The organism is Weissella minor, from assembly GCF_001437425.1.
GTDB lineage: Bacteria > Bacillota > Bacilli > Lactobacillales > Lactobacillaceae > Weissella > Weissella minor.
Genome location: NZ_JQCD01000031.1, coordinates 256,899 through 314,569, shown reverse-complemented (window position 1 = coordinate 314,569; position 57,671 = coordinate 256,899). Strand labels below are relative to the sequence as shown.

45 protein-coding genes (1 of these 45 only partly in view) are annotated in these 57,671 nt (G+C 39.5%); 7 read left to right on the top strand and 38 right to left on the bottom strand.

Going from position 1 to position 57,671, the window contains the following annotated elements:
* The 9 genes from IV67_RS09090 to IV67_RS09595 form a co-directional block, all read right to left on the bottom strand.
* Positions 1-6,774, bottom strand: part of the annotated coding region (locus IV67_RS09090) for a KxYKxGKxW signal peptide domain-containing protein (RefSeq protein ID WP_057789113.1) (this coding region is incomplete at its 3' end). Its footprint begins 137 nt before the window's first position; 6,774 of its 6,911 annotated nt are in view.
* Between the two features lie 127 nt (positions 6,775-6,901).
* The gene (locus tag IV67_RS09085; RefSeq protein ID WP_057789112.1) at positions 6,902-7,753 is read right to left on the bottom strand and encodes a hypothetical protein; all 852 of its coding nucleotides are present in this window, start codon (positions 7,751-7,753) and stop codon (positions 6,902-6,904) included.
* Positions 7,743-9,197 carry a glycosyltransferase gene (locus IV67_RS09080; RefSeq protein WP_057789111.1) on the bottom strand — a complete coding sequence of 485 codons (1,455 nt, stop codon included), beginning with the start codon at positions 9,195-9,197 and terminating at the stop codon, positions 7,743-7,745. Before IV67_RS09080 ends, IV67_RS09085 begins: the two co-directional genes overlap by 11 nt.
* Before the next feature lie 15 nt (positions 9,198-9,212).
* Positions 9,213-9,992, bottom strand: a complete 780-nt coding sequence (gene asp3, locus IV67_RS09075; RefSeq protein ID WP_057789110.1) for an accessory Sec system protein Asp3 — start codon at positions 9,990-9,992, stop codon at positions 9,213-9,215.
* Positions 9,993-9,994: 2 nt separating this feature from the next.
* Entirely contained in the window at positions 9,995-11,578 is a 1,584-nt protein-coding gene (asp2, locus tag IV67_RS09070; RefSeq protein WP_057789109.1) for an accessory Sec system protein Asp2, read from the bottom strand.
* A complete protein-coding gene (asp1, locus tag IV67_RS09065) occupies positions 11,568-13,169 on the bottom strand; it encodes an accessory Sec system protein Asp1 (protein WP_057789108.1) in 1,602 nt (533 codons plus the stop codon). The genes asp2 and asp1 overlap by 11 nt, the downstream gene beginning before the upstream one ends.
* A gap of 19 nt (positions 13,170-13,188) precedes the next feature.
* Positions 13,189-14,418 (bottom strand): preprotein translocase subunit SecY, encoded by a 1,230-nt coding sequence (locus IV67_RS09060; RefSeq protein ID WP_057789107.1) that lies wholly within the window; start codon positions 14,416-14,418, stop codon positions 13,189-13,191.
* A gap of 23 nt (positions 14,419-14,441) precedes the next feature.
* A complete protein-coding gene (locus IV67_RS09055) occupies positions 14,442-16,016 on the bottom strand; it encodes a preprotein translocase subunit SecA (RefSeq protein ID WP_337250202.1) in 1,575 nt (524 codons plus the stop codon).
* Between the two features lie 6 nt (positions 16,017-16,022).
* On the bottom strand, positions 16,023-16,799 hold the full coding sequence (locus IV67_RS09595; RefSeq protein WP_337250201.1) for a DEAD/DEAH box helicase: 777 nt from the start codon (positions 16,797-16,799) through the stop codon (positions 16,023-16,025).
* Positions 16,800-16,868: 69 nt separating this feature from the next.
* Here IV67_RS09595 and IV67_RS09050 point away from each other — a divergent pair, with 69 nt between their 5' ends.
* Complete coding sequence (locus tag IV67_RS09050) at positions 16,869-17,054, top strand: hypothetical protein (RefSeq protein WP_057789106.1); 186 nt, start codon at positions 16,869-16,871, stop codon at positions 17,052-17,054.
* Between the two features lie 101 nt (positions 17,055-17,155).
* On the opposite strand, the gene IV67_RS09045 is transcribed toward IV67_RS09050, so the two are convergent.
* The 6 genes from IV67_RS09045 to uvrA all read right to left on the bottom strand — a co-directional run bounded on the left by IV67_RS09045 (position 17,156) and on the right by uvrA (position 23,930).
* Positions 17,156-17,761 carry an ATP-dependent Clp protease proteolytic subunit gene (locus tag IV67_RS09045; protein ID WP_057789105.1) on the bottom strand — a complete coding sequence of 202 codons (606 nt, stop codon included), beginning with the start codon at positions 17,759-17,761 and terminating at the stop codon, positions 17,156-17,158.
* A 74-nt stretch (positions 17,762-17,835) separates the two neighbouring features.
* The gene (gene whiA / locus IV67_RS09040; RefSeq protein WP_057789104.1) at positions 17,836-18,798 is read right to left on the bottom strand and encodes a DNA-binding protein WhiA; all 963 of its coding nucleotides are present in this window, start codon (positions 18,796-18,798) and stop codon (positions 17,836-17,838) included.
* A 20-nt stretch (positions 18,799-18,818) separates the two neighbouring features.
* Entirely contained in the window at positions 18,819-19,826 is a 1,008-nt protein-coding gene (locus IV67_RS09035; protein WP_057789103.1) for a gluconeogenesis factor YvcK family protein, read from the bottom strand.
* Positions 19,823-20,713 carry an RNase adapter RapZ gene (gene rapZ, locus IV67_RS09030; protein WP_057789102.1) on the bottom strand — a complete coding sequence of 297 codons (891 nt, stop codon included), beginning with the start codon at positions 20,711-20,713 and terminating at the stop codon, positions 19,823-19,825. Before rapZ ends, IV67_RS09035 begins: the two co-directional genes overlap by 4 nt.
* 129 nt (positions 20,714-20,842) lie before the next feature.
* Positions 20,843-20,962: a putative metal homeostasis protein gene (locus IV67_RS09325; protein WP_157050322.1), complete on the bottom strand. Its 120-nt coding sequence runs from the start codon at positions 20,960-20,962 to the stop codon at positions 20,843-20,845.
* 121 nt (positions 20,963-21,083) lie between these two features.
* Positions 21,084-23,930, bottom strand: a complete 2,847-nt coding sequence (uvrA, locus tag IV67_RS09025) for an excinuclease ABC subunit UvrA (RefSeq protein WP_057789101.1) — start codon at positions 23,928-23,930, stop codon at positions 21,084-21,086.
* A gap of 200 nt (positions 23,931-24,130) precedes the next feature.
* Here uvrA and IV67_RS09020 point away from each other — a divergent pair, with 200 nt between their 5' ends.
* The 4 genes from IV67_RS09020 (at position 24,131) to IV67_RS09005 (ending at position 29,528) form a co-directional block, all read left to right on the top strand.
* On the top strand, positions 24,131-24,427 hold the full coding sequence (locus tag IV67_RS09020; protein ID WP_057789100.1) for a hypothetical protein: 297 nt from the start codon (positions 24,131-24,133) through the stop codon (positions 24,425-24,427).
* Between the two features lie 48 nt (positions 24,428-24,475).
* Positions 24,476-25,462, top strand: a complete 987-nt coding sequence (locus tag IV67_RS09015; RefSeq protein ID WP_057789099.1) for a LacI family DNA-binding transcriptional regulator — start codon at positions 24,476-24,478, stop codon at positions 25,460-25,462.
* Between the two features lie 195 nt (positions 25,463-25,657).
* Positions 25,658-27,877 carry a CHAP domain-containing protein gene (locus IV67_RS09010; protein WP_057789098.1) on the top strand — a complete coding sequence of 740 codons (2,220 nt, stop codon included), beginning with the start codon at positions 25,658-25,660 and terminating at the stop codon, positions 27,875-27,877.
* 271 nt (positions 27,878-28,148) lie between these two features.
* Entirely contained in the window at positions 28,149-29,528 is a 1,380-nt protein-coding gene (locus IV67_RS09005) for a gluconate:H+ symporter (protein WP_057789097.1), read from the top strand.
* A gap of 69 nt (positions 29,529-29,597) precedes the next feature.
* Here the strand turns inward: IV67_RS09005 and IV67_RS09000 are convergent, their stop codons facing one another.
* Positions 29,598-30,596 carry a YeiH family protein gene (locus tag IV67_RS09000; RefSeq protein ID WP_057789096.1) on the bottom strand — a complete coding sequence of 333 codons (999 nt, stop codon included), beginning with the start codon at positions 30,594-30,596 and terminating at the stop codon, positions 29,598-29,600.
* A gap of 119 nt (positions 30,597-30,715) precedes the next feature.
* Between IV67_RS09000 and IV67_RS08995 the strand changes: the two genes are divergently transcribed.
* The gene (locus IV67_RS08995; RefSeq protein WP_057789095.1) at positions 30,716-31,537 is read left to right on the top strand and encodes a LysR family transcriptional regulator; all 822 of its coding nucleotides are present in this window, start codon (positions 30,716-30,718) and stop codon (positions 31,535-31,537) included.
* Positions 31,538-31,574: 37 nt separating this feature from the next.
* Here the strand turns inward: IV67_RS08995 and IV67_RS08990 are convergent, their stop codons facing one another.
* The 13 genes from IV67_RS08990 to IV67_RS08930 form a co-directional block, all read right to left on the bottom strand.
* The gene (locus IV67_RS08990; RefSeq protein WP_057789094.1) at positions 31,575-32,009 is read right to left on the bottom strand and encodes a lysozyme; all 435 of its coding nucleotides are present in this window, start codon (positions 32,007-32,009) and stop codon (positions 31,575-31,577) included.
* Between the two features lie 321 nt (positions 32,010-32,330).
* Positions 32,331-32,855, bottom strand: coding sequence for a hypothetical protein (locus IV67_RS08985; RefSeq protein ID WP_057789093.1), 525 nt, complete (start codon positions 32,853-32,855; stop codon positions 32,331-32,333).
* Positions 32,856-33,097: 242 nt separating this feature from the next.
* On the bottom strand, positions 33,098-35,698 hold the full coding sequence (locus IV67_RS08980; RefSeq protein ID WP_057789092.1) for an ABC transporter permease: 2,601 nt from the start codon (positions 35,696-35,698) through the stop codon (positions 33,098-33,100).
* 3 nt (positions 35,699-35,701) lie between these two features.
* The gene (locus IV67_RS08975; protein ID WP_057789091.1) at positions 35,702-36,415 is read right to left on the bottom strand and encodes an ABC transporter ATP-binding protein; all 714 of its coding nucleotides are present in this window, start codon (positions 36,413-36,415) and stop codon (positions 35,702-35,704) included.
* 121 nt (positions 36,416-36,536) lie between these two features.
* Complete coding sequence (locus tag IV67_RS08970) at positions 36,537-37,007, bottom strand: MarR family winged helix-turn-helix transcriptional regulator (protein ID WP_057789090.1); 471 nt, start codon at positions 37,005-37,007, stop codon at positions 36,537-36,539.
* 152 nt (positions 37,008-37,159) lie between these two features.
* Complete coding sequence (locus IV67_RS08965) at positions 37,160-38,329, bottom strand: MFS transporter (protein WP_057789089.1); 1,170 nt, start codon at positions 38,327-38,329, stop codon at positions 37,160-37,162.
* Between the two features lie 168 nt (positions 38,330-38,497).
* The gene (locus tag IV67_RS08960; protein WP_057789088.1) at positions 38,498-39,490 is read right to left on the bottom strand and encodes a protein NO VEIN domain-containing protein; all 993 of its coding nucleotides are present in this window, start codon (positions 39,488-39,490) and stop codon (positions 38,498-38,500) included.
* Positions 39,491-39,608: 118 nt separating this feature from the next.
* A complete protein-coding gene (locus tag IV67_RS08955) occupies positions 39,609-40,520 on the bottom strand; it encodes an aldo/keto reductase (protein WP_057789087.1) in 912 nt (303 codons plus the stop codon).
* A 62-nt stretch (positions 40,521-40,582) separates the two neighbouring features.
* Positions 40,583-42,310 (bottom strand): DUF262 domain-containing protein, encoded by a 1,728-nt coding sequence (locus IV67_RS08950; protein ID WP_057789086.1) that lies wholly within the window; start codon positions 42,308-42,310, stop codon positions 40,583-40,585.
* A 21-nt stretch (positions 42,311-42,331) separates the two neighbouring features.
* Positions 42,332-43,489 carry a DNA/RNA helicase domain-containing protein gene (locus IV67_RS08945; protein WP_057789085.1) on the bottom strand — a complete coding sequence of 386 codons (1,158 nt, stop codon included), beginning with the start codon at positions 43,487-43,489 and terminating at the stop codon, positions 42,332-42,334.
* 20 nt (positions 43,490-43,509) lie between these two features.
* Complete coding sequence (locus IV67_RS08940; RefSeq protein WP_057789084.1) at positions 43,510-44,151, bottom strand: GIY-YIG nuclease family protein; 642 nt, start codon at positions 44,149-44,151, stop codon at positions 43,510-43,512.
* Positions 44,152-44,314: 163 nt separating this feature from the next.
* The gene (locus IV67_RS08935) at positions 44,315-45,592 is read right to left on the bottom strand and encodes a glycoside hydrolase family 32 protein (protein ID WP_057789083.1); all 1,278 of its coding nucleotides are present in this window, start codon (positions 45,590-45,592) and stop codon (positions 44,315-44,317) included.
* 18 nt (positions 45,593-45,610) lie between these two features.
* Complete coding sequence (locus IV67_RS08930; protein WP_057789082.1) at positions 45,611-47,575, bottom strand: sucrose-specific PTS transporter subunit IIBC; 1,965 nt, start codon at positions 47,573-47,575, stop codon at positions 45,611-45,613.
* A gap of 136 nt (positions 47,576-47,711) precedes the next feature.
* Here IV67_RS08930 and IV67_RS08925 point away from each other — a divergent pair, with 136 nt between their 5' ends.
* Positions 47,712-48,680 (top strand): LacI family DNA-binding transcriptional regulator, encoded by a 969-nt coding sequence (locus tag IV67_RS08925; RefSeq protein ID WP_057789130.1) that lies wholly within the window; start codon positions 47,712-47,714, stop codon positions 48,678-48,680.
* A 40-nt stretch (positions 48,681-48,720) separates the two neighbouring features.
* On the opposite strand, the gene IV67_RS08920 is transcribed toward IV67_RS08925, so the two are convergent.
* From IV67_RS08920 to IV67_RS09390, 9 genes are all read right to left on the bottom strand, one after another.
* Entirely contained in the window at positions 48,721-49,023 is a 303-nt protein-coding gene (locus IV67_RS08920) for a HigA family addiction module antitoxin (RefSeq protein ID WP_057789081.1), read from the bottom strand.
* A gap of 22 nt (positions 49,024-49,045) precedes the next feature.
* Positions 49,046-49,330, bottom strand: coding sequence for a type II toxin-antitoxin system RelE/ParE family toxin (locus IV67_RS08915; protein WP_057789080.1), 285 nt, complete (start codon positions 49,328-49,330; stop codon positions 49,046-49,048).
* Between the two features lie 135 nt (positions 49,331-49,465).
* Positions 49,466-50,689: a hypothetical protein gene (locus IV67_RS08910; RefSeq protein ID WP_057789079.1), complete on the bottom strand. Its 1,224-nt coding sequence runs from the start codon at positions 50,687-50,689 to the stop codon at positions 49,466-49,468.
* A 133-nt stretch (positions 50,690-50,822) separates the two neighbouring features.
* Positions 50,823-52,790, bottom strand: coding sequence for a PTS sucrose transporter subunit IIABC (locus IV67_RS08905; RefSeq protein WP_057789078.1), 1,968 nt, complete (start codon positions 52,788-52,790; stop codon positions 50,823-50,825).
* A 1-nt stretch (position 52,791) separates the two neighbouring features.
* A complete protein-coding gene (locus IV67_RS08900; protein ID WP_057789077.1) occupies positions 52,792-54,468 on the bottom strand; it encodes an alpha-glucosidase in 1,677 nt (558 codons plus the stop codon).
* A gap of 169 nt (positions 54,469-54,637) precedes the next feature.
* Positions 54,638-55,900, bottom strand: a complete 1,263-nt coding sequence (locus IV67_RS08895) for an SPFH domain-containing protein (protein ID WP_057789076.1) — start codon at positions 55,898-55,900, stop codon at positions 54,638-54,640.
* 60 nt (positions 55,901-55,960) lie between these two features.
* The gene (locus IV67_RS08890) at positions 55,961-56,527 is read right to left on the bottom strand and encodes a hypothetical protein (protein WP_057789075.1); all 567 of its coding nucleotides are present in this window, start codon (positions 56,525-56,527) and stop codon (positions 55,961-55,963) included.
* A 74-nt stretch (positions 56,528-56,601) separates the two neighbouring features.
* Positions 56,602-57,129, bottom strand: a complete 528-nt coding sequence (locus IV67_RS08885) for a PH domain-containing protein (RefSeq protein WP_057789074.1) — start codon at positions 57,127-57,129, stop codon at positions 56,602-56,604.
* A 187-nt stretch (positions 57,130-57,316) separates the two neighbouring features.
* On the bottom strand, positions 57,317-57,671 hold a 355-nt coding region (locus tag IV67_RS09390; protein WP_162261086.1), incomplete at its 5' end, for a sunset domain-containing protein.

Sequence of the window (57,671 nt, the reverse complement as noted above, 5' to 3'; positions counted from 1 at the left end):
GTTCTTTTCAGCATCGCTCAAGTTTGGCAACTTATCAATTGCTTCCTTTGCACGATCGCGTGCTTGACTCAATGCCTCATCATTTGATTGCTCATTTTCTTGAGAAACAGAAACACTTGTTGAAGTTGATACTGAACCACTTACAGAAGCTGATACAGATGTACTCAATGACTCCTTCAAGCTAGTTGAATCATTTAATGACGTTTCCAAACTAATTGAATCGTTCAATGAGTTCTCCAAGCTAGTTGAGTCGTTCAATGAGCTCTCCAAACTAGTTGAAGCAGACTTTGATTGTTCATTTGACGCATTAGTTGAGTCTTGTGCAATTGTCGATTCACTATTCGCTGATGCGACACGGCTCGTTGATGCTGAGTTAGATGCGGCTAATGATGCATCGATTGAATCTACCAATGATTGTGATGTTGCGTTTGATGCATCAGCCACACTCTTAGAAACAGAGGTTGAAGCATCTTGCGAGGCAATCTTTGAGTTTTGAGCTGATTCACTCGCTTCGCTTGCACTTTCTTGATCCTCAGAGGCAATGTTGGCTGATTGTGAATCACGTGTTGAAACGCTATCTGAAGCTGAAGCGCTCTCTGAACTAATTTGATTGCTTAATGAATCGGCTAAGCTCTTTGAGGTAATTGCACTTGCTTCAGCTGAGGCTGAGGCTTGATGTGAAAGTGATTCATTCTCAAGACTTGTTGCTTCAGATGTACTCTTTGAAGCTGAATCTGACAATGAACTTGATGTTGATGCTTTCGCAGAATTTGAGGCATCTGTTTGACTACGTTCAATTGAGTCAGAAAGACTCTTTGACGCATTCGTTGAATCAAGCGTTGATTGTTCTGCGCTTTCCGCCGGCGTTGTTGCTGACTTTGATCCTTGACGTGAGGCTTCAGCTGATTCTGAAGCCGCTGACTCTGATGCATTCAAACTGTTCTCAAGGGAAATTGAATCCGCCTCTGACAAAGCGACTGAATCACTGACTGAATTCTGTAGAGATTCATTAAGCACAGAATCACTCACACTGTGTGCCGTTGAATCGTCTAATGAATTCTGAATTGAGTTCAAAGTCGACGTTGATGCATCATTTGCGCTATCAACTAATGACGTTGACGTTGAAATTGAAGCCTCGATACTCAATGAATCTTCGGTACTTAATGACGCGCTCAACGAATTAGCAACACTCATTGATCGGCTGGCCGCTTCAGAATCCTTGACGGCCTCTGACTTTGAGCTACTTTGTGAATCTGCTGTTGATTGCGCAGCTGACTCTGATGCATCTGACAATGAGTTTGCCAAAGTAGTTGAAGCAGACTTCGATTGTGCATTTGATTCATCGGTTGAATCTTGTGCCATTGTTGATTCGCTATTCGCTGATGCAACACGGCTCGTTGAAGCAGACTTTGATGCAGCTAATGATGCATCGATTGAATCGACCATCGATTGTGACGTTACGTTTGATGCATCGGCCACACTCTTAGAAACAGAGGTTGAAGCATCTTGCGATGCGCTCTTTGAGTTTTGAGCTGACTCACTCGCTTCATTAGCACTTGCTTGGTCTTCAGGCGCAACGGTTGTTGATTGTGAATCACGCGTTGAAACGCTATCTGAAGCTGAGGCACTCTCTGAACTAATTTGATTGCTTAATGAATCAGCTAAACTCTTTGAGGTAATTGCACTTGCTTCAGCTGAGGCTGAGGCTTGATGTGAAAGTGACTCATTCTCAAGACTTGTTGCTTCAGATGTACTCTTTGAAGCTGAATCTGACAATGAGCTTGATGTTGATGCTTTCGCAGAATTTGAGGCATCTGTTTGACTACGTTCAATTGAGTCAGAAAGACTCTTTGACGCATTCGTTGAATCAAGCGTTGATTGTTCTGCGCTTTCCGCCGGCGTTGTTGCTGACTTTGATCCTTGACGTGAGGCTTCAGCTGATTCTGAAGCCGCTGACTCTGATGCATTCAAACTGTTCTCAAGGGAAATTGAATCCGCCTCTGACAAAGCGACTGAATCACTGACTGAATTCTGTAGAGATTCATTAAGCACAGAATCACTCACACTGTGTGCCGTTGAGTCATCTAATGAATCCTGGATTGAGTTCAATGCCGACGTTGACGCATCATCTGCACTGTCTACAAGTGATGCTGATTTCGATGCTGAATCTACCATTGAGTCAGACTCTGAATCAATCAATGATTGTGAGGTAGACATACTTTCAACAATCTCATTTGAACGTTCATTCAATGAATCCAAAATTGATTGCTCTGTTGACAATGATAACTCAGTTGAAAGTGACTTAGCCGCATCTTCAGAATCTAAAATACTTTGTGATGTTTCCAATGATTCAGACAAAGAATTTGATGCCGACTTAGAAACCGTTTGTGATGCTTCAATTGAGTTTTTAACTGAGTCTTGCAATGACTCTAGTTCTGCACTGTCACTAGCTTGTTTAGACAATGATGCTTCTTCAGAATTGGATACCAAAATCGATGTTGATTGTGAGCGTGAATTAATCAATGAATTATCCAACGCTTCTTGTGATTGTGATGCTTTTTCTGATAGAATCCGTGATTCTTCAGCGTCTTGTGATTTCTCACTGTCATCATCAGCTACGTCTTTTGAACGTGACGCAGATTCTGAATCTGATGTTGAAGCTGAAGCTGAGTCGGAAGCAATCGATGCAGATAGCGACATACTTGAACTCGTTGATCCAAGCATACTATTCTCCATTGAAAGCGAAGCAGACGCACTCTTTGAGGCATCAGCATCTTCTTGCAAACGAGAAATTGAATTTGACATACTTGTCAATTCTGACAAACTTGCTGATGCTTTCGCACTCAATGAGTCTTGTGAGATGCGTTCAAAGACCGATTCGGAAGCGCTCTTTGAAGCACGATCTGAAGCGATTGTTGAATTTGATGCCGATTGACTCAATGAAGCATCGTCAGGTCCAGGTGTTGCTGAACGTGAATCACGCATTGATTGGTCAATTGACTTTGAAGCACTAATTGATGCTTCTGAATTCTTAAAGTCATTCTCAGCACTCTTTGAAGCTAATGCACTTGCAGAGTCTGAAGTTGATGCCTGAACACTCAATGAAACGTTATCCAAACTCTTTGATTCGAGATTTGATTTCGATGCGCTTGTTGAAACTGAATCAAATGTTGATGCAGCTGCACTAAGTGATTCGTTTGAAACGCTTGTATCAATTGAATGACTCTTACTTGTTGATTCAATTTGTGATACTAGCTTAGATTGGCTCGCACTCTCTGATGGATTTGTTGCTGATGGCAACGCTGATACAGAGTCTACTAATGAATCAAACACACTGTCCTCAAAATCAAAACGACTCTTTGAATCAGAAGTTGACGCCTCAACTGACATTGACTTTGAAGCAGCTGCACTCTCTGACAAAGTACTTGCGCTTTGCTCATCTTCTAACATCTTTGAACGTGAATCCGCCTCAGATTGTTCCTTAGAAGCGGATGCACTATCTGATGCCAATGACACACTATCTGTCTTTGAAAGTGCTTCATAATGTGGCAAATATTTATCGATCATCGAACCAGATGTTGAAACTGAATTTGCTTCAGAAACAAGACGCAAGCTGTTACTTGTTGCATCAATAATTGAATTTGAAACAGAACGAGCTGCTTCAACTGTTTGCTCAAATGCTTCGTAAACAGCTGATGCTGAACGTGACAAAGATTCTGTTATCGCTGGTTGTTGTGCCTCAGAAAGACTCTTTGAGTCTGCGGCTGATTGACTCAAAATAACAGAGATTGATGCTGATGCGACTTCATCAACATGATCTGGCAATGGGAAGACTCTGTTCTCAGTCACCGCTTTTGAAGCACTTGCTTTCAATGAAGCATCCGTTGTAGATAATGATTTAGATAGTGACTGTGAATTTGAAGCACTATCATACCAGACGCTGTTACTTAGACTTTCAGCAACTGAATCAAGTGTTGATTGTTTAATTGACTCTGATGTTGAAACTGAATTACCAACTGATGTTGCCAATGAACCACTCGCTGACGTACGTAACGAATTATTCATTGATACGTTGGTTGAGATACTCATTGAATTTGACGCATCAAATGTTGATTGACTATCTGCTACTGATGCATCATGCGCTGATCGACTATCTGCTACCGACGCATCATACGCTGATTGACTATTTGAAACTGACGCATCAAATGTTGATTGACTATTTGAAATTGACGCATTCAAATCAGATTGACTATCAACCTTAGATTGGTCCTCGTTTGACCGGCTATCTTCAGCTGACTTAATTGAAGTTGAACGACTATTACCAGTTGATAACATTGAATCAGATGTGCTCTTAGACAATGACGTTTGCTCACTAGCATCAGATTGTGACTGTTGCGCAGCGTACGACGCAGAAATTGAGTTTTCGTTATGCAACGAAATACTTTGAGAAGCAGCCGCAGAAATTACATCATCAATTGCTGCCTTTGAAGTAGAAACTGAGGCAGATTGTAACTTTGATAGATCCATTGATGCTGACAATGATTCTGACACAGCTGTATCAAATCTTGGGATAACACCATGTGTTGCCACCTTACTTGCACTATCAGTCGCACTTTTATCTGCAGTTGAGAGACTTCTGTTAGTTGACTTAGAGTCATCTTGACTTAATGAATTAGCCCGGCTATAGCTCGTTGAGATTGAATTGGCATTATCTTGTGATACCTTATCTTGTGAATTCTTTTGGGCATCATAGGCCGTGCTTGCACTACGTGAAGCATTACGGATTGATGTGCTTGCTGAGTTTTCCGCTGCAAGCAATGACGTACTTGCACTACGTGATGCCGTACGAGTTGACGTACTTGCACTTGCGAATGCTGCACTGTAGGACGTACTTGCTGAAGTTGAATCAGCAATTGCTTGAGACGTAGCTGATCTTGAAGCACGTGAAGCAGATGTACTTGCTGATTTTGATGCAGCTGTTTCAGAAGATTTCGCATCTTTAACCGCATGACTATCCGCTACACTATTCGATGTATTATCTTTAACGGTTTGTGAATCCAAAATTGACGCACTCTTTGATAAGCTTGGCCATAAATTATTGGCATCATTGGCCCAATTTGACACACTAATCGAATGTGATTTTGATGTTTCGGTTGATTCTACCAAACTCGTAGAAATAGATGACTTTAATGAATCTTGGGTTGCTGAAAAACTATTGAGTGAATCTTGACCATATGATTCACCGTTCTTTTCCATACTATAACTTGCTTCCATACTGTCTGAAATTGAGGCATCTTGTGAGTCCATTAAACTCATAGAAGCTGATGTAGACATTGAAGCGAAATCTTTCACCACTTGCACGCCTTGAACATCAGAATACTCATAGTTATTTCCGGTTCCAAGGGTTGCTTCATAAGCACCAACAAGTCCTTGAATTGCAGTTGTTCCAATTGCACCCATTTCAGCAGTTGCCGCATCAGCGACAGATTGGAGCAAGCCAGACGTATTGACGCCAGCTTGGAAGAATACGGTATCACCTTCGGCAAATCCAGCATCGGCTGGATTGAACGGAATACTAATCACCGCATCAGTTTGAGTTGTCTGCATGGCTTGGCGTGAACCTGGAACTTCAGTCCAAGCACCAGCGCCATTATTTGCTTTAGGATCCCAGTAGTACAAAACACCATCCATTTTTCCAAAGGCACTTAAGAAACCTTTAGAAACGGTGACATTAATTGTTCCACTCGCACTATCATAAATAACCGCATTAGAAGAAAGGATATCACTAACATCTGTTGACAATCCAAGATCAGACAAACTTCTGCCACCTAAGCCAACTAACAACTTATTCATCGCATCCAAGAACATGTTGGCTTGACCACCCTCAATTCCAGATTCACGATCTGATTGGTGCCCTGGTACTTCTGTTTTCGCAGCATTACCCGTCGCCGCCAGACGCACCTTTGGCGTAGCGGCATTTGTAACTGTCTTAGCCTTTGAAAGTGATGTTGAGACTGAAGCCGTCAAACTATCTGACGCACTCTTTGATGCTTGCATTGAACCATCTTGAACAGCCACTGAAACAGAGTCATTGACTGAATCACTGGCTGAGATTGATGATTGTGTACTTTCACTCACATTACTGCGATCACTCGTTTGAGTTGAGTCACTGGCTGATTCAGATGTAACAGCGGCATCCTTTGCTGAGCTAGTTACCTGCTTTGCATCAGAATCTTTTGCTTGTGACGCAGCATCTTTTGTTTCACTTGAATCACTTGTTTGTGATGCATCAGACTCGCTTGTTTGTGAGACTGATTCTGTTGAAGGAAGGTCATTCGACTTTGCCGATGCTGAACTGACTGCATTTGCGTCTTTATCTTCATCGTTAGCTGTCGATTGTGACGTTTCGCTAATTGAATCAGTATTTGCTTCAGCAAGGACTGACGCACTCATTGATGCTGAAACACTCACGGATTCAGAATCACTAAGTGTGGTTGTGGCATCCTGTGTTTCATCTGTTTCCAAGTCATTAACAGCCGGAATCGTTGTCGAATCCGTATTTGCTAAGACCGATTTATCATCTAACATTAATGTTTTTGAACTATTTTCATCGGCAAACACACCTGTGCCACCCATGAAAAAGCCACCTACAACACCACTAATAGTTGCTGTTCCCGACACCAACCATTGTTTTCCTGACTTAAACATCCGGTAACGAACTTTTTTATTATTATCAAAAATTTCGGACCGGCGATTTGGATTAAATCTGCTCATATTCCCAATCTCCTTTACAATCCGTTAAAAAAGCGCTTTCATTTTAACGTTTTTAAAACAACATACATAAATTTCCCATACATATACAATCACACCATACACCTATTAATCCAAAAAAGCCATATTTTTAAGCTTTCATCGATACACGATCCAATGGCATCCCTGCTAGTCTAAGGGCTTCATACTGCTCTGCATCAACCTTTACTTCAGCAACATACGGTATCTTTCCTTCCAAAATAAGCGCTAAGTTCCCACGCACAACGCCTGAATCATCAAGGACCGATTCTACAACTTCCAATACATTATGTGATTTTGTATCTTTTAAAGCAGACATTTCAATTCCCATATATTGGAAGGTGACCGTATCATCTTCCGTCAACATTTCCGCTAGTTGGTCACTAAAGTACTCATTCAAATTCGCATAATCCTTAATAACCTTATGTGTCTTCGGATCTTCAATCGTAACGAAATTAATCACGCCATCATAAAAGAAATAACGAACCACCGCTTGACCATTTGAATTGTAGAAAACAATTTCTTGCAACACATTATCAGCATAGAACAAATTACTATAAAGGGTGCCATCAAACGCATATTCCTCAATATAGTCTAAAGTCCCATCTGGGTTGTTATAACGAATATCTTGAACTGCTCGACGTGTATTTGGAAATAGATATTCACGCGCAATCACATCACCGTTATCCACAATCAAAATGCTACCATCTTGATTCATTTCAACTTTTGCCCAGGTTGGCACAGGGACATCATTGAAAAAACGGTACTGGTCTTTGACATATTCACGCTTTGTTACATAATCTAGAATATTCAGCCCTTTAATACCTTCTTCTTGAATCAAACCAAAGAAACGTGGTGCTGCGGTTAACGTTAATACCGTACGATCTTCAGCTAACACGTGTTGCTTAATGCCGTCCCAAGCTTCTGTGCCCACAATTAAGTTATTTAATAAATCATAATGCATTGAGTAATTCCTCCCACTTTGCAGCTGTGACATGATCCTGAAAGTCCTCAACTGAGGTCTGCGTATTTTGCTTCAGTTGTCCATAATCTGCATCTAACAAGCGTTCTAACCCTAGGACAATTTGCGCAATATTAAAGCTTTCGTCTTCACGCTTTAAGGGTTGTAAGAAACCGTTAAAGCCATCTTGAACTAATTCTTGAGCACCAAAACGCGCATCAAAAGTGACAACCGGTAACGCTGCATTCAGCGCTTCGATGTATGTTAAACCAAAACCTTCTGAAAATGACGTTGAGATAAAGGCATCATAGTCTGGATAAATATTATCCAAGTCATTTGAAAGTCCCTTCATCGTTATATATGATTCAGCATTGGCATCTTTAATGACTTGTTCAATCTCAGCCTTCTTTTCACCTTGACCGTAAATATCAAAAACAACATCAACACCACGTTCTTCATGTAATTTTGCCACGGCTTTAACTGCAATGTCGACATGCTTTTCAGCAGCTAATCTTGAAGCCGTAATGAATCTGATGGGCGTATGCATATCTACCGCTGCATCGACTGAAGCACTCTGATCACGCACACCTCCGACCGGGATGGCCACAACCTTGTTTCCTGCATCCGGAAAATCAACCAAAATATCTTCACGTTGACGTTTAGTTGCCGTAACCACGGCATCTACGGCGTCCATGTGTTCTAGCATGTATTCATAATGATCATTCCACAAAGGATACTTTGGATCATCTCGATTAGCGAGTTGATCCGCGTGCACAATGTATACAATTTTTGAATTAGGAATGCGATCACGCATGAGCACATCATCCGCAAATTCACCACGATCAATAATAAAGGTACTTTGATGACCGAAAGCCGCATCCAATTTTTCAAAAAAGAAGCGATGTAACCCATTCAAGCTACGGAAAAACATATGTTCACCATCTTGATTAAACAAATGAATATTGCGCACAACCGCCTTAAGATGCGGATCATCGATGACTTCATACATCACCTTCCGTTCACCAGTATCTTCATTGAATAACTCAACTCGGTAACGTGAAACTTGCAAAATTTCATTTTCTGGATCGTGTTTATCTGGACCTTTTACCATATGTTCGACGAAACGAATGCCTGCGTCCGTGACATTTTCACGCTTACGATGCGTATTTGTTCGATCGACGACAAGCTCACTTTCACCAGCTGGTCGACGATGTTTAAGACCCGTTTTTAAATAATCATCGCCTAATACTAAGTATTCCCATAAATTCAATACCTGCTCATCTTGCAAATTCCAATGCGCCATCGCTTTGTGCAATTCTGGTACAAAATTTAAAAAGATATAGCGATAGGGCAAGCCAGCTTGATCAAGCCGTTTAGCTCGATAAAATTGCGCATGCTCAACACCAGAATTTCCAATTCCCATTGCTTGATTAATAAAAAAGTTCATACTTACTCCCACTTTCTAACGTATTGTTGTGTGCCAAGCCTGTTTAAATTGCTGGACGACCTCTGCCGTTCCCAATCCAATTCCAGTGACTTCTAATTGCGTTGTGTGATTCCAATCTACTTTAAGTTCATCTAATAACATCTGTACAAATGGACCGATTTCGTCAGCATCCATTCTGTCCATTTCAATCGTATACGTTACCGGCGTGGCTGGATTCACATAGACTGTATCGATTGGCTGATACTGATGTTTAAAAACAACACTGACTTGATTATATGGTTTGTGACTCTGCTTACGATTAAAACGAATCATGCGTCCCGCATGGGTCCAATCAAATTCATATGCGGCGTACAAATCAGTTTCAAACAACATCAATGTCCTAAATTCAACCTGTTCATTGTTAAACTTCACTAGGCTAATTTTGTAGTCTGCTGCTGCCTCTGGAAAGACGAAGTCTAACACCTGCTCTGCACCGAAAGAATGATTCAAAAGTTGCCCATCATAATCGAAAAATTCAATACTAATGCCGACAGATTGTACCGGCGTCACATCCATATCTAAAATCAGATGATAACGGACACCTGGCTTTAAAATTGGCAATACACTATTTGGACGTGTTCCAGTATCAGTAGCAAGTTGAACATCAGTCGAAGCCCAGGTATACAATGGTCGTCCTGAAGGTTGCAAACTATTTTGATATTGAACAGTCATTGGTTTTGGATATGCAATCTGTGAACCAAAACTATACGCGTTCACTGAAATATTATCCCATGTAAAAACATACACTGGTTCCATGCTTAATTGCCCCATTCCCGTCCGTATTTCTCTAGTTGTTTGCGATACTGCAGTTGAAACCATGCCACAACGTCTGCGGTATTGTCATTGTGTCGTCCTTCAAAGCCTCGTGCCAAGATCTTAGCATTTGGATAATGGGCTTTCACCGATTTTTGAACATCATAGAAAGCCTGATCATCATAATCATCTTGTTCCATGTAAGCCAAAGCTAACGTTGTCTTAGAAAAGTCGCCTTGTTCAAAAACCCGCCAAAAACGTTCATTTAAACGCTTACTTGCCGCGTCCGACAAGTCACCTTCATAGTATAACTGAATATCTTCAATTGTATTAAAATCATCCGGCCGTTTTACCCGACCATTTTGAGCAATATCACCCAAATTCGTTAAGGGCTTTCCAACAATAATCGCTTGCGGTGTAAGCTGTGAACCATAGTACATCGCACCAAAAGTCCCCATCGACATGCCCGAAAGAATAACATCATGCGCGTCAAAATTAAGGTCCTGTAATTTTTCCTGAATCAAAGCGACAATTGCCTGTTCAAAGCTGGCATCCCCCATATAAAAGGCGCCACCTTTCAAACGTTGATCTGCAATTAAAATGTAAGGCGCACCCATCGATTGCATCATTCGATTACCTTCGTAACCTTCCTTCGTACGCCAACCAGAAAAGTAGACATTTAAAGGTGGTTTCAAATCACCGGCGTCAAAATAATAGATGACATCATCATGCAATTTCTGACTGATGATTCGGCCATCATTGGGCATTAAATTACCATACGGACCACGTGAACGTCGCATGTGGAAATTTCCCACGCGAACGCGACCACGACCTCGCGCATATAACATTGCCTGGACATTATAGCCATTTAATTCATCTCCAACTAAATCAATGCCCTTTACAATATCAAGCCCTGTCTTTTCGACACTCTCGATAATTTGGTGTGTCCTTAAATCAATTTTGTTCACTTTTAATTTGAGTTCAACGTCTACATCAACCAGATCATAATCGACCAAAAGCCGATCACTAATAAACGGCGGAATATAGTTTGAATTATCGGCTCCTGAATCTGGATATGCTAATAAGTTCCAATCTGGCCAATCAATCGTAAATTCTGTATAAACCTTTCCAAATTGCTTAATTGCTTGGGGTGATACATGGCCAACCTGTAGGTTCAATGCATTCGATCGGTAACCATCCGACCCGATAAAACAGTAGTACCGAATATCTCGTGCCAAAGCTGGTCCATCGGTAATATCGAAAGCAAATGCACCGCGTAAATCAAGCAATTGTTGCATCTCAACTGAAACAGCACTATTTATTTGATAAAAAATTTGATTCGCTGGCAATTTGCCAATCAACTCTAAGTCATTATGCGCAAGCAATGTGGCATCGATAATAAAAATAGCATTTTCATATTGCTTTGCTAAGACGTCTGCTTCAATCAATGCTTGGTCTGCTTCAATCAACATGGCGAGATTAGCCGTTGCTGCATCACACCAAATCGGCTCAAAGCCATCTCCTAAAACGTCTTCAGGCATTTGAATGGGTTGAGCCGTTATACTCACAATTGGAACTTTATTTGCCATAATTAAATAACGCCTCCCATGCATGGATTAAACTTGTTTCTGAATGCAATTGAATTTGCTTAACATTCTCAATCAGTGCCCTATTCCAATGCTGCAAACTATTCACAAAGTACGTAATCATCTGTGGTAATTCATCAACATCAGTTAATGTAAATCCATTAATCTCTGGTTTAATAAAATCACTTGTCCCAAATGCAATTTGCGGAATTCCTGTGCTTAAAGCAACAATTTGTAACCGCTCATCCGGTACAGGGTTTAAATCAATAAATAGTCTAGCCCCTTGAACTAATGCTTGTTGTGCATCACTTGATAGCGCCGACTCAAATTCAAAGCGCTCTCGGGCTTGATAAGCATTAATGATTTGTTGTTGTTTGGCTTCTGAAATAGGCTCTCGCTGATCACGACCATATTGTTCGTCTAAAAAGTCCATCACGTCAGCTTTACTAGCCTGAGGTGCTAAATTCCGTGTCTTTTCAAATTCTTGGAAATCAGAGTCTGTAAAATAGACCCCATATTCCTGCTGAATACGTTCATATACCCATAACTTAAATTGGACATGCGCTTTTTCAGTTGCATTAACCAACACTTGAAAATGCAAATCGTCATCATCAAACAGTTGCTCACACAATGCATTAGCTAATCTTTTCGCTACTTGCTGATCCAATGCACCATAACGAATAACCACATTACTTTGTGCTTGTTCACTACTTGTTCCAAGCATTAACTGACTAGGGTACGCCGAAATCACATGGCTATGTTCAGGTAATTGTTGAAATTGGGTCAAATATTGTTGCTTAGCCGCTTCCGTTCCAAACACAATATAACGATTCTGCAAAGATGTTGGTGCTGCGACAATTGGTTCTGAAACTTCACCTGGCATCAACACAATCATTTGTGTTACTGCTGGTGTCAATGTCTTAAATAGATTTTTAAAATGAGGTACTGCTTGTTCCATTAACAAAATCGGCATAGTCCCTGAAAAATGGGTCAACATTTTTTCTAAGACGACCGCTTGTAAATCATCATATTGGCTGTGCTTAAAATTTTGTTCAAAAGCGGACATGATTGTAATTGCACCAGATGCCAACATTGTCATCACGATTTGACCACTCGGATCAAGCCAACTTTTTTTCATTTGTTGGCCAGACGCATTTAACCACAAACGCGTGCTAACAAACCCACGATCATCATACACATCACGAATACAATTTCTTTTGGCATCAAAATAATCGATTTCACTAACAATCGTATTTTTCTCCAATTTAACATGCTTTACTAATTGACCCTGTCGATAAAAATACGCATCATTCGGATTAATAAAAGGCTCGGTTTGTTCAGGGACCACCACATTATTTAATGTTAGTGGCGTTCCTGCTTTGAAATTAACCGATTGAATCTCATCAAATACACTCCACCAACGTACAAAAGGAACCCGTCCTGCATGCAATTGGAGACGCAAATTTGGAAATTCATAGGCAAACACTAATTCTGTTTCATAGCCATTGGCTTCAAAGATTCGATTCACCGCTAGGCCTGTGCTCAAAGTAACTCGCTCAGTTTGAGCATTAAAACTTGGCATTATTGTAATCATCTTTAGTGCTCCTCCTAAACTAATACAAACGGTAGTTATTCTTTTGTGACAAGGCCCGATATTGCTTTACTAAATTGTCTGTAATCGAAACTAAAATTGCTAGACTACCAAAGTAAACCGAATAGTTAGCTAGACCCGGTTGTTTCCATATAATAGCCAAAATCAATGGGGTCACACCAATCACAATCAATAACAAATTTCCTAACATCGTAATGATGCTAAAACGTCGGAATAAAAATGAGGCAGTGGCATCCCCTGGGAAAATATTCAAAAAATATTCACCAGATTCCTTCATATTTTTCGCTAATTGTCCAGGTTGAACCGTAATAAGTCCAAATGCAAAACCTAGAAAACACAAGACCAAAGCATAAGTAATCACACCGGCCCAAGTCTGGTAATCCGTGATGTGCAACAAAAATTTTCCCCATTCAGATTGTTGCATGCTTTTTGTCGTTAAAATCATACTTGGGATGCGAAATAGACTCGATGAAAACATAAAGGGCATCGCACCAGCTGTTAATAAACGTAGCGGTACATATGAGTTTTTCAAATCCCCCTCTAACATAGGCCGCTGAACTTGAAAATGGCGTTCTGCATTCATCACCCCTTCAAGGATAAAGAGCACAACAACGGTCACAATCCCAGCAATCATTAAGTGATCCCGTGTTAGGTTGTAAGTTAACTCACCCCACCCAGCGCTGAGCATGCGTGGCAACCCCATCAAAATTCCTGGCAGAATTAGTAATGAACTACCCCCTAATCCCCTTTGCGCCAAAAAATCACCAAGAAAAATAGAAAGCATGGCTCCCGCAACTAAGAAGAGACCAACTACCACCATTGATGCCGTCTTGCCACCACCAAAATACGGAAAACTAATTAACGCATTTTGGATATAATAAATAATTTGAAGGGCTTGCAAAATGGCAATGATTAACGCAATCCATTTTTTAATATAGCTCATTTGCCTTTGCGACAAATGTTCAATACTATCCAAGCCGAGTGACGTAATTGCCTGCCAAACAATCATACCGGTCATATATGGCCCAATGCCTAACGAAAATAGCGTTGGCAGATTAAATTGTGAACCCGTCATGACCCCGAAGGTTTGCAACAAAGTTCGATTTTCTAGACTAGCCTGAGCAACACTAGGATCAATCACTGGTACGATAATTTTTTGTCCCAAGACATAAATCATCACAATCATCAACGACCAGCCCACGCGTTTCATCAGGTCTCGATTTTTAAACATATTTATCATCACTTTCTGCATCATTAAGGGAATTTCACATCAACTGTACCGTCTTTTTGATAATTAACTTCTGAGTTAATCAAATATTGAATCGCATTTAGATGCATATTTTTCGCCATTTTTTGATAAGCCTGTCTGGCCTCATCTTGATATTCAAACAGCGGATTCCATTGCGCAACACTACGCGATTTAGTTAACGTTTTTAATAGTTCTAAATTATCAACCTGTTCGACCCAAGCATCATCAACCGCCTTTAAAAGGCATAGTCGTTGATAATACACCCATTGAGCTTGATGCGGCATTAAGGCTTGTTGTTTTGCATAACTCGCATTCATCGTCTCAGACAACAATTGCGTTAGTTTACGTATACTTAACGCTGATAAATCTTCTTTAACAATATAATCAGGATCAATGTATCTATAAATAAAATCAACAATATCGTTCTTGGCTTGACCATGCTTATAGTCATCCATAAATTCATCAATCACTTGTGCCATCAGACGCTCAACTAATGTTGCCAACACTTCTGGTTGGGCTTGCATCACATTATTACGATATTCATAAATACTATCTCTTTGTAATCTAAAGACTTCACCATATTGTAAAGTCTCAAAACGTGCTGAACGGTCACGATTCGCCACCACTTTTTGTGCGGAATCAATCACATTTCTAAAGCGACTATATCGACCCAAAGTTTGCTTTGGACGACGCTCATGTTTTTCTGCATACTTCAATACACGCTTTGGGGCATTTTCAATCACAATTTTATCTTCCAATGAATTGAAAAACACACTTTCCCCTGGATTTCCTTGTCTTCCAGCACGACCACGTAATTGCGCATCCACACGCTGATTAACCATGCGTTCAGTTCCAACGACTAATAAGCCACCTAATTCACGTGCTTTGGAACTAATGTCGATATCGGTTCCACGCCCAGCCATCGATGTGGCCACCGTTACGGCCCCAACATTCCCAGCTTCATAAATAAAATCAGCTTCTTTGGCGGCACTGCGCGCATTTAAAAGACTATGCGGTATACCGGCTCTTAATAACAGACGCGAATAAAGATTTGATAATGATAGCGAGCCCGTCTCAATCAAAACAGGCCGTCCAGTTGCATAAGCGTCCTTGACGGTTTCTAGGGAAGCCATTAATTTCGCTTCATTCGTAATAAATAGTTGATCTGGTTGATCAATTCGTTGATTAGGTCGATTTGTCGGAATCTTTCGGACCGCTAAATTGTAAACCTCTAAAAATTCGGCTGAATCAGTCATCGCGGTTCCAGTCATACCCGCAAGTTGTTTGAACATTCGAAAAAGATTTTGATAAGTGATTGATGCCATAGACCTTTGTTGGTCAGTTATCGTGACATGTTCTTTCGCCTCAACCGCTTGGTGCATACCGGCCTGCATCTTCATACCTTCAAGTTCACGACCATTTTCGGCATCAATCAAAACAATTTCATCATGGTCCACGATATAATCGCGATCACGTTTATTAATATAATTCGCTTGCAAGGCTAATAAGACATGTCGATATAGCTCAGCCCATTCAGCACTAAGTAAATTATCGATATCAAAGTATTGTTCAATTTTCACAATCCCTTACGGCGTCAGCCAAATTTTCTTTAAATCATCACTACGTTCATAGTCTTCATTTTCAGCTAGTAGTTTTACGACATTGTCCGCTGACTCAAAATAATTAGATTGAACCCTGGGGACACCGGATACAATCAAAGGTGTTTGCGCTGTATCCAGCAAAACCGCATCAGCTTCGTCGATTAGGGCAAAATTAAAGCCTCGTAGGTACTGTTCACTTGGTGTTTTTGCTAAATTATCAAATAGGTAATCAAAACCAAGTCCACTATTCGTTGTATACACAATGTCTGCTGCATAAATGCGCGCTAAATCACGATTATTTGGATCTTCACCTTCTTTAGCAACACCAGATTGTACGGTCAAACCCATCCAACGATACAATTTCCCCATTTTTTCCGCATCACGATTAGCTAAGTATTCATTTGCGGTAATTAAAAAGTTTCCAGGTCCCGTCAAGCCATGCAAATACATAGGCATCACGGATGTTAAGGTTTTCCCTTCACCTGTTTTCATTTCAGCAATATTGTTATATTCAACAACCACTGCTCCCAAAATTTGGACATCAAATGGTCGCATATTCAAAACACGCTCTGCAGCTACACATATGGCTGCATAAGCGTCTGGTAATATCTGGCGTAGCGTCTTCCCTTGAGCTAAGCGTTCACGAAACAAGACCGTTTGTTCTTGTAAGGCGGCATCATCCAACTGTTCATATTTTGGTATAAGTTGTTTAATTTTTTGAACAATTCGCTCATACCGATTTTCCCGATTAAAAATTTTCATCGCATTACTCTCCCAATGTAATAGATTCCAATTGTATTTCTATGTATTCACTTTTATAATGAAACTATTATGAATAAAAATGAAGATGATTTACTTGATCAAGATATCCAGGCTCGTTTAAACCAAGAACATGCCGATAAACCTAAAGTCACAAAAACGCATAACCGTTCTCGTTATATCCAAATCACTGTGGCCGTTTTGCTAGCCGCACTTGTACTGTTTGGTATTATTTTCCCACTATTCAATATGTATTAACATACAATATTGTTAAAAAGATAACAATTTCATTTTAACACAGTTTTTAAATATGCATTAAAACGACAAAAAAAGGGATACCAGCAGGTATCCCTTTTCTTTTACTTCGTTGCTTCTTTTTGCTCATCGTTAGTTGTAATGACGCTATCAACTAATCCATAAGCCAATGACTCATCAGCATCTAGCCAATGATCACGTTCTGTATCATTTTCCACTTGTTCATAAGGTTGACCAGTGTTGTCAGCCAAAATGTGGTTCAACTTAGCACGCGTCTTCAAAATTTCCTTAGCGGCAATTTCGATTTCAGTTTGCTGTCCTTGAGCACCACCTGAAGGTTGGTGAATCATGAATTGTGAGTTTGGCAACATAAAGCGCTTGCCCTTAGCTCCAGAAGAAGCTAGAACTGACGCCATTGATGCAGCTAATCCAACCACGATTGTTTGCACTTCTGGGTGGATAAAGTTCATTGTGTCATAAATTGCCATACCGGCGTTAACTTCACCACCAGGTGAGTTAATGTACATGTAGACATCCTTATCAGGATCTTGCGCATCCAAAAATAGTAATTGCGCAATAATTGTTGTAGACATTTGTGAATTAATCTCACCCGTAACCATAATAATACGGTCCTTTAACAAACGTGAGAAAATATCATATGAACGCTCACCTTGTGATGATTGTTCAATAACGTATGGAACTGGTAACATATACATTCCTCCAATCATATACTGAAACTTATTTATCTATTCTAAACACTTGGTCAAGAAAGGTCAAATGAAATTTAATTTGGTCGAATACTCTTAGGTAATTTCCCTGTTTCGCGTAATTCATCAGCAATTTGCGTTAATTTACGCAAACGATGATTAACACCTGATTTCGAAATGGGACCTGATGGCACATAATCGCCTAATGCCGACATGGGTTCTTCACGATGCGCTAAGCGTACTTTTGCCATTTCACGCAATTTATCTGGTAATCGGTTCAAGCCCACTTCTTGGTCCAGGTATTCAATATCATCAATTTGTTTCTGACTTGCATTAACGGTCTTATCCAAATTCGCATTTTCAGCATTAACCAAACGATTAACTGAGTTACGCATGTCGCGCATAATCCGCACGTCTTCCATCTTAAGCATGGCATTGGTTGCGCCCATCACATTTAACATATCCGCTATCTTCTCGGCTTCTTTTAAATAAACAATGAAACCAGAGCGACGATCCACAACTTTGGCATTTAAATCAAATTGATTCATCAACTGACATAATTGCTGCGCTTGCTCTTCATAAAGCGAGTAGATTTCAAGGTGATAACGACTCGTTTCTGGATTATTAACTGACCCAGCAGCCAAGAATGCACCACGCAAATATGAACGCGCCATCCCCTCCGCATCAAGCCATTCATCAGGAGGCGTTGCTGTCATCTCAAAATCATGCAAGATATGCAAATCCTGAAGTAACTCATCAACGCCTTGGACAATACGGACCACATATAAATTATTCTTTTTTAGTTTCATTTGACGCCTAACTGAGATTTCAGCTGGCAACTGATAGAATTTTTGCAATAAGCTCAAAATTCTACGAGCAATCGCTGCATTCTCTGTTTGTACATTTAGCGTAAAATGCATATTACTCAAACCAAGCGATCCATTCATCCGTAGTAATGCAGCTAGTTCAGCCTTTGCATTATCAGGATTATTGACTTCGAGCATGGTGAGTTCTTTTTTAACATCACTTGCAAAGGACACACCGGTACCCTCCTAACTCTTTAATTCTTAATCTTTTTTTCATCAACGATCTTCATAATCAATTTAGCAACTGTATCGCCATCATGGAAAGCCCCATCATCACGTAGTTGTAAAAGGTCCCCAACAATTGGGACCGCACCTTCACGACGAACCTCTTCAGGATCAGAAGCAACTTGATGTGATACTTCATTCCAGCGTTGCCAATCAATGTAGTTTTCGGGAACTTCACCAGTATTCATAATGACAGAATCAATCACCCGACAGCCAACATGTTCATTAATGGCCCGAACGTGATCGGCCTCAGTATAATTATCGGTCTCACCCTTTTGCGTCATAATATTAGCAATATAGGTAATTTTAGCTGGCGTTAACTTCAACGCTTCGCGCACATTGGGAATAACCAAATTTGGCAACACACTCGTATACAAGCTACCGGGTCCCAATACAATTTCATCGGCATTTAAAATGGCATTAATCACTTCACTTGGCGCTTGTGCCTCAGCATGACCCGAATTTTCTTGTGGTGTCACCCAAATATGGTCAATCACTTTATGTGCTGCCGTAATTTCAGCTTCACCAGAAAGGACCGTCCCATCAGTAAATTCAGCATGCAACACCAATGGTTCATTCGCAACTGGATAAATTTGTCCTTCAACATTCATCAAATGCGACAAAATCTGGACACCTCTGAAAATGTCATTTTCCTTTTCCGCCATTGCAGCAATGATCAGATTTCCCAATGCATGCCCTGCCAACATTTCATCTTCTTTTTTGAAGCGATATTGAAAGACATCAATGATATCTTGCGATACATTTGACATGACTGCCATCACATTTCGCACATCTCCAGGTGGGATGATGTCAAGATAGTGCCGTAACGTCCCTGAGGATCCACCGTCATCTGCAACAGTAATCACAGCGGTTAGGTCAGCATCGTATTGCTTGAGCCCTTTAAGAATAATTGGTTGTCCGGATCCACCACCGATAACAACAATTTTAGGCTTGGTCTTCACTCTTATCTCGGTCATTGTCCGTACCCAATCTTTCTGCGCTCAATATCACGATGATTTTCGTTGACAACCCAATCTGCTTTCAAATCTTCGGCCAAACGATGTGCAAATGCGACTGAACGATGTTGTCCACCTGTACAACCAAAAGCAATCGTTAAGTTAGTCTTACCTTCAGCTTTGTATCGAGGTAAAAGCCAACGGAAACGTTCTAATTCCATTTGATAAAACTTTTCGGCATCCGGATTATCCCACACATAATCCCAAACAGGTTGATCTAAACCGGTTAGTTCTCGTAGTTCTTTTTTATAGTAAGGATTTGTTAAAAAGCGGACATCATCGGTTAAATCAGCATCAGTTGGTAAACCGTATTTAAATCCAAAACTCATCACTTGCACTGTAAATGCAGATTGACGGTCTTCGTTTGATCCAAAATTATTAATAATGTGCTGACGCAATTCTTTGGCATCAAGTGGCGTTGTATCAACGTAATCCGTTGACATATCTAATAAGTCACCCATCAATTCGCGTTCAATATGGAGACCTTCTAAAGTCCCTTTTTCACCGGCCAAAGGATGTTGACGCCGTGTTTCTTTATAACGTGCTACTAATTCTTTATCATCGGCATCTAAAAAGAGTACCCGCAACTCATAATCACCACGATTTTGTTCATCCATCAAAAATAGCTCTTCATCTAAATCAACAAAAAACTGGCGCGAACGTGTATCAATCATAATTGCTGCACGCTTAATATTGGGTTCGCTGGAAATCATTTGCCACACATTGGGCAACAAATTAGCTGGTAAATTTTGCGCTGTAAAATAGCCTAAGTCTTCAAACGCCTTCATTGCAACTGTTTTACCAGCACCACTCATTCCCGTTACAATCACTAATTCTTTCTTTTCCATATGCATACTCCTTTCGATTCTGATATTAAGTATATCATTGATAGCAATTTTAAAGCGGTTTCAAAAGGGATTTTATAAAAAAAGCAACCTCACTTAAACACTGAGATTGCTTTAACTACATATTCAACTTTACTTCTTACCGCTTTGACGTGCCGCATCATGTAACGCCTTCAATGCGCGCTTACGCGTCTTAATATTAGGACTCTTCATTTTGCGACGAGCTGAAGCAACATCTAACTTTTCTGCCATCATCTTGCCCTCCTTTTATTAACTTAAAGTAAGTATAACACGAAAGATGATAAACGCAAGAACTAGCGATTCTAAAAAAAAAACGACTATCAAAAATCGACCGCCGTTTTAATTTATTATACTATTGCGCTAAATTGGCCCGCTTGCGATCACGGTCCATAATTGGTCCTAAATACTTTCCAGTATAAGACGCTTCAGTTTTAGCGATTTTTTCTGGCGTACCTGTCGCAACAATTTGTCCACCACCGGCACCACCTTCAGGGCCTAAATCAATTACCCAATCAGCAGTCTTCACAACATCTAAATTATGTTCGATAACCAAAACGGTGTTACCACCTTCAACCAAACGTTCTAAGACTTCAAGCAAACGTGCAATATCATCCGTGTGCAAACCAGTTGTAGGTTCATCCAAAATATAGAATGTTTTCCCAGTTGAGCGACGTTGCAATTCAGAAGCTAACTTCATACGCTGCGCTTCTCCACCTGACAAAGTTGTGGCTGATTGGCCTAATTTGACATAACCCAAACCAACATCAACAATTGTTTGCAACTTTCGGCGAATCTTTGGAATTGGTGCAAAGAATTCGACAGCTTCCTCAGCAGTTAAATTCAAAACGTCTGCAATCGTCAAGTCGCGATACTTTACTTCCAAAGTTTCAGAATTATAACGTGTGCCATGACAAACCTCACAAGTGACATAAACATCAGGTAAGAAATTCATCTCAATCTTAATGACCCCGTCACCCTTACAAGCTTCACAACGACCACCCTTAGTATTGAATGAAAAACGGCCTTTGGCATAACCACGTAGTTTCGCTTCATTTGTTTGAGCAAACAAATCACGAATATCATCAAAGACACCGGTATAAGTCGCTGGGTTTGAACGTGGTGTTCGACCAATTGGACTTTGGTCAATATCCACAATCTTATCGATTTGATCAACGCCTTCAATTGATTTAAACTTACCTGGCTTTTCAGAATTATTATTCAATTCAGCCTTCAGAGCACGCTTCAAAATGGTATTCACCAGTGTTGACTTTCCAGAACCAGAAACTCCGGTAACGGCAACCATTTTTCCCAATGGGAAATCAACTTTAACATTCTTCAAATTATTCTCTTGAGCACCCTTAATCGTGATTTTACCGCCATTGCCTTTACGTCGTTTTTCAGGAACGGGAATGAATTGCTTTCCAGCTAAGTATTGACCGGTTAATGAATTGTCATTTTGCTCAATTTCTTTAGGTGTTCCAACGGCCATAATCTGACCACCGTGTGCACCTGCACCAGGGCCAACATCAACAATATAATCAGCTGCCAGCATCGTATCTTCATCGTGTTCGACAACAATCAACGTATTGCCCAAATCACGCATTGCCTTCAATGAACCAATCAAACGGTCATTATCACGTTGATGCAATCCAATTGATGGTTCGTCAAGAACGTACATCACACCTGACAAGTTTGACCCAATTTGCGTCGCTAAACGAATACGTTGCGCTTCTCCACCAGACAACGTCCGAGCTGATCGAGATAAAGTCAGATAGTCTAACCCAACATCTTTCAAGAAGTGGAGTCGATCCGTAATTTCTTTAACGATTGGGTTCGCAATTTGTTGGTCTTGTTCACTAAATGTTAACTGACTAAAGAAAGTCAATTCTTCATCAACAGGCCAATCTGAAACTTCACCAATATGGTGACCATCCAACTTTACTGATAGCGCAGCCGCGTTTAAACGATAACCATGACAGGTTGAACATGGTAGCTCATTCATATAACCGCGCATTTGTTCACGTGTAAAATCAGATGATGATTCCTTATAGCGGCGATTAATATTATTAATCACCCCTTCAAATTCTGTATCAATATCACGAATACCACCAAAATCGTTTTCATAATGGAAATGAAATTCTTCATCAGATCCATATAAGATTTTCTTTTGATCAGCATCTTTCAATTTTTCAAAAGGCACATCCATCGGAATATTATTTTGCTCTGCAAATTGACGTAATAATTCAGGATAATATTTTGAAGAAATTGGATTCCAAGCAGCAATCGCGCCATCTTCCAATGTCATACTTGGATCAGGAATAATCAAATCCATGTCGACTTCAAGGGTGATTCCTAAGCCACCACACACTTCACACGCACCATCTGGCGCATTAAATGAAAACAACTGTGGTTCTAATTTTCCAACAGCATAGCGCTTTAGGGCACCTGTATAGTGATCAGAGTATGTATATTGGTCTCCACGAACGACATCAACCGTCACTAAACCATCAGCCATCCGTAGTGCCGCTTCAAAAGCTTCATACAAACGCGCATGTGATTCGGGCTTCAGTACAATTCGATCAACCACAATGGCAACATCATGATATTTATTCTTCGCTAACTCAATGTCTTCACTAACATCATGTAATTCACCATCGATCATAACGCGAACATACCCTTCGCGCTTAATGCGATCAAGGACCGTTGCATGTGAACCACGCTTATGCTGTACAATTGGTGCCAAAATTTGAAGACGGCTTCCCACTTCTAAACGTGTGTCTAAATCATTTAGCATTTGGTCGATTGATGTTTCAACAATCACTCCGTCTTTGTCCGCATCTGGTTTTCCAACGCGTGCATACAACAAACGATAATAATCATTAATTTCTGTCACGGTTCCAACGGTTGACCGTGGATTCTTTGATGTCGTCTTTTGATCAATTGAAATAGCAGGGCTTAACCCATCAATTGAATCAACATCAGGTTTATCCATTTGCCCTAAGAACTGACGCGCATAGGCTGAAAGGCTTTCAACATAACGTCGTTGTCCTTCGGCATATAATGTATCAAACGCGAGCGAGCTCTTCCCAGACCCTGACAATCCAGTAATAACCACAAACTTATCGCGTGGTATTTGAACATCTACATTTTTTAAATTATGAGCGCGTGCTCCATGGATGGTAATCCAATCGTGTGCCATAGAGGGTCTCCTTTTTTCTTTCATTTAGTAACTAATTGCTATTATACAGCTATTTACATCAAAATGTTAGTTAAAACCTAATGTGATTCGTCAAAAATGTAAATTTAGCTTTAAGCTCTGACCATTTCCAGCATTTTACGTGCATTTCCCCTATAATTCAGCCTATAATGAACTTTAACTATATTAAAAGGAGTTTCAATATGAAAAACGTTGATTCTAAACCTTGGAGTTTTTCATGGATTTTGGAGCATATTGCTTCGGCAATCCTATTAATTGGGACCGTCCTAGCGGCGGCAACAGCGTTAACTGCGCTGATTATTGGCGTGGAACAATTAGCAGCCTATGCTGTCACGCAACACTTTATCAATACTTATACAAATGTTTATAATAATGCCTTTCAAACGATTCTCTGGCACTTTATCAGTATCTTTGTGGTGGTCGCCTTTTGGTCACTCCTAGATACTTTCACCGAAGAACCTGAAGCAATCGATGACTAATCATTTCAGTTGTGTTGTGACATGATTGAAATAGAAAAGAGTTCACTTATGACAAAAGTAACCATTACTGATGTGGCAAATGAAGTTGGCATTTCAAAGACAACCGTTTCACGTTATCTAAATGGCCAATACAACCGCATTAATATCAATACCCAACATGCCATTCAGGAAGCAATTGATGCCCTTGGCTATGTTCCTAATCAACAGGCACGTTCTCTTAAATTAAAAGAATCGCACCTGATTGGTTTGGTTATTGCAGATATGGCCAATACGTATTCATCACATTTAATTAGTGGTATTCAGAATGTCTTCCGACAACAAGGCTACAGTTTGATGATTTTTGATTCAGCCAATATTGTTGAGCAAGAAAAGCACGCCTTAAACCAACTTTTGGCGGCGAATGTTGATGGGCTAATCTTACAACCGCTTGTAAAAAACAGTGATCAGTATCAGTTTTTATCGGAAAGAAATGTGCCAGTCGTGCTAGTTGACCGTCAAACTGAGCCCCAGATTTGGCCAAGCGTGACTTCAGATAATTTTAACGCCTCAAAAAATATGGCCAAAATTTTACTCGACAAACAGTACAAACAGGTTATTTTCCTAGATTCACATGGTGAAAATCCCTGGACCAATCAACTACGATACGATGGTATTGCTAGTATTACGTCCCGTAGCGATATGGACTTAACTTATGTGCAAGTTGAAATGGCTGATTTTACACCATTAGCCGCTGTACTGGATGCGCATCATGGACCAGCCCCTGTTATTTTTGCAGCAAATGGTGAGCTACTACTAAAGTGCCTCAGTTGGCTTAAAAGTCAACAGATTGCCGTCCCTACCGATGTGGCCGTAACAGGTTATGATGACTCAACCCTTGGGGACCTTATCACCCCAGGCATTACCGGTGTCGTCCAAAATCCACAAGTGCTTGGTGAAACAACGGCAAATTCAATTTTGAATCATATTAAGCAAAAATCAAAGATTGTTGATCAGATTGAAATCCCCAGTCAAATCATTGAACGCGCTTCATGTTAAACACAAGTACAGTCGAAAATTTGACTGTACTTTTTCTTTTTTCACGGGCTATATGACAATTCCGCTTAAATTAGTTATCATTCTTTTACCTAATTGCAATGAACACTCTGTATCATTAGCTTGTTCAATGAAATATAAAAATAATACGAAAACACTAAACTAACTATTAAAATATCTAATTTATGGAGATATCTCATGAGTGAAAAGAAGCATATCAAATTATATAAATCTGGTAAGCTATGGGTCACAGCATTAGTAGGATCCGTAACTTTAGTTGGTGGTGGGCAACAAGCACACGCCGATAAAGTCGATGGCACTGCAACTGCCTCTGATACAACATCAACTGAGGTAAAGACAAATCAAAGCGTTCAGACATTACCTCAAAGTAAACCAGCGAATACACAAGTAAATACAAATAGCGCTCAAAAGGCCGTCGCAAAGCCTGCTAATCAACAAAAGCAAGCGACTCCTGCTCCTAAGCAACAAGCGCCTGCTAACCAGCAAAAGCAAGCGACTTCTGCTCCTAAGCAACAAGCGCCTGCTAACCAACAAAAACAAACGACTCCTGCTCCTAAGCAACAAGCGCCTGCTAACCAACAAAAGCAAGCGACTCCTGCTCCTAAGCAACAAGCGCCTGCTAACCAACAAAAGCAAGCGACTCCTGCTCCTAAGCAACAAGCGCCTGCTAACCAGCAAAAGAAAACAACTTCTGCTCCTAAGCAACAAGCGCCTGCTAACCAGCAAAAGAAAACAACTCCTGCTCCTAAGCAACAAGCACCTGCTAACCAACAAAAGAAAACAACTCCTGCTCCTAAGCAACAAGCACCTGCTAACCAACAAAAGAAAACAACTCCTGCTCCTAAGCAAAACGCTGCTAACCCAAAAAGCAAGGTAGCGCCAGTTAATCAAAAGGCCAAGCCAGTTGTTAAAAATGGTTGGCATGGTAATCAGTACTACCGTAATAATCAAGTCGTTAAGGGCCACGTTAAAATTAACAATAACTGGTATTACTTCGATAAAAATGGTCGCGCAATCTCTGGCCTGTTTCAGAGTGGCCAAAATCTGCAACACTATGAAAAGAACTTTGTTCAAACAGTTAATGCCTACAAAACCATTAATCACAGCACTTATTATTTTGGTGCAAATGGTAATGCAATGCGCGGAGTGCGTGCATTCAAGGATGGCCGTGGTCAAACACAAATTGAAGCTTACAACAATAATTTCAAGCAAGTTCGCAATGCCTACTACAACATTGATGGTGGTAAAAGCGCCTACTATTTGAATAACAATGGGCGCGCCATTAAAGGCGTACGTGCTTTCAAGGATGGCCGTGGTCAAACACAAATTGAAGCTTACAACAATAATTTCAAGCAAGTTCGCAATGCCTACTACAACATTGATGGTGGTAAAAGTGCCTACTATTTGAACAACAATGGTCGCGCCATTAAAGGCGTGCGTGTATTCAAGGATGGCCGCAAACCAACACAAATTGAAGTTTACAACAATAATTTCAAGCAAGTTCGCAATGCCTATTACAAAATTGATGGTGGTAAAAGCGCCTACTATTTGAACAACAATGGTCGCGCCATTAAAGGCGTGCGTGTCTTCAAAGATGGCCGCAAGCAAACACAAATTGAAGTTTACAACAATAACTTCAAGCAGCTTCGCAATGCTTACTACAAAATTGATGGTGGTAAAAGCGCTTATTATTTAGGTAACAACGGGCGTGCATTTAAAGGCGTGCGTGCCTTCAAGGATGCACGTGGTCAAAAACAAATTGAAGTTTACAACAATAATTTCAAGCAACTCCGCAATGCTTACTACAAAATTGATGGTGGTAAAAGCGCCTATTATTTAGCTAACAACGGACGCGCTGTCAAAGGTTTACGTAAAATCAATGCCCAAAAGTATGAATTCTACGATGCCAATTTTAAACAAGTTCGCAACAGAACGGTTGCAGTCAATAAAACAACAACTTATCGTTTTGAAAACAATGGTTTAGCCAAGCGTGGAAAAAACGGTAAACCAACGAATTTGCGCAATGTTGCTGATGCAGGAAAACAAGGATTTTATCGTGGTGGGCATACCTATCCAGCACGACAATGTACTAGTTTTGTTGCCAATATTCTTGCCTCACAAGGTGTCCCAAATGCTAAATTCCATCACTTAGGAAATGGTGCTCAATGGACATCAGGTGCGCGTTCACGTGGTATCCTCGTTAATCGCACGCCACAAGTTGGTGCGGTTGTTTCATTTAAGGGACATGGTTACTCGTCTGCTGGACACATTGCCTATATTACCAAGGTTAACCCAAATGGAACATTTGTTATTGCCGAAGGAAATTACAGCGGTCGTGCCTATAATCAACGTACCGTTTCAATGAATGCAGCCGTCGCTGGGATTATTCACTTCTAACAAATAAAAAACGATCAAAGGCCTTGATCGTTTTTTTATTACCCTAAATTCCTGAATATGTGATTTTATACACAATACAAATAACATGACCAGAATATTCCATATTAATTTAACATTCATTTTACAGTTAATCGTTTTCATAATCGATTGTTCAAGCTCTCTAAGAAGTTTTCTAATTATTTAAAAAGCATTTAAATGTAATCAGACTGTGATATTGCTCACGACATTACAGTGTACAATAACAAAGTTAGTTCATTTTGGAGGAAAAAACATGGAATTTCTTATGTTAGCATTAGCAATTTTGTTATTGCTGGTGTTGATTGTTAAGTTCAAACTTAATACATTCGTTGCACTTATTATTACAGCTTTCGTTTTGGCTTTACTATTGGGGATGAACCCAATGGAGATTCCAAACGCTGTGCTTGGTGATCAAGGTGTTGGTAACATCTTAGGAGCCAACTCAGTTATCTTTATTTTTGGTGGTATGATTGGTCGTTTGGTTGCCGATGCTGGTGGTTCATACCGTATCGCCCATACATTGATTGAATGGTTCGGTGTTAAGCGCCTACAATGGGCCGTTCTAATTGCCTCATTCATCATCGGAATCTCAATGATTTTCGGTGTTGGTATGATCTTGTTAATTCCAATCGTCTTCGCCGTTGCTAAAGAAGCTAAGGTGCCATTGCTATACCTTGGTATTCCAATGACGGCTGCCCTTTCTTCAGCCCAAGGCTTCTTGCCACCACAGCCAGCTCCAACCGCTGTGGCAACTGCTTTAGGTGCTAACGTTGGTATGATGTTGATTCTTGGATTGGTTGTTGCGATTATTACTGCCGTTGTTGGTGGACCTTTGTTCACTAAGTTGGCGCAAAAATACGCACCAGATGCTTTCCAAAAGAAAGACTCATTGCCAGCCGTTGGTGAAGTTAAAGAATACGACTTGAAGGATACACCTTCATTTGGTCTTTCAGTTTTGACTTCAATTTTCCCACTAATCTTTATGATTATCGCAACTGTTTATAAGATGATTTACACAGGTGGTGTGACACCTGAAAACCCATCAATGATGGATTCAATCATCGACTTCATGGCTAATCCAGCCGTTGCGATGACCATTTCATTGGTCTTTGCGATCTTCTCAATGGGAATTTGGCAAAAGCGTTCAATGAAGCAAGTTAACGCTTCAATGGCCGAAGCAACAAATGCTGTTGCCGGAATTCTTTTGATTGTTGGTGGTGGTGGTGCCCTACGTGGTGTCCTTGTTACTTCTGGTTTCTCAGACAACGTTGCTAAGTTGTTTAGTGCCAACGGTTCAATGTCACCAGTCATGATTGTCCTATTCGCCTGGGCCGTTGCCGCTGTGCTACGTGTTTCAGTTGGATCTGCAACTGTTGCTGGTATGACTGCTGCTGGTATCATGGTTTCAATCGTTGCTTCACAATCAAACCCAACTATGGCCGTTTTGGTTGCCTTGGCAATCGGTTCTGGTTCATTGATTGCTTCACACGTTAACGATGCCGGATTCTGGATTTTCCAAGAATTCTTCGATATTTCAATTAAGCAAACTTTCCAAATCTGGACTGTGCTTGAAACCGTTATTTCGATTACCGGTCTACTTGTCATCCTTGCTATGACAATGTTACTTATCTAAATTAAATAACATCAATTGTGTAACTAACAATAAAAAAAGCATCTACGTCAATGTAGATGCTTTTTTTCATTACCAAATTAAGTAAATAAGGCTAAGCGCAATGAGAATTTGGAAAATAATCGTCACGAGACCGTAGCCCATATATTGCATACCAGATTGTTTGATGGTTTGCCATTTCAAGTTCAACCCAATTCCAGCCAAGTTCACAATTCCCAAGAAACTAGAAATTTCATGGCTGGCATGATTAATCACATTTGGCAAAGGCACCAACGTATTGATCACCACGGCAATCAAAAACACTGTTACGAACCATGGCATCTTAAACTTAGGCTTGGCCGCCGTTGTCGTTGTTTCAGAGCTGCCTTTTGAAACCAGATGGGTCATATAAATCACAACCCCTGAAAGCAAAATGACACGAAGCATTTTGAATAAGGTCGCATAGGTTACCACATCTTGATTAATCAAAGACGCTGTTCCAACCACTTGTCCGACTGATTGCACGGTCCCACCAACTAATGCCCCCATTAATAAATCATTATTGTGTAAAAGGGTTGGTGCAATTAAAGGTAAAATAAGCAGCAAAGCGGTTCCAGAAAGTGAGACCGTTGCGACGGCCGTCCTTCTTTTGTTGTCATCCGCATTAATCGCTGGCGCTACTGAAGCAATCGCGCTCGAACCACAGACTGCGTTTCCGGCCGCCATTAGCATAGAAGATTTTTGGTCTACATGGAAAACTTTCTGTCCAATCCACATGACAAAAGTAATCGTTAACATCATAATCGCCAAAATGAATAGCAATCCACGCCATTGTAGTGAGGCAATCGTGCTAAGCGTTAAGGTTAACCCTAAGATTGCGATGCCGACTTCAATCGGATATTTTTCTGACCACTTAACACCACTCCCCCAACGGCTATCACTGAAAAGGGTATTCCCCAATCCAAGGCCAATAAACATCGCTAAGGTTTCGCCGCCTAAGGCAGGTAAGTACGGTGCTAATAGCTTCGCAACTACCGCCACGCCAAAGGTTAACAAAATCCCTTGCCACATTTCTTTCTTAATTTTAAACATTCCCCATAACTCCTCCTGTCTTGTTTACATCTCTTATTGTAACGAAGAAACATCAATAAGTTAAATTAATAGATATAATCAAATCGATTATGTTTTATAATAGATACAGGAGGATTCGTATGTTTAATTTATTGCAGACATTCATTGCTGTCTATGAAACCAGAAGTTTTACACAAGCAGCCAATCAACTCTTCATATCCCAGCCAACCGTCACAACCCATATTCAGAAATTAGAAAATGAATTACAGACACAATTATTTGTGCGTCAGGGCAAACAAGTCATCCCTACCGCCATGGCGCAACAGTTCTATCCACAAGCGCAAAGTATTCAAAGTGAGTGGTTAAATACAAAGCGTGCGCTCACTCAAGTTGCCAAACAAAATGTACGGGTAGTTATTGGCGTCTCACATTCATCAGCGACAACTCTCTTGCCACAAATCCTATTGAGCTTGGCAGATTTACTTAAGAATGTTGATTTAAGTGTCCGCATGCTGAATTCAGAACAAGTATTTGATGGTATTCAGAATCATCACATTCATATTGGTATTATTGAAAAGCCTTTAAGCGATCAAAATATTAGTAGCTTCCCGCTTGCCTCAGATCAATTAGTCCATGCCGGTGATTTCACGAGTTCGACTTGGCTGATTCGTGAAACGGGTTCTGGTATTTATCACTTTACGCATGAATATCTTGAATTAAATCATATCCATCCCCAACAATTAATCGAAATGGATAATAATGATATTATTGTTGCTCAATTAAAAACGGGATTAGGTCAATCAATTATTTCATCACGCTTTATTGATGAGAGCATTCCTTATGAAACCCTAGGTCCTGAATTCAATCGCGAATTTTACATGGTGAATCACGTTAATGAAACTGAACCAGTTGTCTTACAATTAATTGACTATGTCAAAAAGCATGTTGATACATTCAAATAAAAAACACCAAAGGCATTGTCCCTTGGTGTTTCTTGTTTTAAAGACGATTAAATAATTTAACTTCAGCTTTGCGTCGTCGAAGTAGTCCACGTTCAAATTTCGTCCCTGGCATGATGAAATTTAACATTGATTCCGTCATATAGTTCCAATCCTGTTGACGTAAAGCATTGGGCATTGCTGGATAATCCGTAATCCAACTTGGTCCAAGATTATAAGTAAACGAGACTAATGCATCAAATTGATTTTGTGTTAACGTTGCACCAATTCGATTAATCGCATCTTCAAATTGCTGCACATCAATAGCTAATTGCTTGAGTGCATCCGCTTTCGTCCAGACTGTCTGTTCGTCAACACCTGGAACATTGAATGATCCATAGCCAATCGTCCAACCTCCGTCGCCCAAATCATACGCGTGTGCTTCAAATCCTTCAAATTCTTTTATCAAATCGAGCCCTTTTTTACTGGTTTGCATTAAGTCCTCCTTGCCACAAATCCATATCCTACTTGCTTACATTCTAAATTTTCTCCATCAATTTCACAAGTTTTAAATGAGTTTGAAAATTCATGAAAGTGACTACAATGCCTTTTCATAACTTTTTCTGTGATTTATTTTTTATTTTAAAAAAATGACTGGTTGTTGCCTATAACTATCAGGCTTAATATAAGGATTGTAAATCTATGAACTCCCATATATAGATTCCATCTCCTAGGATCGCTTGTTTCCCGCAGGCGGTCTTTTTTTGTGTCTTCAAAATGAAAAAGAACATCTACGCTTGGCATAGATGTTCCTTTTCTATTTGCTCATCAATAATCCTAATCCGACTTGTAGAAGCATCAGCGTTAGCCCAACATAGAAGTATTTATTTTTTGAATTAAATACTTTATTCAGCCACATCAGACATGTATAAATAAAAATACTCAAAATCGAAAAACTGAATGTCACTAATTGATTCGCTTGATTACTTGTAAAAACATATACAGTTATCGCATATATCGTTTGCGGAATCATTGCAATCATTAACCACATCCAAGAAACGCCTGTTGAAAAATTTCGATCAGGTGCAAATAATCTCACTATCATTTTCATCACAACGGCTGTTATTAGCGGAATTAAGACTGCCATTAACAAAATTAATCCCTTTATTATGATGATACTGCTCTCTGCGTCTAGGTTTGCTTTTGCGAACTCCTCTTTCGCTTGCATCAATGAATCACTTTGTATGACAAATACATTCAGATTATTAAACAAAATCAAAGTACATAATAGTAGTATTGCTTCTCTGGCTAACTTAATCCGAGTTCCTTCAAATTTATACACGTTAAACCCCCCCCTATTGTTGAATAACTGTATAAATCTAAGAACCGCCCCATCTTTAAACCCCACTCATTAATTATCCCTCACTTAAACAAAATTCTTTTATTTAAAAAAATAATTATGCCCAGGCTTAATAATAACCCAACGCATCAAGAATCACAATAAAAAACGACCGAAAGGATTTTCTCCTTCCGATCGTTTGCAGGTGGTCATATCACGAGTATGACCCCTTTTATGATAATGAATTACTTCAACGCACCCAGCATATCAACGCGATTAATCTTACGCGCCATCAACCACATCACAATTAATGCGAAGAGCACAATAATCAACGTTGAGATACCCAAGTTAATCAAAGTCACCCCTGGTACGCTCATTGTGTTTTCAGGCATCACAACTGACATCAAGTAGGCATGAACCACATACCCGAAACCAAAGCCAATCAAGATTCCCAAAGCTGTTAAGCTGGCTGTTTCACGATAAATATATCCCAGAACTTCCTTTGGATAGAAACCAAGCACCTTCAATGTTGAAAGCTCCTTAATTCGTTCTGACACATTAATATTCGTTAAGGTGAATAGCACCGTAAATGCTAACAAACCAGCCGCAATGATAATAATCAGCACAACTTGATTCAAACTCGTCAAGACCGTATCAATATCATTTCGAATTGAACCAGACTGCAAAGCCGATACTGCAGCGTCTTCTTGATTTAGCTTCTCCGCCATATCACGCATCGCTGAATTTGAACGATTATCCAAACGAATCAAGCTCGCATTCGCATCAGGCTTTTCATCAAAGACCTTTTCATAGTAGGTCGCATTCATCACAACATTGTGACCCGTGTACATTTCAGCAATCGCCCCGATTTTAACTTGGTGCTCCTCGCCCTTAGCATTTGAAACCGTTAGCTTATCGCCAACTTCCAATCCCTTGAGCTTAGCTAACTTCTCAGTGACGACAGCTGAATCGTCTTGCAAATCAAGCGCTTGACCTGTCTTATAATCACGCAAAGTTAGATACTTATCAAATTGCTTATTGTCTTCAGGAACCATCAATTGAACTTGTGAGTCTGATTGCTGTCCCTTAACCGAAACATTCATGCTATCCATATGAATATCAGTTGAACGTTTAACATTCTTATCTTCATCAATGGCTTGATGATAATCATCACGCTCTGCATCACTCGCATTCGCATTATAAAGTCCGACGACATCGTAATGCACAATTTGTTCATATTGTAGTGGGACTAATTTATTCAATGAGTCACGAATTCCAAAACCAGTAATCAATAGCGCAATACTTCCCGCTACACCCAGTATGGTCATCCACATCCGGACTTTATTACGTAATATGTTTCGAAGCGTTACCTTATTGAAGAACGACAATTTTGACCATAGGCCTGTCCAACGTTCTAGTAGGATTCGGGTTCCATTTGCCGGAGGCTTAGGAAGCATTTGGGTCGCAGCTTGTTCACGCATATCCCGATAGGTCGTGTGTACGGCTGGGAAAACGGTACTTAGCAATGCCAGACCGTATGACACCAGAATTGGCCACCACATAATGCCAATTGACACACTGTTCGTATAGAAATTTGAACCAAAAGCTTCAAAAATACGTTGTGGCAAAATGAAAATTCCGATAGCTGTTCCAACAACAGTTCCCAAAGTTGCAACCAACACACTGTAGACAATGAATTCCTTCAATGACTGCGCACCACTGTAACCAAGCGCGCGTAGTGTTCCCACTTCCGTTCGCTTCACATCAGCCATACGTTGCATCGTGACAAAGCTAACCATCAACGCAACCGCGAAGAAGAAAATTGGGAATGAATTAGACAATTCGCCCACACGGTCAGAATCGCCACCGAATTCCGTGTAACCTGGACTAAAGCCGTGGCGTGTTTCAGCCGTATACTCAAGTTGATCAATTGATGCTTTACTTGCATTGGCCTCATCAATTTTTTCATTAATTTCATCTAAACCAGCTTGCGCCTGGCTGGCCATTGGTGTCCCTTGCGCTGCCTGCACAGTGGTTTCCAATTCTTGCTTCTGCGCCTGCGCATCCTTAACTTGCTTATCAATATCGTTTTTCAGATCTGTACGACGATCCTTAGCTAAGCCGTTCACGACTTTTTGCATGTTATCCGTATTTTCACGGACTTGATGCTCATATTCATTCGAATAGGCAGCCCCATGCACATTGTTATAACTTAATTGCGCAACATTTTCACTGCCAGTGAAAGCATCTGGACTCGTTACCGCAAAGCCATCTAATTGCCCCGTGGCCATCTTAGTTGATCCAAGATTGTGACGACGCATAAATTGGGCTGAACGAACAAAGCCAGTTACTTTGAATTCTTCACCCTCCAAAGTATCTAATTGCTTGTCATTGTTATCAGTCAACTTAATCGTGTCACCGATTTTATAGTTATCCGATAATTGTTCACCTAAGGCAATTTCATTCGCTTGCGTGGGCATTTTACCCGAACGAATTTCCATCGTACTCAAAGTATCAGGCGTTGAAATTAAACGTAAAGCTTGTTTATGTCCATGAATTTTTGCATCAGTCTGATAACTGTATTCAACTTTATCAACGTCTTTTTGCTGTTTAATTTTATCTTTTTCATCATTCGTAAAGCCATCATTTGTGGGCATTGATAATTTAGCATCCGCTAAATTTTGCTCCGTGTAGACTTCGCGAACGGTATTGCGCATATCTTCTGGCGTTGACTTTAAACCAACGAACACGAACACTGCTAATGCAATCAGTCCCAAGACTGAAAAGAAACGTGCTTTCGATGCTTTAATTTCACGCCAAATATTTAAATTCAGCATATTTTTCATCGTTTACCACTCCAAATCTGCAATTGGCGTTGGGTTGTCATTACGTGTATCAGACTTCACTTTACCATCAAAAATCTCAATCACGTGGTCCGCCATCGGCTTAATCATACCGTTGTGTGTCACGATAATGGCGTTCTTACCTGTTTCACGCACATAGTCTTGGAACACTTGAAGCACTTGCTTTCCAGTATGATAATCCAAAGCACCGGTTGGTTCATCCGCAAGGAGCAAACCTGGATTTTTCGCCATCGCACGTGCAATTGAGACACGTTGTTGCTCTCCACCAGACATTTGCGCTGGGAAGTTATCCTTACGCTTGTCCAAACTAACTTGCTTCAACGCTTCAACCGCATCCAAAGGATTATCACTCAATTGTGATGCAATTTCTACATTTTCCATCGCCGTCAAATTCTCGATCAAGTTGTAGAATTGGAAAACGAAACCAATTTCCTTACGACGATAACCTGTACGACCACGTTCGTCATATTCAGAGATATTATTGCCGTTCACAATCACCTTACCGTGCGTGTTAAAGTCCATCCCACCTAGAATGTTAAGCAACGTTGACTTTCCGGCTCCAGAAGCCCCAACGATGATTGTCAATTCACCTTTGTAGATGTCAAAACTAATATCGTCGTTAGCGCGAACTTCATTTTCTTGGCCCTCATTATAGATTTTTGAACTATGTTGGACTTCAATAAATTTTTCTTGTGCCATGTTCGTTTTACCTCACTCTTCGTTATTTTTGTGACGTGTTGCGACTTTTAATCTAACCATTCGCATCTCACGCTTTTTGTATGAAAAATTTCATTTTGATTATGACTTATTGCAACTGTGATTAATCACTTAGTTCTAGCAAATATTCATCGATACTAGTAGAAATTTCCTTTAATAATTCTGATGCATTATGAACGTTTTCTTCCGACAATTTACTTAGAAAACCACGGACTGAATCGTACAAGGGTTCATGCAAATTTGCATGATAACCTAGCGTTTCCAAACCTAAATCAGTGACCGTAAAGAAAACTTCTCGTTTATTGTCTTCGCGTCGCTGACGCTCAATCAATTTTTCAGCTTCTAACTTTGGAATCTGTTGCGAAACAGATCCCTTCGTTACCCCTAACAATTCTGACAATTGGGTCAAATTTGCAGCATTATTATTCGCAATCACTTCTAATAAATGAATTGAGCTAACCGTGACTCGAACCCCATTTGAGAAGGTTAGTGGCTTCTTTTGGACTTGAGTTAATTTATTATTTACGCGCAAAAACTGATGGACTAAACACATCAATGTTTCATCTTCTGTCATCGGTTTAACGTGCACCTCCTTTATTAATTCGGTTAATAGTTTAGTACTAAACTATTTGATTAGAGTATAAAATACACTGTTCATCATTTCAAGTGGTTATTTTAATTTCGTATGAAAAAAAGCATATTTCGCTGAACGAAATATGCTTTAGATTATGCTTGTTCTTCTGTATAGAAACGTGATGCAAAGATGAAAATAATACTTACCATGATAATTAACATACCGAAAAATAGTAATGGTGTTTCGGCAGTTCTTCCTAACATTGATTGCGCGAACTGGATGCCAAATGGGGCTGCGAATGAACCCACGTTGGCGCCCAACAAAATGACAGTATTCGCAAATGCTTGTTTACTTGGCGCAGTGACATTCGTCATCAAATTAAAGATTGATGTACACATCAATGATCCTGAAACTCCGGCGATGAATGTTCCAAGGACCATGATGACTAGAGAATGCGCACTGTAGAGCGTCATTAATCCGGCGAAGCTTCCAACCAAAAAGATTGAAAGGGCATAACGATGCCACATCGTATAGAGTCGACCGAACAAGAATCCACCAATCATTCCTGAGAACGTAAACAAGGCCACGACCATGCTGGCAATTGATGCATTAGAAATTTGGCGTTCCAACATGACTTGTGGAATTTGCAAGATAATTGTAATTTGCGTCATGACTAAAATCATAAAGACTAGTGATAACACCAAATTCTTCCAATCAAGTCCACCTTGTGTAGCTGTTTCGGTTGCTTCGTCATGCTCTGGAACCTCAATTTCAGGCACATAACGGTAGAAGAAGAATGCAATTGGTAATGCTGCTAAATAAATAAAGAATACGCTATGCCAACCCAAAGGCAATAGCACACCAACTAACATACTGGCGACTGAGGCCCCAATTGATTCCATCGACACACGGTAACCAAGCAAAGTTGATTGCTCTGAGCCACTAAAGCGCAAGTTGATAATCGTGACAGCCAAGGCATTGTATAGCCCGATTCCGGCTCCGAATACAAAACGTGATACAAGAATTAACCAGTAATTATTCGTAAATGCTGGGACAATTCCGGCCACTGACATAATCAGCAATCCCAATAAAATGGTCTTTTTTATCCCAATTTTCTTAACAAAGGCCCCTGATAGCACCAAGAATATAATCACAGCACCCTGTGGAATTGTGGCAATTAAGTTAATTCCGGCGGGGCTCACGCCACTCATTGTCTTGGCCATTTCAGGCAACGCTGCTGAAATTGAGCCACCAGTAACTAATACTAATGAAATACTCAACATCGCTGCTTTGTATAACCATGAACTCTGTTTTTGATCCATTATTTTTCCTAAACTCCATTCATAAAATCATTTCAATGAGTCATTATACGTGTTTTGGTATACCTTTACCATGGGATAGATAGAAAAAAGCATAACACCCATGTGTTATGCTTTCGATTACTTAAGATGGTCAACATTTTAATTCATTGTATGGTATGAATTTTTTCATTATGCATCTTCATCTTTTAGATTAATCTGATATGCAGTACTTCGGTAAGATTGGAATTTACCTTTAAGTAAATCATCAATTGAATCATATCCATCAAAACCAGAAATGATATGAATTTTTTCATTATCCTGCCCAACATTTGTAACTCGAGCAATTCTATATTGTTCCTTAAAAATCACCGCCGATTCTAACTCTTTGCTTGTCATAAACATGGTTGAACTATTTTTCGAAGTTCCTTTTACTTCAACCAGTATTGGTGATGTTATACCTTGATCATCTATTTCTACAGCTTGAATATCATATCCAACACCATGTCCAGCATTCTTACCTGATCCCTTAGAAACTTGCTTAATTTCGGTGTGATACTCTTCCGGTAATATTTCTCTAAAATAATTCATAACAGCTTTCTCTGCAGCTTCACCAACTTCTTCTTTTCGCTTGGCAATTTCTACTCTTTTTTCTTCAGAAATTCCATAGCGTTCAGTAATCGTTTCTATCGGTTCATCCGCATCAACAAGCGTTAATTGCTTCTCAATTTCATCATTTTCTTCTACCAATGACTCTTCAATGATGCGCGCCCAATCTTCCGGACAAGGGAATAAGTATCCTTGATTACCATTTCCATTATCTTTAAAAGCAGAATATTTATTAGGCCTATAAGGCTTCATACTAGACCATATTTCTTTACGTTGGATTGGGTCTGTAAATTCATGCATATCCAATCTAACTTGCCAGCCATCCTCATTCCATAAACCACGTTCACCATCTAATCCTTCTGGCTTTTTGTGACTCATAGCCGGTGCAATAACCATGCTACGTGCCACAAACTTTTGGTTTACATAATGATAAACTACATCACCTGGCATTAATATTTTCATTAACTCATACGCATGAACTTTATATCCATTCTTTGAAAACTTAGGAGACCAGAGAATCGATTCTTGTCTTTCTTGTCTGTAACTTTGATTTTGGAATACTATGTATTTTGCCATCTACTTATCTCCAACTTATTATGTATTGAATTAATAATTTCTATACTCTTACTATATCATTTTTAGCATTCAAAAAGGACACCTACAGAATTGTAGGTGTCCTTTTATAATTGATTAATTACTTATCAAAATTGACGGGTGAGTCATCCCATGTATCTACATTGTCTTTAAATCCATGACCATCTTCATTATGCCAAGCAAAATCTTCATACCACAAGCTTGGCTTTGCTTCATCCAAATTATTGATTGCTTCAACTTCTGCATCAGTCAATTCAAAATCAAAGACATCTGCGTTTTGTTCAATGCGTTCAATATGTGCTGACTTCGGAATTGTTATAATTCCGCGTTGCAAGTCCCAGCGAATAATCACTTGCGCCGTAGACTTACCATGCGCATCTGCAATTTCTTGAATCGTTGGATTATTTAATGCATCCCCACCACCAAGGGGTGACCATGCTTCAAGTTGAATCCCAGCATGCTGACAGAATGCCAAAACATCCTTTTGCTGTTGCAATGGGTTAAATTCCATTTGATTAATAACAGGTGTCACATCTGCATGATCTAACAAGTCTTGCATACGTTCCACATCAAAATTAGAAATTCCAATTGCACGTACCTTACCGGCATGATACAACTTTTCCATTGCCTTCCAAGTATCAATATACTTACCATCAACTGGCCAGTGTACCAATAGTAGATCAATATATGTTAATTGTAGACGCTCTAAAATGCCATCAATTGAATCCAAAGTACTTTGATAACCTTGGTCTCCATTAAATACCTTCGTCGTCACAAACAAATCTTTACGATTCAATCCAGTCTTTTCAAGACCTTCACGAATTCCTTCACCAACACCTGTTTCGTTTCCGTATTGCTTAGCAGTGTCAATTAAACGATACCCTTGTTGAATCGCAGCACTAACTGACTCTTTCGCATTTGCATTACTTGTCTTCCAAACACCCAATCCTAACTTTGGCATTTCAACGCCATTGTTCAAATGTTCTGTTGTTGCTAGATTTTCGTTAATCATATACTTGCCTCCATTCGGTACCATGTAACAATACACGCCCAGTATACATTTTTTTAGTCAAATCACCAAGTCTCTACTGAACGTTCTGCAATTTTTTCTGTTCGTTTTTCAATTGTTTGTGCATTCCACGTATCCTGTTCTATTAACTCATGTACTTGTCGTAATCCAGAGTTTGCATACTCTGCCTTTTTTGATTCAAAACTATGATTTTTAATTTTTGTATTTTTCTTTGAATCAAGCAATACTAAATTACCTAATGCCCACAAATGTTCTCTAAAACTGTTATCATCAATATTCTCAAATCCCCAGCTGGTAATATCCTCAGGATTCTGTGGCATAATGTGCTCAACGTGCACTTCTTGATTACCGTTTAATGTTTTAGTCGAATCATCGAGATGTTCAAATTTTCTTAAAATGAATCGCGCAATATCTAGACTACCTTCTGCATTATATTTTAACAAAGCATCTTTAAATAACTCATCTGAAATTTTTCGTGTATTTAATTCATCTATTAACATCTCGATAGATTGATCGTCATTAATTTGCACTGCTCCTTGTGCAAATAACTTCTCAAATTTATTTGCAACTTCATTTGCTATGACTACATTTCTAAACATTAACGAACAAATGCTATTCAACACATCAGCTACTTGATCATCGGTTGCATCATTTAACTCCAATGCAAATAAAATTGGCAAATAAGATTTCAATTTTAATGACCTTAAATCCTTAAGCGCTAACTGTACTTGTGTATCCCGATAATCTAATACATCACTATCTGCACCCAGCGCAGCCATATACGAAGGTACAACCTTAAGAAGATCATCCAAAAAATTGAAAATTTCCTGAGAAGTCTTTATTTCTTTACTTACACGCGGATACAATGATCGTTTAGTGGCAAACTTTGAATTCACCGCATTCCAGTAGTATCTAATTATTTCAGTACTATCATCATTACCAGTAATTGATTGAATTTCATCCCATTTATTTGCAATTTCCTTAGTTTCTTCACGTGTAACTTTTCCAAAGAAATCTGTTTTTATCAAATCCCCTGCATTTAAGTTTTTCCCTGTACCATTCAAATTTTGGAAAATTTGATATCCAGTAGTGACATCATTCGATTCGATTTCAACAATAAAAAAATTATTAAGCAACGTATCTACTAAGTGCACAATTCGTTCTGCTTTTGCACCATCATTTGGGTATACTTCAACATCATTACTTTGTTTACTAGCCAAATCATTTTCTAACCAGTTAACAATCACGTTGTAGGCTTGTGCAATTGCATTGCGTGGTGGCTTTCGTCCTTCCTTACGTGTTAACTGTAAGGTTTCAAAAACATTTTTTGGCTTTTGAATTTCTTCTCTAAAATATGTCTCAATTTCCCCACGCTGTCGTAACTTATAAGTTGAACCATTTCTCGATGTTTCTCTGCCTATATAATCATGATTAATTTCTTCACACAATTCATTAGCTGAATCTCCAGCAGTCTCTGAAATTGAATTCAAATAATTACGCATCGCTGCTAGAAAAATTGTTATTGTCGTTAGACGCTGTTGTCCATCAATAACTTGCGCCTTTGAGTTTCCCTCTTTTGCAACTACAATTGTTCCAAAAAAATAGCTTTTTTCACTTTTATCTGAGTTAGCAATATACTCTTCCACTAAGTCTTCCAAAAATTGACTAATTTGTTCATTTTCCCAAGCATAACCTCGTTGATAATCCGGAATTTCAGCTGAGAGGGCTCTTAAATACTCTTTTAAATTTAAATCTTTTGTCTGAATTGCCATAAGTTTCTTCTTTCTCTAATTTTATTTGCTATTCAACTGAATCAACTTCTCGCGCAGTTCATCATTTTCAGCATAGATATATAATCCATGCACACCACGAGTTAATAACACATTAAGTATATTTTGAAGATTCGATACCTTATATGCATGTTCTTCTTCAAAAGTTAAACCATCTACATTCTTGACTGTTTTATAAACATTAGTTGCATCACTCGCAAATGATTTTTTAGGGTCGATTTTCAAACAATTGTTCTTTTTGTCCCACTCTACAGACGGCCCTAAAATAACACCCACATAGTTTAAGTCGGATCCTTGAATTGTATAATTTGAACTAACTTCGTTAATTGATTCTGGAATAGCTTGCCAAGGAATTCTTTTCTTCTGCCCTTTTTTTACTTCTGGAAGCTGTAAGTTCCAAGGTAGCGTTAAATCACCGGCACTAACATACCAAATGCCATCTCCGTCGCCCGGCTTTTTTGACGAAGTAAAATTCCAATCAAATGTTGCTACGACACGAGATAATCCAAACTGTTGGTCTTTTTTTAGAATTTCTGAATACATTTCTGTTGCTGAATCAAAAAATTGTAATTGATAAGTCTGTTCCTCTTGAGATTTTGGAATAGAAATCAAGGAATTTTTCTTAAAATCAATGATATTTTGAATGTAATTCTTGACGTCTTCAGATGCATTAATTCTCCATTGATTTGTTAATTTAAAACATTCTGCCTCATCCAAGTCTCGCTTTAACTCAGGTGTCAAATATGACTTACCTGAAATTTCTTGCATTGGATCATAAATTAAAACGATTACTTTTGCTAAGTCCTTAAGGGCTGTTAAATCGGGCTTCCAGTTATTAGAATTCACACGTCCATAGTTCCCTGTCCATAATAGATGGGCTTCATCGACTAAAAGAATGTCTTTCTTAACTCCTTTAGCAATAAAGTTTGGTACTTCAAAAACTGTATCAATCATATTTAATTTCTTTGCTAGCTGTTCATAGACTTTTAGCTGTTGTTCATGACGAACTAATAATGCGACGGACATACTATCCTTTTTTTCATCATCAGCATCTTTAAAATCATATATGTCTTTAAATAGCGCTGACATTAATACTGTCTTACCTGTCCCGGCTAGACCTTCAATTTTTATAATTTTCGTTTCATCACTGTCAGAATTCATATATGTTTGAATGCTGTCTTCTATGTTTGAATGCTGTCTTCAATCTGATGTTTGGCATCTAATTGTTCTTTTGACAATTGTTTAAACGGTGAGTTAGCAAATAAGGCTGAATTTTCAACTACAGACATTTTCGACACAATATTCTTTTTTGCTAATTGGTCCCAAATTGCAGGAAAAATTTTATTTTCATATTCATCTCGCATATAAAAATCTGACTGTGCGTCATCTCGCTTATTTAGAATTCCAGCAGATTCAAAATCATTTTCTCGTTGGGCTTCATCTCTTCTTACGTGACCAAACTTAGGATCCCCAATTATATAATTCATTAACATCTGTTCAATCAACAGGGTTGCACTTTTATTAAAGTGACTATGTCCAATAAGGTGTAGATTAGCTAAACCATTTTTATCGAGACGGTTTAATTTCTGTAAAGCATCCTCGTTTCTTTTTTCAGCTAAATGTTGATTTGTGCGTTGCACAACATTATATGATTCCCCAACATAAGCCACATGCTCCCCATTTCGTTTCTCTGCATCAGCAATATACACTGAAGGATATTTTGTGGGATATTGTTCTGTTTCATCTAGTGTAGAGATTTTATCTGCAAAGGCAGTTAATTCACTAATACTATTTTTTATCGTTTTAATATTTAATTTATTCATCCCGCCCACCATTCTGCAATGATTTACCCACTCATATAAAGATTATGATTTTTTTCATAATGCATCTCTATATAAAGCGTTCTCATAATTAATTTTACTATACTCACAATACAAAGAGAACCAACCTAGTGTGATAACTAGATTGGTTCTCAGATAAATTCAATTAAAAGTAACGCGCGGTCATGACCTTACGACCTTGGTCAGTATAGACTTCAACAATATCAACATCGACGATTAGTAGCATATCATCAACATCCCCATTCACCTGACGGATTTCATATTCGCCAGACTCCCATTGATTACGAATCATTGAAAGTTCGTCTCCACGACGTTCAAGGCGTAAATCATCCCCAAACACAAGTGACCAGTCGTCTGTTATATTGAAGTGATATTGTCCAACTGCTGTTGTACTTTGTAGGTTATGCGCCTCTAGTTCAGTGACATCCAAAATTTCATCGATTGGCTTTTGCGTCATCACATTATCAACGACATGCAATTCACGGGGCACAGTCAAAACGTGAACCCAACCAGCATCTGCAATTGTTGGTGTTGATGCTTCACGTTCAGGCGTCATCATCCCAGCCCAACCCCACATAATGCGACGACCATCAGGAGCAATCATCGTTTGTGGTGCGTAAAATTCAAAGCCATCATCGACTTCTTTGAATTCGCTCTCAGGCGTGAAATGCGCTGTTTCTTCATCAAAGTGGCCAATTACATAGCCAGTGTTATGAATGTTCTCATACCGATGATTAGCGTGGTCTGGTTCCAATCCTTGCGGTGAGAACATCAAGATTTGCTTACCATCAACTTCGATAAAGCCAGGACATTCAAGCATATAGCCACGAACATCTGCTAATTCGCCTTCAATCATTGAACCGCGCAATTCCCAGTTCTCAAAATCAGTTGATTCATACACGATGATATCACCAATATTGTTATCAGGTCGTGCGCCTAACACCATGAAGTAATGCCCATTTTCACCTTGCCAAACCATCGGATCACGTACGTCTTTCGTGTATCCCTCAGGGTGTGGGAACATGGTTCCCAACTTTTCAAAGTGAACACCGTCTTCACTGACCGCCCACATTTGTGCTGAAGCAACGCTGTGGCCTTCGGCATCACGCACATTTCCTGTATAGAAAACATACAATTTGTCGTCCTTCACATATGCCGCTCCAGAATAAATACCAGCCGCATCATCAGCTAATGATGGTTCCAAAGCCGTTTCTAGGCGCTCCCATGTCTTCAAATCATCCGAAACGAAATGTCCCCATTCCTTATACTTGTGATCACAAGCCTTTGGATTCAATTGATAGAACACATGATACTTCCCTTTGAAGTATACCAATCCATTTGGGTCGTTTAACAAACCCTCTGTTGGATAAAGATGATAATTTTCATAGCGTTGTTGTTCTGCGTCATTCGTAACTAATGGCATGGTGTTATTCCTTTATTATTAGGCTTCTGTTGCCTTTGGTACAGCCGTTAACAACTTCTCGTCAGTTGAGACGTTTTGACCATAAGCAACATCGTTTGCAACTTCTTCAAAATTAGCACTGTTTGTGACCAACACCATCGTTGTGGTGGGGTAACCAGCGTCAGCGATGATTGAGGCATCAAATGTCCCCAACTTTTCACCCTTTTTAATCTTTTGTCCTTGCTCGACAAAACTTTCGAATCCCTTACCTTCAAGGTTAACAGTATCAATTCCAACGTGAATCAACAATTCGATTCCGTCTGTTGTTGTTAAGCCGTAAGCATGCTTTGTGGCATAAGCAACAGTAATTTCTGCATCGGCAGGGGCAATAATTGCACCATCGGTTGGTTCAATGGCAACACCATTTCCCATCATACCGCTTGAGAAAACAGGGTCATTTACAGTTGAAAGGTCAATCACCTTTCCAGCAACTGGTGCGTCAACAGATGGGCCATCCGCATGTTCCTTAGGAGCAACAAACTTGGCAGGCTTTGCATCCGCATGTGACTTTGTTGCACCAGCAGCAGCTGGCATCTTCTTTAGACCGTATGCATAAGTAACAACCAAAGCAATCACAAAGGCAACACCAATTGAGATAAAGAAGGCAGTCCACTTATCAACAGGAATCGCAACGAATCCGATAACTCCGGCAGGGCCAAGTGACAATGACAAAACATGGAAGAGACCCATGATTAAGCCACCAACTCCGGCAGCGCCTAAGGCAATAAAGAATGGGAAACGATACTTCAAGTTAACCCCGAACATCGCCGGCTCAGTAATTCCTAGTAGCGCTGATGTTCCAGCTGATGAAGAAAGCGCACGCATCTTTTCATTTCCCTTACTTAGGAAGTAAACGGCGAAGGCTGAACCAGCTTGTGCCATGTTGGCAACTGAGGCGATTGGGAAGATAAAGTCTCCACCCGTCTTAGCAATATCTGATAGCAATTGTGTTTCAATCGCTGGGAAGCTTTGATGCAAACCAGTGATAACGATTGGTGAATAGAAGAATCCGAAGATGGCATAACCAACGAAGCCAGTTGTGGCAACCAACCAAGTCAAACCATCCGTAAATCCGTTAGAAACGATACGTAGGACTGGTCCAACCACGATAAATGTGATGAATCCAGTTAAAATCAATGACAACATTGGCGTAAAGGTAAAGTCGATTGCGCCCTTTAAGTGCTTGTGGAAGAACTTTTCCAGAGTAGCCAAGATGAAGGCAACCCCAATCACGGGAAGCACTTGACCTTGATAACCGGCTTGCGCAACGTGAAGACCAAAGACATCCCACATTGGCATCTTACCGCTGGCCATCACATTCGCAACGTCATAACCATTAATCAATTGTGGCATAACCAGCATCATACCGGCAGCAGCACCTAAGATTTCGTTACCACCGAAACGACGAGTGGCTGTAAACCCAATCAAGATTGGCAAGAATGCAAATGGCGCTGAGGCCATCAAGTTAATCATTTCCGCCATACCCTGAATTTGTGGGTACATTTCAACTAAGGCTTGTGGGCCGAACAACTTTGGTTGCGTCAAAATATTGTTCAAAGCCATCAACAAACCACCAGCAACCATAGCTGGAATCAATGGCACGAAGATATCTGATAGCACTTTAACTAGTGACATCAATGGATTTTGATGACCACTTTCAGCTGCAATGGCCTTTAAGTCATCAGTTGATGCTTGCTTAGCACCGGTAATATTCACAAATTCATCATAGACCTTATTCACATCCCCAGGTCCAACAATAATTTGATATTGGCCGTCCGTATTGAAGGTTCCCTTCAAATCAGGATCATTATCTAAAGCATCTTGGTCAATTAAATCAACATCTTTAATGACTAAACGCAACCGAGTCGCACAGTGCGCGGCTGCAACAATGTTATCTGCTTGTACCGCATCAGCAATGCGTTGGGCAACTTCCTTATGATTCATCGCTCTACTCCTTATAGATCAACAATTTCCTTTGATACGGAACCGGTTCCATATCTTTCAATTATATTGTAACCGCTTACAGAGATTAATGCAATCCTTTTTGTCTAAATTATTAGGGATGTGCTAGTATATGAATATGGAAAAGAAAATAACGATTAGCGACATCGCTAAAAAAGCAAATGTATCTAAAAGTACAGTATCACGCTATTTAAATGGCGGATCTGTAAGTAAGACCACACGAGAGAAAATTGATGAACTCGTTGCGACATACAATTACCAACCGAATACATTTGCGCAAAGCCTTAAGAGCAAGCGTAATCATACGGTGGGCGTGATTGTGCCACGTTTGGATTCAGCAGCGCAGGTCGAAATGCTGCGTGGGCTTGATTCTGAAAATACCGATGACACTTTCCTAATTGTGAACACGTATCAAGATTCTAATCGTGAATTAGCTGAAATTGAAAAAATGCGTACTCAAAATGTCCGCGGTTTGATTATCCTGACTGCCAACATGACTGACGAAATCCGCAACACACTGCTTGAAAGTGATATGCCGATTGTCGTTCAAGGACAAGATGAGTCAGCCTTTAATCGCGTCTTGATGAACGATTTGGCTGCCGGCGAAGCTGTTGGTGCCTATGCTCGCAGTTTAAATCCCAAACGCGTCCTTTTGTTAACCATCCCCGCTGAGCACGACTGGGCCATCGGGCATGACCGAACTGAAGGCATTAAAAACGCCCTATCCGATATCGATGTCACCACATTGGAAACGGATTTCAGCATTACCCAATCAAAGGCACTCGCGCAAGCCGCAATGACTGACCAAAGCTTTGATTTAATTATCGGTGCAACTGATCGTATTGTTGTCGGTGCCCTCCAAGCTGGTCTTGAAAGCGGTCAACAGGCTAAATACATCGGTTTCGGTAAATCCGACATTAGTACCACCGTGACCCCAAATCTAACTAGCTTTGAGTATGATTTCTTTCATGCTGGTCAACAATTGTACCGTCTCTTCAATCAAGTCTGTGATGACAGCTATAAAGAACCTCAGCGGATTGTACTTGATGGTGAGCTTATCGAGCGCGCCTCAACTAAATCTTCATAGACAAAAAGACGTCACCTTATGTCAGGGTGACGTCTTTTTTCTAGTTAACACTTTGCTGCTGATGACTTGTAATATCATTATAATTATCGCGATTTTCTAACTCTGCGTTGCGGACATCGATGTCTGTTTGTAACTTTAAAAAATAATCATCAGACACAGATAAGTAACGCCCGAGACGGATTGACGTGTCAGCCGTAACCTTACGCTGATCATTCAAAATCGCCTGCATGCGTGAATAAGGTACACCGATGGCTTGCGCCAAACGATAACCACTGATACCTAGTGGATTCAGGAACTCTTCTTTTAAAATTTCACTCATCTTGGGTGTTGGTAATGTGTTCATCGATACTCCCTTGTTTGTCAGATTAATGATAGTCCATTATTTCAACGTTATAGAAATGATTTGTTTTATGAATTGTAAACACTAAACGATATTGGCGATTGATGCGAATACTAAATTTCCCAGTTAAATCACCGGTTAATTTCTCAAAATGATTACCTGGTGGTGTCCGTAAATCGTGCATATCTAATGCCGCGTCCATCAGCATCATTCGACGCAATGCTTGCATTTGAACAGCTCGGGGATATTTTCGTGAAACTTCTTGATGATAAATTTTTTCTGTCTCGGCATCGTTAAAGTGAATAATCATCTCGCACCTGTTCCTTTATTATACCCGTGCAACGTGTACACGTCCAGCGTTTATGTTTATTAATTTTACTTATCAATAAAGACGCGAATATACAAAAAACACCTAAATTAATTAGGTGTTTTTTTATTCATCATTTTATTTTTTCAAATCTTCTACTATTCGGTTGTAATAAGCAACTCCAAGCTTTTGCAATTGATCAGGCAAACCTTCTTCTCCAATAAATTTTTTAGGCTGTACTCCATGAATCAAAAAATTTCTTGAATTTTTAATTCCTTCAGCATCTGCATCAGCAAGCGGTAACAAACTTAATTTATCCTTTAAACTGCTAACCGTTGTATTACTTTCTTGACGTTTTTCACCAATAAAATAAGTATCCACTCCTGAAGTTAACGTAATAAGACGTGCTCTAACAGGCATCCTACTACTAATTGTCGCTAAATATGCCTTGGTAAAAGCTCGTAGCTTCGTGTCGTTAAAATAAATATTAAAGATATTAAAAATACTGTGATGTATATTCGAATATTTCAGAGGGTGATTTATAAAGGGATTCACCTTATTAATTTTCTTATCCAAGACCATATCTTGATATATAAAAGCATTTCGCCATTCTTTATCACCATCATTTAAGATATCAATTTTACGTAATCTAATATGTCTATCCATAAGGATTTCAAATAACTCTTTAACGATAGAACATATATCTCTTACAAATTTTTGAGATTGGCTTTTATCAAATTCAATATGAACAACGGCTTTGTAAATGTCAGTTGATTCATCTAGCTCAATATGTGTACTAATACTTTTTTTAATATCAATAGAGAAACGCTCCCCTTTGATATTAAATGTTCCAATTTCGATTGTCTGTTCTTTCTCATCAGCTCGAAAATCAAAAAATTGATACAGATAATCAAAATTCAATTCAACCTCTTTTATAGTTAAATCATCTGAATTTATAAAAGTATCCCTGAGTTCAAATTCACTAATTTTCCATTTAGTACGTGCATTAGTTACATACCCTGCTCTCATTGCTTCAGACATACTAATTCGATGGAATTTTGTTAATATAAATAAAAGATTACCATCCCAATTTTGAGCATACCATACTCCATCATCTGAAGAATCAACTCCATTTACACCAAATGATGGATATTCATCCGATATCATTACATCGCCATTATTAGGTTGATAGTCTAAATCTAATTCAGTTCTATTGCCTTTTTTTCTAATGAGTCCATTCCAGGCATTTCTCTTATCTACATAAGCAAGCTTAGTTTGAGCATCTATCGTTAATTCTTGAGTCACATACACAGGTATGTCAAATTCGTCTAACATTGTATATTTTTGATATTCTTGAACCATTTTCACTCCTTTTTTATTAAACATTTCTGCGCTTTTGTTAAGTATAACTTATTTAAAATATTTTCAAAACCGGTTAAACCGAATACTTTATACAAAAAAACACCTAAATTAATTAGGTGTTTTTCATAGAGATTTAAATTGATGCTGCACTTTCGTCAGCTTCAAAGATTGTTCGTTGCAAGGTCATAATTACATCACTCGCAGCAACAGGACTTGCTTCACCAATTTCAATTTCATCAAATTCATCTGAGTTTGTAATCAAAACCATTACGTCTGGGTTTAGATCAGCAGCCTTAACTGCATCAACATCAACTGTTCCCAATACTGAACCAGCTTGCACGGTTTCATCAGCCTTAACCTTTGTTTCAAAGCCTTGCCCCTTCATGTTAACCGTATCAATTCCAATGTGAATCAAAATTTCAGTACCGTCATCAGTCACCAAACCATACGCATGGCCTGTATCCGCAACTAATGAAATTGTACCTGACTGTGGCGCAACAATATTAATCTTTCCTGATTGATTAGGATTGATACCTAATCCCTTACCCATGATTCCTGAACTAAAGACAGGATCTGGCACTTCATCTAATGGAACAATGTCTCCGGCAACTGGGGCATAGATGGCATTGTCCTTAACATCTGTTTGAACAAGAATATTTTGTGGTGCAGCTTCTACTTCATCATCAACTGCCAAGACTTCCTTAGGCATCGCAAACATGTTTGTAAGCACGAAGGCCAAAGCAACTGAGGCAACTGAAACGATGAAGTAAACTAATAACATACGTCCGTTATAGATATACATGAGGTATGAAGGCAATACGGCTAATCCATAAGTATTCGCTTGAACATGGAAAATACTTAAGACCGCAGCTCCTAATCCAGATGTAAAGACCGTTACAAACAAAGGCTTCAAATTATAGCGAATTAACACACCGAATAGGGTTGGTTCACTAACACCGAAGATTTGTGACATAAAGGCACCAGTAGATGTTGCCTTCGCATTTGCATTACGGGCACGCAACATCAAGGCCAAAGCAACACCCAAGTTGGCAAATCCGTACATGGCTTCCAAAGTAATCAATGGATTGAAACCTGTATTAGCTAGCAATGAAGTTTCGACCATGATCATCGTATGGTGAATACCAAGCAAAACCATTAATGGGTAAATGGCTCCAATGATGAAACCACCAATACCGAATGGGATATGAATAATCGCTTCAACACCTGAAACCATGCCCAATTCGATGGTGTGCATAACTGGTCCCACACCTAGAATCATGATTGTAAAGGTTACCAACATCGTAAAGAACGGCGTAAAGATTTGTTCAATCACGTCTGGCATATGCTTTCGGAAGAACAATTCAAGCTTAGCACCCAAGATACCAGCAACCATCGCTGTCAAAACTGAACCTTGCGCTCCAACAACAGGAATCGTTCCGAACAACTTCAACGCCTTAGCTGACCCATCGGCCACGGCATAAGCATTCGGCAAGATTGGTGAAACCAACATTAACCCAATTACCATACCAATAATCGGCGTTCCCTTAAAGTAACGGAAAGTTGACCAAACAATCAGTGCTGGCAAAAAGGCGAACACTGTATCAGTCAAAACTGATGTCACTTGTTGGAAAGCCTGCGGAATATCAGAAGGTTGCGCCCCAATCAAAGCCAATACATTCGGATTGAACAACATACTCTTCAATCCCAAGAACAGACCTGTTGCCGCAATAACCGGCACGATTGGCACGAAAATTCCTGAAAGCATTGCCATCAAGCGCTTGACCCAACCTTGATTTTCAGCTGGTTCAGCCGCAGCTGCATCATTTTCGTCTTTACCATAAATGGCATTAACCACATTCAAATTTTCAATTGATTCATAAACCTTGTTAACGGTTCCGGTTCCGATAATCACTTGGTATTGACCTGAACCATCGAACACACCCTTAACATCTGGCAATGCTTCAACTTTTTTATCATCGACTTGGCTACGATCTTTCAATACAAAACGTAGTCGTGTTTGACAATGCGTCACGCTAACAACATTGTCGACCCCAATTAAATCTAAAAGCTGTTGTGCTTCATCCTTATAATCTTTAGCCATCCTACTTCTCCACTACTATTGCTTGATACGGTTGTAACGCATCGACAACCGTTAAACTGTTATCCCAATTGTTTAACTTAATCTCACCTGTCATTTCAGGAATACTTTGAACATCCTTTGAAAGGTTTACTAAAATTTGTACGCGATGATTATCATCAACACGGTAATAACTGATTACTGAATCTGGTACCGTATAATCTGGTTCAAAACGTCCATTAATCAAAGTGTCTGTTAGTTCAGAACGGAAATGAAGTTGAATCATTTCACGATAAAATTCTAATGTACTTGTGGCAATACCAGCTTCATCTAAGACATTGAATTCAGCCGCATTACCTGATGTCGCCAACCATGGTGTACCAGTTGTAAAGCCAACATTTGGTGTTGCATCCCATTGCATAGGTGTTCGTGCATTGTCACGTGAGCGACGGTTAACTGCCTTCAAAGCGTCTTCCGGAGCCCATTTTTCTTCTAACGCACGATTGTAATTGTTATGCGTTGAAATATCATTAAATTCACTAATATCATGACGTTCCGCATTTAGCATCCCAATTTCTTGTCCTTGGTAGATAAAAGGCGTTCCACGCAAGAAGAAATAAAGTGCTCCCAATGCTGTTGCACCGTAATGGTTGCGCCAAGCTGGGTCTTTGATAAATTTAGAAACTGAACGAGGCTGATCATGGTTCTCTAAGAAGTTCGCGTTCCAACCAACTTTTTGAATTGATTCCTGACTCTTAAAGATACGATCACGCCATTCATCAATCGTCCAATCACGTTGCTTATACATTTCTGACCCAGAGAAAATATCAATGTCCGCATACTTGAAATCGAAGATCATTGAGAAGTAACCTTCATCCCCAATAAACTGATCATATTCTTCATACGGTACACCTGATGCTTCTCCAACCGTCACGGCATTAAATGGCTTGAAAGTCTTCTCATTCAATTCCTTCAAGAACACTTCAATCCCTGGACGATTTTCAGTCTTACGCTTAACCTTGCCCAAGCCGTCATTTCCATCTGGTTCGATATCCGCAAAGTCTTGGTCCTTTTTAATAAAAGTAATGGCATCAACACGGAAGCCAGCAATCCCTTTTTCAAGCCACCAATTAATCATGTCATAGATTTCTTCGCGTAAAGCTGGGTTTTCCCAATTCAAATCCGGTTGCTCTGGTGCAAAGACATGGTGGTACCATTCCGTTGAATTTGGTACGCGTGTCCAAGAAGAGTTTTGACCGAAATTTGAACGCCAATTTGTTGGTGCTTCGTCCCCGTTTTCACCACGTCCCTCTTTGAAGATGTAGTAATCACGGTACTTTGAAGTTGGATCAGCCAAGGCTTGTTGGAACCATGTATGTTGGTCAGAAGTATGATTGATGACCAAATCAAGAATCACTTTGATGCCACGTTCCTTGGCTTGATGAATAAATTCATCGAGATCAGCCATTGTTCCAAACATTGGATTTACATCACGGTAATCCGAAATGTCATAACCGTTATCAACCATTGGTGACTTGTACATTGGTGATAACCAGATCATGGTAATTCCAAGGTCTTGCAAGTAGTCTAACTTTTCGATGATTCCTGGAATATCTCCAATTCCATCACCATTAGAATCCTTAAAAGACATTGGATAAATTTGGTAAATTACTTCATCTTTCCACCAAGTTGGATTTGCCATCGTTCATACTCCTTTTATCTTTAGCTCTGCGGAACCTTATTTGGAACCGGTTCCGTCTCTTAACACTTATTATTGTAAGCGTTTCCAGTTGAAAGTGCAACACTTTTTTGTAATCGTTTTCATTTAGGGTATAAAAAAAGCACTACTCGTAAGTAGCGCTTAATTATTGTTATAGGTTCAAAATTTGCTTTTTCTTGATATCAAATTCTTCTTGCGTCAAAATCTCCGCGTCTAACAACTGCTTAAGTTGATTCAATGCATTCACTTGATCTTCAAAAGATTCCATGGCGTTGCCACTTGCTGGAGCTTCAGGTTCTGGAGAAGCGGCCTGTTGTTGTGGCTGTGGTTGTTGTTGCTCTGGTTGAACTGGTTGTTGTTGCTGTGGTTGCGCTTGTTGTTGTTGCTGTGGTTGCGCTTGTTGCGGTTGTTGTTGCGGTTGAGTGCCTGTGCGTTGGGCATCAGCACCTAATCCTTGCGTATAATTCATACCGAAAAGCATACCATTTACGCCTTCACCAAAACCGTTTTCTTCAACCCCACTAGCAATTTTCTGTTGGGCTGCACGATTACTTGCACCGTCAGATACTTCTTCATAGGCCTTAGTATTCATTTTATTAGTAGAATATTGCTTAATTAATTCGCGGGAAGCATCTGTTAACTCGATATTGGCAATTCCAACACCCGTCAATTCAAATCCAAAACGTTCCAACCATGTTCCTGCACGCCTTGAATCTTGTAAAATGGCGTCATGCATATCATCCGAATGAGCTGCAATTTTAGAAATGCGGTATGTATCTGATAATTGTGTCATAGCTTGTACGAATGATTGCAAGAATTCAGAAACAAGTTGTTCACGAACTTCTTGCATATTAAATGAATAATAATTTGTATTAGCTGGTACGAAATTTCGAATAAATTGCTCTGGATTTTTAATCTGCACTGAAAAAGTTCCATATGAGCGAATTTCTAAATCAACACCATAGTATAAGTCATTATAAAGAACTGGACCACGTGTTCCAAATTTAATATTACGAATTTCATGTAAGTTCACATAGGCAACACGCTTGCTTGTAGACGTTTGTCCACCATGTTTAAAACGGTCAACAGTATCAGCTACCATAGCATCTTCAATGCCGTCCCCATTAAACACACTAGATTGACCATTTTGATATTCATAACCGCCCGCTTCAGTAATGACTTCTTCAATGCCGTCCTGACTGAAAATAAAGGCAGCGACGTTTTCCGGTACAAAAATCTTTGAACCGGATGAAATAACATCTTGTGCCCCTTTAGTATTTTGACTACCATTATTTTTGAATACGCCTGGAACAACCGCACTATATTCATCAAACGCACTTGGTACAATAATATCTAACCACTGATCTGCTAAATTCCCTGATAATGCACCACTAAAAGCTTTAATCAATCCCATCTCAAAAACCCTCTTTCAAATTATACGCGACTAGCTACCTATCACAACCAACATATGTCTTTATAATGATACAGGCGTACCACAGTATTCACATTTTACAACAGCGCCGACTTTACCAGAAACACTTGCGCCACAACCAGTACAGGTTTTTACAATCTTTTGCTGCTCTTGAGCGGGTGTTTTCTTACTACGAAAACCGCCAAAAGAGTTCTGAAGCGTTTCAAGACCAGCCTTTAAACTATCACCTGTCGTGTTAGCTCGAGACCCTTCGTAATTAATGTCATCTACATTACCAAGCGCCACATTCAAAATGTTCTCAGCCCAAAAATAGGTTGCCGACTTAGATCCAAATCTTAATAATTCGGACTCTCCATTTTGAAAGTCTAGTGCAATTTGGTAGCCTTTATTGCTATTTAAACGGACTAAGCGATCTACATTCATACTTGTCCTTTTTAGTGTATTTAAACGATACTTGCGAGCCTTACTTGATAAACTTGGCGTTATGATGATATGGGAACTTGTTAGTACCACATTAACAATACCTGCAAAAAATTTCCCATCATCAGTTGCATCTGCCTCTTCAACGAACCATTCATTTGGTTCTAATTCCGATTTTCCTTTTTTCACAATCGCTCCTCCTAATCTGAACACACATATTATAACGATTTTATTTTTGCACTACAGTATTCATCGAATTTAATTTACACAAGCGTTTCTTCACCACAATAATCACACTTCACGACTGTACCCACTTTACCTTTTAACGTGGCACCACATGCCTCACATTTCTTTGAAGCATATTGTGACACCTTTGTTTGGTCAGAAGTAGAGTAACTTTCTTTTTTATTCCCTGTGTTCCCATAATCCAACGTATTCAGTTCGCCGGTAACTAATGACAAAATATTATTACGCCAAGCTTTAGCCATCTTAATATTTGGCATAGCAATTGATTCATCAGAATCTAAAAACTGAATATCTAGGAAGATATAGTTTGTTTGATTGATTTGTACACACGGAACATCATTAAATACTTTAATCTTTTTTAAATCATATTCACGATAATTATCACCCTTACCAAACATACCTTTATCATGAATAATCAAACGTTTATTTGTTAAAATAAGATTTGTTGCATTCATGATTAATCGATTTGGATTGTATAAATTTTCAGCTTTCATAATAATATTTTCATTAATTGCAATATTATAATCATTATTTTTAATCGCCACTATTATTACCTACTCCCATTTGAATACTTATACTCAGTGTACCAAATTAAAGTGTTTATTGTATATAATCTATTCCAAATCAAAAAAAAACGACACGACTCAAATGAGTCATGTCGTTTTTCATTTTGAATAGGTTGTGCCAATTCTGGCAACGAAAATAAATATTAATATCAATTCTATTCATATTTTAACGCTTAGATTTATGATAGCCCTGTGCTAATGCTTCTTCTTCGCTACCAAAAACCACCTGATTTTCAGGTGAAATATGATAATTTTGTTGATCGGCTGTATGATAAATTTTACTCTTTATGTTTCCAATTACTTGCCCGCTTATATCACTGTCATCCTGAACAGCCTCAACTGACTGTTTTGAATTGGCATCTTCAGAGTCCCTTTTTGCCTGTTCTTCAGTTTCACTTTCTGCCTTCGCTTCAGCTTCACTTTCTGCCTTCGCTTTAGACTCACTTTCTGCCTTCGCTTTAGATTCACTTTCTGCTTTCGCTTTAGATTCACTTTCTGCTTTCGCTTTAGATTCACTTACT

Coding starts and splice junctions, on each gene's coding strand:
- IV67_RS09015 (WP_057789099.1), top strand. CDS start 24,476: ATGACAAAAGTAACCATTACTGATGTGGCAAATGAAGTTGGCATTTCA.
- IV67_RS08955 (WP_057789087.1), bottom strand. CDS start 40,520: ATGATTAACGAAAATCTAGCAACAACAGAACATTTGAACAATGGCGTT.
- IV67_RS08925 (WP_057789130.1), top strand. CDS start 47,712: ATGGAAAAGAAAATAACGATTAGCGACATCGCTAAAAAAGCAAATGTA.
- IV67_RS08970 (WP_057789090.1), bottom strand. CDS start 37,007: ATGACAGAAGATGAAACATTGATGTGTTTAGTCCATCAGTTTTTGCGC.
- IV67_RS08945 (WP_057789085.1), bottom strand. CDS start 43,489: ATGAATTCTGACAGTGATGAAACGAAAATTATAAAAATTGAAGGTCTA.
- IV67_RS09325 (WP_157050322.1), bottom strand. CDS start 20,962: ATGGCAGAAAAGTTAGATGTTGCTTCAGCTCGTCGCAAAATGAAGAGT.
- IV67_RS09035 (WP_057789103.1), bottom strand. CDS start 19,826: ATGACCGAGATAAGAGTGAAGACCAAGCCTAAAATTGTTGTTATCGGT.
- IV67_RS08920 (WP_057789081.1), bottom strand. CDS start 49,023: ATGAACACATTACCAACACCCAAGATGAGTGAAATTTTAAAAGAAGAG.
- IV67_RS09060 (WP_057789107.1), bottom strand. CDS start 14,418: ATGTTTAAAAATCGAGACCTGATGAAACGCGTGGGCTGGTCGTTGATG.
- IV67_RS08950 (WP_057789086.1), bottom strand. CDS start 42,310: ATGGCAATTCAGACAAAAGATTTAAATTTAAAAGAGTATTTAAGAGCC.
- IV67_RS09005 (WP_057789097.1), top strand. CDS start 28,149: ATGGAATTTCTTATGTTAGCATTAGCAATTTTGTTATTGCTGGTGTTG.
- asp1 (WP_057789108.1), bottom strand. CDS start 13,169: ATGATTACAATAATGCCAAGTTTTAATGCTCAAACTGAGCGAGTTACT.
- IV67_RS09050 (WP_057789106.1), top strand. CDS start 16,869: ATGAATAAAAATGAAGATGATTTACTTGATCAAGATATCCAGGCTCGT.
- IV67_RS09080 (WP_057789111.1), bottom strand. CDS start 9,197: ATGAACTTTTTTATTAATCAAGCAATGGGAATTGGAAATTCTGGTGTT.
- IV67_RS09010 (WP_057789098.1), top strand. CDS start 25,658: ATGAGTGAAAAGAAGCATATCAAATTATATAAATCTGGTAAGCTATGG.
- asp3 (WP_057789110.1), bottom strand. CDS start 9,992: ATGGAACCAGTGTATGTTTTTACATGGGATAATATTTCAGTGAACGCG.
- IV67_RS08915 (WP_057789080.1), bottom strand. CDS start 49,330: ATGATTATTCACTTTAACGATGCCGAGACAGAAAAAATTTATCATCAA.
- IV67_RS08980 (WP_057789092.1), bottom strand. CDS start 35,698: ATGAAAAATATGCTGAATTTAAATATTTGGCGTGAAATTAAAGCATCG.
- IV67_RS08995 (WP_057789095.1), top strand. CDS start 30,716: ATGTTTAATTTATTGCAGACATTCATTGCTGTCTATGAAACCAGAAGT.
- IV67_RS09020 (WP_057789100.1), top strand. CDS start 24,131: ATGAAAAACGTTGATTCTAAACCTTGGAGTTTTTCATGGATTTTGGAG.
- IV67_RS08900 (WP_057789077.1), bottom strand. CDS start 54,468: ATGGCAAATCCAACTTGGTGGAAAGATGAAGTAATTTACCAAATTTAT.
- IV67_RS08965 (WP_057789089.1), bottom strand. CDS start 38,329: ATGGATCAAAAACAGAGTTCATGGTTATACAAAGCAGCGATGTTGAGT.
- IV67_RS08990 (WP_057789094.1), bottom strand. CDS start 32,009: ATGCAAACCAGTAAAAAAGGGCTCGATTTGATAAAAGAATTTGAAGGA.
- IV67_RS08905 (WP_057789078.1), bottom strand. CDS start 52,790: ATGGCTAAAGATTATAAGGATGAAGCACAACAGCTTTTAGATTTAATT.
- IV67_RS08930 (WP_057789082.1), bottom strand. CDS start 47,575: ATGAATCATAAGGAAGTTGCCCAACGCATTGCTGATGCGGTACAAGCA.
- IV67_RS08935 (WP_057789083.1), bottom strand. CDS start 45,592: ATGCCATTAGTTACGAATGACGCAGAACAACAACGCTATGAAAATTAT.
- IV67_RS08895 (WP_057789076.1), bottom strand. CDS start 55,900: ATGGGATTGATTAAAGCTTTTAGTGGTGCATTATCAGGGAATTTAGCA.
- rapZ (WP_057789102.1), bottom strand. CDS start 20,713: ATGGAAAAGAAAGAATTAGTGATTGTAACGGGAATGAGTGGTGCTGGT.
- IV67_RS09000 (WP_057789096.1), bottom strand. CDS start 30,596: ATGTTTAAAATTAAGAAAGAAATGTGGCAAGGGATTTTGTTAACCTTT.
- uvrA (WP_057789101.1), bottom strand. CDS start 23,930: ATGGCACACGATTGGATTACCATCCATGGAGCACGCGCTCATAATTTA.
- IV67_RS08910 (WP_057789079.1), bottom strand. CDS start 50,689: ATGGTTCAAGAATATCAAAAATATACAATGTTAGACGAATTTGACATA.
- IV67_RS09085 (WP_057789112.1), bottom strand. CDS start 7,753: ATGCATTATGATTTATTAAATAACTTAATTGTGGGCACAGAAGCTTGG.
- IV67_RS08975 (WP_057789091.1), bottom strand. CDS start 36,415: ATGGCACAAGAAAAATTTATTGAAGTCCAACATAGTTCAAAAATCTAT.
- IV67_RS09045 (WP_057789105.1), bottom strand. CDS start 17,761: ATGTTACCAGTTCCATACGTTATTGAACAATCATCACAAGGTGAGCGT.
- asp2 (WP_057789109.1), bottom strand. CDS start 11,578: ATGGCAAATAAAGTTCCAATTGTGAGTATAACGGCTCAACCCATTCAA.
- IV67_RS08960 (WP_057789088.1), bottom strand. CDS start 39,490: ATGGCAAAATACATAGTATTCCAAAATCAAAGTTACAGACAAGAAAGA.
- IV67_RS09595 (WP_337250201.1), bottom strand. CDS start 16,799: ATGAAAATTTTTAATCGGGAAAATCGGTATGAGCGAATTGTTCAAAAA.
- IV67_RS08940 (WP_057789084.1), bottom strand. CDS start 44,151: ATGAATAAATTAAATATTAAAACGATAAAAAATAGTATTAGTGAATTA.